Genomic DNA, 54848 nt, shown 5'->3' on the forward strand with positions numbered 1-54848 from the left:
ACTGCCGGAAGGCGTTGAAATGGTAATGCCAGGTGACAACATTCAGATGACTGTCACTCTGATCAAGACCATCGCAATGGAAGACGGTCTGCGCTTCGCCATCCGTGAAGGCGGTCGTACCGTCGGCGCCGGCGTCGTAGCAAAAATCATCGAGTAATCACTCGACCGATTGAAAAAGCCCCCGCTCAGCGGGGGCTTTTTTTATTGGGTTGACACTAAATGGGGGCGTCTATAGAATCACGCCTCCTTTTAGCGGGCGTAGTGCGTCCGTTGGGAACAGCCTGGAGTCTGAAATCCAATGCAAAATCAGCAAATCCGTATCAGGTTGAAGGCTTTCGACCATCGCCTGATCGACCAATCCACCCAGGAAATCGTGGAAACCGCGAAACGTACTGGTGCACAAGTGCGTGGTCCAATTCCACTGCCTACTCGCAAAGAGCGTTTCACCGTTCTGGTCTCCCCGCACGTCAACAAAGACGCGCGTGACCAGTACGAGATTCGCACTCATAAGCGCGTTCTGGACATCGTCCAGCCGACGGATAAAACCGTTGATGCGCTGATGAAGCTTGATCTTGCGGCAGGTGTGGAAGTGCAGATCAGCCTCGGCTAAGACTTCGGTCCTAGTCGTGTAACGCTCTGAAATGGGCGGCCATAGCGGGTGAAAGCCCCGTACACTCATGAGGTTTACAACATGACTATTGGTGTAGTCGGTCGCAAATGCGGTATGACCCGCGTTTTCACCGAAGAAGGTGTCTCCATTCCGGTCACGGTCATTGAGATCGAGCCGAATCGCGTCACCCAGTTCAAAACTGAAGAATCCGATGGCTACCGTGCAGTGCAAGTCACTGTCGGCGAGCGTCGTGCTTCGCGCGTGACTGCCGCTCAGGCAGGTCACTTCGCCAAGGCTAACGTTGCCGCTGGTCGCGGTGTCTGGGAGTTCCGTCTTGAAGAAGGCGATTTCCAGGCTGGCGATCTGATCAAAGCTGAACTCTTCACTGCAGGCCAGCTGGTAGACGTAACCGGTCAGTCCAAAGGTAAAGGCTTCGCCGGTACCATCAAGCGTTGGAACTTCCGTGGTCAGGACAACACCCACGGTAACTCCGTATCGCACCGTGTCCCTGGCTCCATCGGCCAGTGCCAGACTCCTGGTCGTGTATTCAAGGGCAAGAAGATGTCCGGTCACATGGGCGCCGAGCGCGTGACTGTTCAGTCCCTGGAAGTAGTACGCGTAGACGCTGAACGCAACCTCCTGCTGATCAAGGGTGCCGTTCCAGGCGCTACTGGCGGCGACGTGGTTGTGCGTCCAGCTGTCAAGGCTCGCGGTTAAGGGGAAACTGACATGCAACTTAATGTAAATGACGCTCAGGCGATCGAAGTTTCCGAACTGACTTTCGGTGGCGAATTCAACGAGACGCTGGTACACCAAGCAGTCGTGGCCTACATGGCCGGCGGCCGTCAGGGCACCAAGCAGCAAAAGACCCGTTCCGACGTGGCCGGTGGCGGTAAGCGCCCATGGCGTCAGAAGGGTACTGGCCGTGCTCGTGCCGGTACCACTCGTGGTCCGATCTGGCGTGGCGGTGGTGTCACCTTCGCAGCTCGCCCTCAAGATCACTCGCAGAAGCTCAACAAGAAGATGTACCGCGCAGCTCTGCGCTCCATCCTCTCCGAGCTGGTGCGTAGCGATCGTCTGGTCGTGGTTCAGGACTTCGCTGTCGAAGCGCCGAAAACCAAAGACTTGCTGAACAAGCTGAACGGCATGGGCCTGAACGATGTTCTGATCGTTTCGGACGCAGTTGATCAGAATCTGTACCTGGCTGCTCGTAACCTGCCGCACGTCGACGTACGTGACGTACAAGGTTCCGACCCGGTAAGCCTGATCGCCTACGAGAAAGTGTTGATCACTGTCTCCGCCGTGAAGAAATTCGAGGAGCTGCTGGGATGAACCAGGAACGCGTATTCAAAGTCCTCCTTGGCCCGCACGTTTCCGAGAAGGCTACCGTTCTGGCTGAGAAAAAAGGCCAGTTCGTATTCAAGGTTGCTACCGATGCAACCAAGCTGGAAATCAAGAAAGCTGTCGAAGGCCTGTTCAACGTAAAAGTTGAAAACGTGTCGACTGTCAACGTGATGGGTAAAACCAAGCGTACCGCACGTGGTCTGGGCAAGCGCAATGACTGGAAGAAGGCGATCGTATCCCTTCAGCCAGGCCAAGATCTCGATTTCAGCAGCAGTGCTGAGTAAGGAAGGGGTGCATCATGGCAATCGTTAAATGCAAACCGACTTCCCCTGGCCGCCGTTTCGTGGTCAAGGTGGTCAACAAGGAGCTGCACAAAGGCGCTCCTCACGCACCGCTGCTCGAGAAGAAATCGAAGTCTGGTGGTCGTAACAACAATGGCCGCATTACTACCCGTCATGTGGGTGGTGGTCACAAGCAGCACTACCGTCTGGTCGACTTCCGTCGCAACGACAAAGATGGCATCCCTGCCACTGTCGAGCGCGTCGAATATGACCCGAACCGTACTGCTCACATCGCACTGCTGTGCTACGCAGACGGCGAGCGTCGCTACATCATCGCCCCTAAAGGCGTGAGCGCTGGCGACCAGCTGATCGCAGGTGCACTGGCCCCAATCAAGGCTGGTAACTCCCTGCAGCTGCGCAACATCCCAGTAGGTAGCACCATTCACGGCATCGAGCTGAAGCCGGGTAAAGGTGCACAGATCGCTCGTTCCGCTGGCGCTTCGGCTCAGCTGATCGCTCGTGAAGGTGCCTATGTGACTCTGCGTCTGCGCTCCGGTGAGATGCGCAAAGTACTGGCTGAATGCCGTGCGACCCTGGGTGAAGTCTCGAACTCCGAGCACAGCCTGCGTTCGCTGGGTAAAGCAGGTGCTAAACGCTGGCGCGGCGTTCGCCCAACCGTTCGTGGTGTTGCCATGAACCCGGTTGACCACCCACATGGTGGTGGTGAAGGTCGTACCTCCGGTGGTCGTCATCCGGTATCGCCATGGGGCTTCCCAACCAAGGGTGCGAAGACCCGCGGTAATAAGCGTACCGACAACATGATCGTCCGTCGTCGCAAGTAACTAGAGGGATACGACAGTGCCACGTTCTCTGAAAAAAGGTCCTTTTATCGATCTTCACCTGCTGAAGAAGATCGAAGTGGCGGTGGAAAAGAACGATCGCAAGCCGGTGAAAACCTGGTCGCGCCGTTCGATGATCCTGCCACAAATGGTCGGTCTGACCATCGCGGTACACAACGGTCGCCAACACGTCCCCGTTCTCGTGAACGAAGACATGGTCGGCCACAAACTGGGCGAGTTCGCCGGTACCCGCACCTATCGCGGGCACGTGGCTGACAAGAAAGCCAAGCGTTAAGGGGTAAGGAAATGGAAGTAGCCGCTAAGTTGTCGGGCGCTCGAATCTCCGCCCAGAAAGCCCGCTTGGTCGCCGACCAGATCCGCGGGAAGAAGGTGGGCGAAGCGCTCAACCTGTTGGCCTTCAGCAGCAAAAAAGCCGCTGAAATCATGAAGAAAGTCCTCGAGTCGGCCGTTGCCAACGCCGAACACAACGAAGGCGCAGACGTTGATGACCTGAAGGTCTCCACCGTTTTCGTCAACGAAGGGCGTTCGCTTAAGCGTATCATGCCGCGTGCCAAAGGCCGCGCTGATCGCATCGTCAAGCGGTCTTGCCATATCACTGTCAAGGTTGCGGACAAGTAACGGAGTCGATCAGATGGGTCAGAAAGTACATCCCACTGGCATTCGCCTGGGAATCGTCAAGGAGCACACCTCCGTCTGGTACGCAGACGGTGCTACTTACGCAGATTACCTGTTGAAGGATCTGAAAACGCGTGAGTACCTCCAAGACAAACTAAAAAGCGCGTCCGTAAGCCGTATCGATATTCATCGTCCGGCTCAAACTGCACGCATCACCATTCACACTGCTCGTCCCGGTATCGTTATCGGCAAGAAAGGTGAGGATGTCGAGAAGCTGCGTCAGGACCTGACCAAGCAGATGGGTGTGCCTGTGCACATCAACATCGAAGAGATCCGCAAGCCGGAGCTCGACGCCATGCTGGTTGCTCAAAGCGTTGCCCAGCAGCTGGAGCGCCGCGTTATGTTCCGTCGCGCCATGAAGCGCGCAGTACAGAACGCCATGCGTATTGGTGCCAAGGGCATCAAGATCCAGGTGAGCGGTCGTCTCGGCGGTGCCGAGATCGCCCGTACTGAGTGGTATCGGGAAGGTCGTGTGCCACTGCACACCCTGCGTGCCGATATCGACTACAACACCTACGAAGCTCACACCACCTACGGTGTGATCGGTGTGAAGGTTTGGATCTTCAAAGGCGAAGTGATTGGTGGTCGCCAGGAAGAGCTGAAGCCGCAAGCACCAGCGCCTCGTAAAAAAGCTGCTAAGTAAGGGGTACGCCAAATGTTGCAACCAAAGCGTACAAAATTCCGCAAGCAGATGACTGGCCACAACCGTGGTCTGGCACTGCGCGGTAGCAAGGTCAGCTTCGGCGAGTTCGCCCTGAAAGCTGTTGCTCGCGGTCGCCTCACCGCCCGTCAGATCGAGTCGGCACGTCGTGCACTGACCCGTCACGTTAAGCGTGGCGGCAAGATCTGGATCCGCGTCTTCCCGGACAAGCCAGTTACCAAGAAGCCTCTTGAAGTGCGGATGGGTAAAGGTAAGGGTTCCGTGGAGTACTGGGTTGCCCAGATCCAGCCAGGCAAAGTCCTGTACGAGATCGAGGGTGTTTCTGAAGAGCTGGCGCGCGAAGCTTTCGCTCTGGCCGCTGCAAAGCTGCCTCTCGCCACCTCCTTTGTTAAGCGGACGGTGATGTGATGAAAGCGAATGAACTTCGTGAAAAATCGGCACAGCAACTGAACGAGCAACTGCTCGGCTTGCTGCGCGACCAGTTCAATCTGCGTATGCAGAAAGCAACTGGCCAGTTGGGGCAGTCGCACCTGCTCTCGCAAGTTAAGCGTGACATCGCTCGCGTGAAAACTGTGCTCAACCAGCAGGCAGGTAAGTGATCATGGCTGAAGCTGAAAAAACCGTCCGTACGCTGACTGGCCGTGTCGTCAGCGACAAAATGGACAAGACCATCACCGTTCTGATCGAGCGTCGCGTCAAGCACCCGATCTACGGTAAATACGTTAAGCGTTCGACTAAGCTGCACGCGCACGACGAAACCAACCAGTGCAAAATCGGCGACAAGGTTTCCATCACCGAAACCCGTCCGCTGGCCAAGACCAAGTCCTGGGCACTGGTTGAAGTCCTCGAACGCGCTGTTGAAGTCTAAGGGCTAGGGGTCGGAGAAATTTTATGATTCAGACTCAATCCATGCTCGATGTGGCCGATAACAGCGGCGCTCGTCGCGTCATGTGCATCAAGGTGCTCGGCGGTTCGCACCGCCGTTACGCTGGCATCGGTGACATCATCAAAGTAACCGTCAAGGAAGCGATTCCTCGCGGTAAGGTCAAAAAAGGCCAGGTGATGACCGCTGTTGTCGTCCGTACCCGTCACGGTGTACGTCGCGCTGACGGTTCCATCATTCGTTTCGACGGCAACGCTGCTGTTCTGCTGAACAACAAGCAAGAGCCGATCGGTACTCGCATCTTCGGGCCAGTGACCCGTGAGCTTCGTAACGAGAAGTTCATGAAGATCGTCTCGCTCGCCCCTGAAGTGCTGTAAGGAGATCCGACATGCAAAAGATTCGTCGTGACGACGAGATCATCGTGATCGCCGGCAAAGACAAGGGCAAGCGCGGTAAGGTGCTGAAGGTGCTCGCTGACGACCGTCTGGTCGTTGGTGGTGTCAACCTGGTCAAGCGTCATACCAAGCCGAACCCGATGGCAGGCGTTCAGGGCGGTATCGTCGAGAAAGAAGCGCCTCTGCACGCTTCCAACGTGGCCATCTTCAATGGCGAAACCAACAAGGCTGACCGTGTTGGTTTCAAAGTAGAAGACGGTAAGAAAATTCGTGTCTTCAAGTCGACCCAAAAAGCGGTTGATGCTTGAACACTGCTAGGTAGAAGACCATGGCACGACTGAAAGAGATTTACCGGAACGAAATCGCTCCCAAGCTTAAGGAAGAACTTAAGCTGTCGAACGTAATGGAAGTTCCGCGCGTTACCAAGATCACCCTGAACATGGGTCTGGGCGAAGCGATCGGTGACAAGAAAGTCATCGAGCACGCTGTTGCCGATCTCGAAAAGATCACCGGCCAAAAGCCGGTCGTGACCTTCGCTCGTAAATCCATCGCGGGCTTCAAAGTCCGTGAGGGCTGGCCGATCGGTGTCAAGGTGACCCTGCGTCGCGAAAAAATGTACGAGTTCCTGGACCGCCTGCTGGCGATCTCCCTGCCTCGGGTTCGCGACTTCCGCGGCCTGAATGCCAAGTCCTTCGACGGTCGTGGCAACTACAGCATGGGCGTGAAAGAGCAGATCATCTTCCCGGAAATCGACTACGACAAGATCGATGCTCTGCGCGGTTTGGACATCACCCTGACCACCACTGCTCGTTCGGACGACGAAGGCCGCGCTCTGCTGCGTGCTTTCAAGTTCCCGTTCCGCAACTGATTGGAGTAGGAAAATGGCCAAGAAGAGCATGAAAAACCGCGAGCTGAAGCGTCAGCTCACGGTAGCCAAGTACGCAAAAAAGCGTGCCGAGCTGAAAGCGACCATCGTCAACCTGAACGCCTCTCCTGAAGAGCGTTTCGCTGCCGTTGTCGCGCTGCAGAAGCAACCGCGTGATGCCAGCGCCGCACGTCTGCGCAACCGTTGCCGCCTGACCGGTCGTCCTCACGGTGTTTACCGTAAGTTCGGCCTGGGCCGTAACATGCTGCGCCAGGCTGCAATGCGCGGCGACGTACCAGGTCTGGTCAAGGCCAGCTGGTAAGTGCTGCTGGTGTGATCTCCGGTGGAAGGAGAGAAATCTCCGACCACCGGTGGCCTCGCCAACGAACAAGCCCCTTCATGGGGCTTGTTTCGTTTCTGTCTTGTGTCTAGAATGACCGGCTCACCTGGGCCTGGGTATTTTGCCCTGCCTGCTTAGGTGGTTGTGATAGCCGCAAGGCTAATAATTCTTGTATCAGGAGCATCTAGCCCATGAGTATGCAGGACCCGTTAGCGGACATGCTAACTCGCATCCGTAATGCCCAGATGGCTGAAAAGTCCGTCGTAAGCATGCCTTCCTCCACCCTGAAGGTCGCGGTTGCCAAAGTTCTGAAAGATGAAGGTTACATCGCCGGCTACCAGGTAACTGGTGAGGCCAAGCCTTCCCTGTCGATCGAACTGAAGTACTTCGAAGGCCGTCCGGTCATCGAGGAACTGAAGCGCTCCAGCCGTCCAGGCCTGCGCCAGTACAAGTCCGTCACCGATCTGCCGAAAGTACGTGGCGGTCTGGGCGTGTCTATCGTCTCCACCAACAAAGGTGTGATGACTGATCGCGCTGCGCGCGCTGCCGGTGTCGGTGGCGAAGTTCTGTGCACAGTGTTCTAAGGGGAGATAGGCATGTCTCGCGTTGCTAAGAACCCCGTTAAGCTGCCCGCCGGTGTCGAAGTCAAATTCGCCGGCCAGCAGCTTTCGGTGAAGGGTGCCAAGGGCACTCTCGAACTGAACGTTCACTCGTCTGTTGAAGTTACCGAAGAGTCCGGCGAACTGCGCTTCGTCGCTCGCAACGGTGACCAGCAAGCTCGCGCCATGGCCGGTACCACCCGTGCTCTGGTGAACAACATGGTCCAGGGCGTAAGCCAAGGCTTCGAGCGCAAGCTCCAGCTGGTCGGTGTTGGTTACAAGGCACAGGCCAAGGGCACTGTCCTGAACCTGGCTCTGGGCTTCTCGCATCCAGTGGACTACGAACTGCCAGCCGGTATCACCGCAGAAACCCCAAGCCAGACCGACATCCTGATCAAGGGTATCGACAAGCAGCTGGTGGGTCAGGTGGCCGCTGAAATCCGCGACTTCCGTCCGCCAGAGCCTTACAAAGGCAAGGGTGTGCGTTACGCGGACGAAGTAGTCCGTCGTAAAGAAGCCAAGAAGAAGTAGGGCCTAGCAAATGACCGACAAAAAAGTTACTCGACTGCGTCGCGCTCGCAAAGCACGCCTGAAAATGCACGAGCTCGAAGCCGTGCGTCTGTGCGTGTTCCGCTCCTCGCAGCACATCTATGCCCAGGTCATTTCGGCCGACGGCAGCAAGGTTCTGGCAAGCGCCTCGACCTTGGACAAAGACCTGCGTGATGGCGCCACCGGCAACATCGACGCGGCCACTAAGGTTGGCAAGCTGGTTGCTGAGCGTGCGAAAGCCGCCGGTGTATCTCAAGTTGCCTTTGACCGTTCCGGCTTCAAGTACCATGGCCGCGTCAAAGCGCTGGCCGATGCTGCTCGTGAAGGCGGGCTGGAGTTCTAAGTTATGGCAAATAACGATCAAAAGCGCGACGAAGGCTACATCGAGAAGCTGGTTCAAGTTAACCGCGTTGCTAAAACCGTCAAAGGCGGCCGTATCTTCACCTTCACCGCGTTGACCGTGGTAGGTGATGGTAAAGGTCGCGTCGGCTTCGGCCGTGGCAAGTCGCGCGAAGTACCTGCTGCGATTCAGAAAGCCATGGAAGCTGCACGTCGCAACATGATCCAGGTCGACCTGAAGGGCACTACCCTGCAGTACGCCACCAAGGCTGCCCACGGCGCCTCGAAGGTTTACATGCAGCCTGCTTCGGAAGGTACCGGTATCATCGCCGGCGGCGCAATGCGTGCTGTCCTGGAAGTTGCTGGTGTCCAGAACGTTCTGGCCAAGTGCTACGGTTCGACCAACCCAGTGAACGTGGTCTACGCCACCTTCAAGGGTCTGAAAGCCATGCAATCTCCTGAATCCATTGCTGCCAAGCGCGGCAAGAGCGTCGAGGAGATCTTCTGATCATGGCAACCGTAAAAGTAACGCTGATCAAGAGCACCGCTGGCCGTCTGCCTAACCACATTCTGTGCGTTAAAGGCCTGGGTCTGCGTCGCATCGGTCACACTGTAGAAGTCCAGGATACTCCCGAGAATCGCGGGATGATCAACAAGGCTTACTACATGCTGCGCGTCGAGGGTTAATCGATGAAACTCAATGATCTGAGTCCAGCGCCGGGTTCCCGTCGCGAGAAGCATCGTCCGGGTCGTGGTATCGGTAGCGGTTTGGGCAAGACTGGTGGCCGCGGCCACAAAGGTCAGACCTCCCGTTCCGGTGGCACCATCGCTCCGGGCTTCGAAGGCGGTCAACAACCGCTGCACCGTCGTCTGCCGAAGTTCGGCTTCGTCTCCCTGAAGGCTATGGATCGCGCCGAAGTGCGTCTGTCCGAGCTGGCCAAGGTGGAAGGTGACGTGGTTACCGTACAGTCCCTGAAGGACGCCAACGTGATTGGCCAGAACGTTCAGCGTGTGAAAATCATGCTGTCGGGCGAAGTCACTCGCGCTGTCACCATCAAGGGCATCGCAGCCACCAAAGGTGCGCGTGCGGCTATCGAAGCAGCTGGCGGCAAGTTCGAGGAATAAATGGCTAAGCAAGGTGCTCTCTCTTCGCTCGGTAAGGGCGGGATGTCGGAACTCTGGGCTCGTCTGCGCTTTCTGTTCATGGCGATCATCGTCTACCGGATCGGCGCGCACATCCCGGTGCCCGGCATCAATCCAGACCGTCTGGCGGATCTGTTTCGGCAGAATGAGGGGACCATTCTTAGCTTGTTCAACATGTTTTCCGGTGGTGCGCTGGAGCGCATGAGTATTTTCGCATTGGGGATCATGCCGTACATTTCGGCATCGATCATCATGCAGCTCATGACCGCGGTCAGCCCACAACTGGAGCAGTTGAAGAAGGAAGGTGAAGCTGGCCGTCGCAAGATCAGCCAGTACACCCGCTACGGCACCGTTATCCTGGCGCTGGTTCAAGCCATTGGCATGTCCATTGGCCTGGCCAACCAGGGCGTGGCGTTTTCTGTAGGCTTGGGCTTCCATGTCGTTGCCGTCTCCACTTTCGTGGCCGGCGCAATGTTCATGATGTGGCTCGGCGAGCAGATCACCGAGCGCGGTGTAGGCAACGGTATCTCGATGTTGATTTTCGCAGGTATCGTTGCCGGTCTTCCGAGAGCAATCGGGCAGTCTTTCGAGTCTGCGCGCACAGGCGATATCAATATTTTCGCCCTGGTCGCTATCGGTTTGCTTGCAGTAGCGATCATCGGTTTCGTGGTGTTCATCGAGCGTGGTCAGCGTCGTATCGCCGTTCACTACGCCAAGCGTCAGCAGGGCCGCAAGGTCTTCGCCGCGCAGACCAGCCACTTGCCGTTGAAGGTAAACATGGCGGGCGTCATTCCCGCCATTTTTGCCAGCAGCATCCTGCTGTTCCCGGCTTCGTTGGGTGCCTGGTTCGGTCAGTCTGAAGGTATGGGCTGGCTGCAGGACATCTCGCAGTCGATCGCTCCTGGTCAGCCGTTGAACATTCTGCTGTTTAGTGCAGGGATCATCTTCTTCTGCTTCTTCTATACAGCGTTGATGTTCAACCCGAAAGACGTAGCGGAAAACCTGAAGAAGTCCGGTGCCTTTATTCCGGGTATCCGTCCTGGTGAGCAATCGGCGCGCTACATTGATGGCGTTCTGACTCGTCTGACCATGTTCGGTGCTCTTTACATGATGGCCGTCTGCCTTCTGCCCCAGTTCCTGGTGGTGGCTGCAAACGTGCCGTTCTACCTTGGCGGGACCTCGTTGCTGATTGTGGTGGTGGTTGTGATGGACTTCATGTCCCAAGTACAATCGCACCTCGTTTCGCACCAGTACGAATCCCTGATGAAGAAAGCCAACCTGAAAGGCTACGGTGGCAGCGGTCTGCTGCGCTGATAGACCCCCTAAGGTTCGAGGAGTCGGTAATGAAAGTTCGTGCATCGGTGAAAAAGCTGTGCCGCAACTGCAAGATCATTCGTCGCGAAGGTATCGTGCGCGTGATCTGCAGCGCGGAACCGCGTCACAAGCAGCGCCAAGGCTGAGTGTGATCTGCGCTTCAAACCCAGCAGCTAGTGCGCTGCTGGGTTGATTATTCGTTTCTACAGCGATATTATCTCGCGCCCTATTTCTTGGCTTCCGGGGCGTAGGTAGCTGTCAATTGGAGTCCCACTGAATGGCCCGTATTGCAGGCGTCAACATTCCAGATAACAAGCATACTGTTATCTCGCTGACCTACATCTATGGTGTCGGTCGCACTACTGCACAGAAAATCTGTGCAGACGCTGGTGTAAATCCAGCCGCTAAGATCAAGGATCTGAGCGACGAGCAAATCGAAACCCTGCGTGGCGAAGTTGCGAAGTTCACCACCGAAGGTGACCTGCGTCGTGACATCAACATGAAGATCAAGCGCTTGATGGACCTGGGTTGCTATCGCGGCCTGCGCCATCGTAAAGGTCTGCCGGTTCGCGGTCAGCGCACCAAGACCAACGCACGCACCCGTAAGGGCCCGCGTAAGCCGATCCGCAAGTAATCGCCCAGGAATATAGACATGGCAAAACCTGCTGCTCGTCCTCGTAAGAAAGTCAAAAAGACAGTGGTTGATGGCATCGCCCACATCCACGCTTCTTTCAACAACACCATCGTGACCATCACCGATCGTCAGGGCAACGCATTGTCCTGGGCGACTTCCGGTGGTTCGGGTTTCCGTGGTTCGCGCAAATCCACCCCGTTCGCAGCTCAGATCGCTGCTGAGCGTGCTGGTCAAGCTGCGCTGGAATACGGTCTGAAGAACCTCGACGTGAACGTCAAGGGTCCAGGTCCAGGTCGTGAGTCCGCCGTTCGTGCATTGAACAGCTGCGGCTACAAGATCGCCAGCATCACCGACGTGACGCCTATCCCGCATAACGGGTGCCGTCCGCCGAAGAAGCGTCGCGTGTAATCAGGAGACAGAAGAATGGCACGTTACATTGGTCCAAAATGCAAACTGTCTCGTCGTGAAGGCACCGATCTGTTCCTGAAGAGCGGCGTTCGCGCTCTGGAATCGAAGTGCAACATCGAAGCAGCCCCAGGTATCCACGGCCAGCGCCGTGGCCGTCAGTCCGACTACGGTACCCAGCTGCGCGAGAAACAAAAAGTCCGTCGTATCTACGGTGTTCTGGAGCGTCAGTTCCGCGGTTACTACCAAGCTGCTGCCTCGAAAAAAGGCGCAACCGGTGAGAACCTGCTGCAACTGCTCGAGTGCCGTCTGGATAACGTCGTCTACCGTATGGGCTTCGGCTCGACTCGTTCCGAGTCCCGTCAGCTGGTTTCGCACAAAGCGATCAGCGTCAACGGTAAGACCGTAAACATTCCATCCTACCAAGTTCGTCCGGGTGACGTGGTCGCAGTTCGCGAGAAGTCGCTGAACCAGCTGCGCATTGTTCAGGCCCTTGAACTGTGCTCTCAGCGTGGCCGCGTTGAGTGGGTAGACGTTGATTCCGCTAAAAAGTCGGGCGTTTTCAAGAACGTTCCTGCTCGCAGCGACCTGTCCGCCGACATCAACGAAAACCTGATTGTCGAGCTCTACTCCAAGTAAGGGCTAGAAAATAGGTGCATCCATGCAGATTTCGGTAAATGAGTTCCTGACGCCCCGTCACATCGACGTTCAGGTGGTCAGTCCAACCCGCGCCAAGATCACGCTCGAGCCTCTCGAGCGTGGTTTCGGCCATACCCTGGGCAACGCGCTGCGCCGCATCCTGTTGTCCTCCATGCCTGGCTGTGCAGTAGTCGAGGCCGAGATCGATGGCGTACTCCATGAGTACTCCGCGATCGAAGGTGTACAGGAAGACGTCATTGAAATCCTGTTGAACCTCAAAGGTCTGGCTATCAAGCTGCACGGTCGTGACGAAGTTACGCTGACCTTGTCGAAAAAGGGTTCGGGGGTGGTTACCGCTGCCGATATTCAGCTGGATCACGATGTCGAGATCGTCAACCCCGATCACGTAATCGCGAACCTGGCGTCCAACGGCGCCCTGAACATGAAGCTCACCGTAGCTCGTGGTCGTGGTTACGAGCCGGCCGACTCCCGTCAAACCGACGAAGATGAAAGCCGCAGCATTGGCCGTCTTCAGCTGGACGCTTCGTTCAGCCCGGTGCGTCGTATCGCCTACGTGGTCGAGAACGCCCGTGTTGAACAGCGTACCAACCTGGACAAGCTGGTCATCGATCTGGAAACCAACGGCACCCTGGATCCTGAAGAGGCCATCCGTCGGGCCGCGACCATCCTGCAACAGCAGCTGGCCGCGTTCGTCGACCTCAAAGGTGACAGCGAGCCGGTCGTGGTCGAGCAGGAAGACGAGATCGATCCGATCCTGCTGCGCCCGGTTGACGACCTGGAACTGACTGTACGTTCGGCCAACTGCCTCAAGGCGGAGAACATCTACTACATCGGCGACCTGATTCAGCGTACCGAAGTAGAGCTGTTGAAGACTCCTAACCTGGGCAAGAAGTCCCTGACCGAAATCAAGGACGTCCTGGCCTCTCGTGGTCTGTCTCTCGGCATGCGCCTCGACAACTGGCCGCCTGCAAGTCTTAAGAAAGACGACAAGGCGACTGCCTGATCGTCGTAATCACCGAACGTAGTGTTTGGTAAGGAATGAATCATGCGTCATCGTAAAAGTGGACGTCACCTGAGCCGTACCAGCTCTCACCGCAAGGCTATGTTCCAGAACATGGCAGTGTCGTTGATCGAGCACGAGCTGATCAAAACCACCCTGCCGAAAGCCAAGGAACTGCGCCGCGTTGCCGAGCCGCTGATCACCCTGGCCAAGGAAGACAGCGTTGCCAATCGTCGTCTGGCCTTCGACCGTACCCGTTCGAAGTCTGCCGTTGGCAAACTGTTCAACGATCTGGGCAAGCGCTACGCCACCCGTCAGGGCGGCTACCTGCGTATCCTGAAGTGCGGTTTCCGCGCTGGCGACAACGCGCCTATGGCGTACGTCGAGCTGGTTGATCGTCCAGTCGGTGGTGCTGTAGAAGCTGCCGAGTAAGACGTTCCGTCTGCTACAGAGAACCGGGCCTAGTGCCCGGTTTTTTGTATTCGAATAAATTGTAAAAATCTATCGAACATAAAATATCAATGCATTAGATCTTTGTATCTGTGCTCGCCATACTGCTCCCAAAGCCGATCAAGCCGACATTTGCGTCTGATAAGGAGAGCCCATGAGCAAGATCCTCACCACCGCCAGCGGTGCACCCGTTGCCGACAACCAGAATTCCCGCTCCGCCGGTCCGCGCGGTCCATTGCTGCTTGACGATTTCCACCTGATCGAAAAGCTTGCCCATTTCAACCGCGAAAACATCCCTGAGCGCCGTGTGCATGCAAAAGGCTCGGGTGCCTATGGCACCTTCACCGTGACTCGCGATGTCACTGAGTACACCAATGCTCGGCTTTTCGATGGCATCGGCAAGCAGACCGAAACCTTCGTGCGGTTCTCTACCGTAGGTGGCGAGCGCGGCTCTGCCGACACCGAACGCGATCCACGTGGCTTCGCCGTCAAGTTCTATACCGAAGAGGGCAACTGGGACATCGTGGGTAACAACACGCCCGTGTTCTTCATTCGCGATCCACTCAAGTTCCCCGACTTCATCCACACGCAGAAGCGCAACCCTCAGACCAACCTGAAAAGTGCGCAGATGATGTGGGACTTCTGGTCGCATTCGCCTGAGGCGCTGCACCAGGTCACCATCCTGTTCTCTGATCGTGGCATTCCGGATGGCTACCGCCACATGCACGGCTTCGGCAGCCACACCTACAGCCTGATAAACGCCGAGGGACAGCGCACCTGGGTCAAATGGCACTTCAAGACGCAGCAGGGCATCAAGAACCTGACGCCGGCCGATGCTGCGCGTATCGCAGGTACTGACCCTGACTACGCCCAGCGTGACTTGTTCGAGGCCATCGAGCAGGGCAACTATCCGCGTTGGACAGTATGCATTCAGGTCATGAGCGAGGAGGAGGCTGCCAACCGAGCCGAAAACCCGTTCGACGTCACCAAGACCTGGTCGCAGAAAGAATATCCACTGATCGAAGTTGGCGTGCTTGAGCTCAACCGCAATCCGCTCAACTACTTCGCCGAAGTCGAGCAGGCTGCATTCGGGCCGAGCAACATGGTGCCGGGCGTGGGCTTGTCGCCCGATCGTATGCTGCAGGGTCGCGTGTTCGCTTACGCTGACGCCCATCGTTACCGCGTCGGTACCAATCACCAACACTTGCCGGTGAATGCGCCGCGCTGCGCGGTAAACAGCTATCAGCGCGACGGTGCCATGAGCATGGGTAGCTATGGCAGTGCTCCTAACTACGAGCCAAACAGCTTCGCCGACGCGCCCAAGCAGTCCCCGCGCCACGCGGAACCCGCCTTGGCGCTCAATGGCGCAGCCGATCGTCACGATCATCGTGAGGACGACGACTACTACAGCCATGCCGGTGCACTGTTCCGGTTGATGAGTCCTGATCAACAAGCGCTGTTGATCGACAACATCGCAGGCACTATGGCGGGTGTGACGGAAGAAGTGGTTCGACGCCAGTTGCAGCACTTCCATAAAGCCGATCCGGCTTATGGTGGCGGGGTTGCCAAAGCGCTGGGCATCAATCTGTTCTGAGTCGAAGTGATAAGGAGAACCGCCCGCATTTGGGCGGTTTTTCAATGAAAATCACTACTGTTTGTCGAGTTTTTTCGCATAAATTGCGCGGTATCGAGTGACCTTGGGAGAATCATGGTTCACACTATGAGCCTATCAAGCGTTATTCAGGAGTATCAGGGCGATGCAAGGTCACCCGGACGTCATCGATTACCTCAACACGTTGCTCACGGGCGAACTGGCGGCACGCGATCAGTATTTCATCCACTCGCGCATGTACGAAGACTGGGGCCTTTCGAAGCTCTACGAGCGTATCAATCACGAGATGGAAGAAGAGGCGCAGCACGCCGATGCTCTGATGCGTCGTATCCTCATGCTTGAAGGCACGCCGCGCATGCGGCCGGACGACCTCGATATCGGCACCACAGTGCCTGAGATGATCGCCGCCGACTTGCGCCTGGAGTACAAAGTGCGTGCTGCCCTGTGCAAGGGCATCGAGTTGTGCGAGTCGCACAAGGATTACATCAGCCGTGACATCCTGCGCGCGCAGTTGGCTGATACCGAGGAAGATCACACGTACTGGCTGGAAAAGCAGCAGGGGTTGATCAAATCCATCGGGCTGCAGAACTACCTGCAATCGCAGATGTGACACCAGCAGGGCTGTTTAGCCCTCTCGGCACATGAGGCCGCACTTACAAGACTGTGCAGATCATCGGATCTGCACAATTTTATAGGCGCGGCCTTTTGCGTTATGCCCGGTCCCGTTCCAATAGCGGTTTCAGATAGTGGCCGGTGTAGGATTGCTTCATCTTGCTGAGCTCTTCCGGTGTGCCGCAGGCGATGATCTGCCCGCCGCGTGAGCCCCCTTCTGGACCCAGGTCCACCAGCCAGTCCGCGGTTTTGATCACATCCAGGTTGTGCTCGATCACCACCACGGTGTTGCCGTGGTCGCGCAAACGGTGAAGGACGTCCAGGAGTTGCTGGATATCGGCAAAGTGCAAGCCTGTAGTGGGCTCGTCAAGGATGTACAGGGTCTTGCCCGTATCGCGCTTGGACAGCTCGCGCGACAGTTTCACTCGCTGCGCTTCACCGCCCGACAACGTCGTCGCCGATTGTCCCAGCTTGATATAAGACAAACCCACATCCATCAGCGTCTGCAGTTTGCGCGCCAGTGCCGGAACCGCATCGAAGAACTCGCGGGCGTCCTCGATGGTCATTTCCAGCACTTCGTGGATGTTCTTGCCCTTGTACTTGACCTCCAGCGTTTCGCGGTTGTAGCGCTTGCTCTTGCACACATCGCACGGCACGTAGATATCTGGCAGGAAGTGCATCTCCACTTTGATCAGGCCATCGCCCTGGCACGCCTCGCAGCGTCCGCCCTTGACGTTGAAAGAAAACCGTCCTGGACCGTAGCCGCGTGAGCGTGACTCTGGCACGCCCGCGAAGAGCTCGCGAATCGGCGTGAAAATGCCGGTGTAAGTCGCCGGGTTGGAGCGTGGGGTACGACCGATTGGGCTCTGGTCGATGTCGACCACTTTGTCCAGGTGCTGCAGGCCGTCAATGCTGCCGTGGGCGGCCGGCTCCAGGCTGCTGGCACCGTTCAGGGCGGTGGCGGCCAGGGGGAACAGGGTGTTGTTGATCAGTGTCGATTTCCCTGACCCCGAAACCCCGGTGACGCACGTCAGCAAGCCAATGGGGACTTCCAGATCGACATTCTGCAGGTTGTTGCCGCGCGCGCCTTTCAGCTTGAGTTGCAGCTTCTTGTTGCGGGGTGTGCGCTTGGCCGGGACGACGATCTTCTTGCGACCGGACAGGTACATGCCGGTCACCGAGTCTGGATGGGCCATGACCTCGTCCGGCGTACCTTCGGCGACGATCTGCCCGCCATGCACACCAGCGCCTGGGCCAATGTCCACGACATAGTCGGCCAGGCGAATGGCGTCCTCATCGTGCTCCACCACGATCACCGTGTTGCCCAGGTCGCGCAGGTGGTTGAGGGTGGCCAGCAGGCGATCGTTGTCACGCTGGTGCAGGCCGATCGATGGCTCGTCGAGGATGTACATGACCCCCACCAGGCCCGCACCGATCTGGCTGGCCAGGCGGATGCGCTGCGCTTCGCCCCCGGAGAGCGTTTCGGCGCTGCGGTCGAGGGTGAGGTAGTCCAGGCCCACGTTGACCAGAAACTGCAGCCGCTCGCAGATTTCCTTCAAGATCTTCGCCGCGATCTCGCCACGTCGGCCGGTCAGGGTTAGCGCAGCGAAGTATTCGCTGGCGTCGCCGATCGGCAGGTTGGTGACCGCCGGCAGCGTCTTCTCACCGACCCAGACATGCCGTGCCTCGCGGCGCAAGCGAGTGCCGCGGCAGTCTGGACAGGGCTGGGTGCCGAGGAACTTGGCCAGTTCCTCGCGGACGGTGGCCGACTCGGTTTCGCGGTAGCGCCGCTCCAGATTCGGCACGATGCCTTCGAAGGGGTGCGAGCGTTTGACGATGTCGCCGCGGTCGTTGAGGTACTTGAAGTCGACGCTGTGCTTGCCACTGCCCTGCAGGATGACCTTCTGGTGCTCGGCCGCCAGTTCGCCGAAAGGCTGGTCGAGACTGAAGCCATAGTGCGCGGCCAATGAGCCGAGCATCTGGAAGTAATACACATTGCGCCGGTCCCAGCCGCGGATCGCGCCTTCGGCCAGGGTCAGCTCGGCGTTGACCAGGCGCTTGGTGTCGAAGAACTGCTTGACCCCCAGGCCGTCGCAGGTCGGACAGGCACCGGCCGGGTTGTTGAAGGAAAACAACTTGGGTTCCAGCTCGCTGATCGCATGGCCGCACACGGGGCAGGCGAAGCGCGCCGAGAAGATCATGTCTTCACCGCTGTCGTCGTCCATCGGCGCCACCAGGGCGATGCCGTCGGCCAGTTTCAAGGCCGTCTCGAACGACTCGGCCAGACGCTGCTGCAGGTCTTCGCGGACTTTGAAGCGGTCGACCACCACGTCGATGCTGTGCTTTTTCTGCTTGTCGAGCTTAGGCAGTTCATCCAGCTCGTAGAGCTTGCCGTTGACCCGGGCGCGGACGAAGCCTTGGGCGCGCATCTCGTCGAACACCGCCAAGTGCTCGCCCTTGCGCTCGCGCACCACCGGTGCCAGCAGCATCAGCTTGCTGCCCTCGGGTTGTTCCAGCACCAGGTCGACCATCTGGCTGACGGTCTGCGCCTCCAGCGGGATGTCGTGATCCGGGCAGCGCGGTGTGCCCACGCGCGCGTACAGCAGGCGCAGGTAGTCGTAGATTTCGGTGATGGTGCCCACGGTCGAGCGCGGGTTGTGCGATGTGGACTTCTGCTCGATGGAAATCGCCGGCGACAAGCCTTCGATGGTGTCGACGTCGGGCTTTTCCATCATCGACAGGAACTGTCGGGCATAGGCCGACAGCGACTCCACGTAGCGACGTTGGCCCTCGGCGTAGAGGGTGTCGAAGGCCAGGGAAGACTTGCCGGAACCGGACAGACCGGTGATGACGATCAGTTTGTCCCGTGGCAGGGTCAGGTCGATGTTCTTCAGGTTGTGGGTGCGTGCCCCACGGATCAGGATCGTGTCCAAAGCAGCCTCGCTCGGCGGGCGTAAACGAAGAAGTATACGGCGCGCTGCCACTACGCGGCAAAGCGTCGCGCAGATGCCGTCTGGTCGTGGGACTGATAGAATCGCCGCCGGTTCAGACGAGGTTCATCCATGCACGACATCCATCAAGAACGCATGAGCGGCAGCGAAACCCGCGCCGCAGGCGGCCTTGCCCTGGTCTTTGCCTTTCGTATGCTGGGTATGTTCATGGTCTTGCCCGTGCTGGCCACCTACGGCATGGACCTGGCCGGCGCCACACCCGCGCTGATCGGTCTGGCCATCGGTGCCTATGGCCTGACCCAGGCGGTCCTGCAGATTCCGTTCGGGATGATTTCCGACCGGATTGGCCGACGCCCGGTGATCTACCTGGGGCTGGTGGTGTTCGCCCTGGGCAGCGTACTGGCGGCGCAGGCCGATTCGATCTGGGGCGTGATCGCCGGCCGTATTCTGCAGGGGGCGGGTGCCATTTCCGCAGCCGTCATGGCCCTGCTTTCCGACCTGACCCGCGAGCAACACCGCACCAAGGCCATGGCCATGATCGGCATGAGCATCGGCGTGTCGTTCGCCGTTGCCATGGTGGTTGGCCCGTTGCTGACAAGTGCCTTCGGTTTGTCAGGATTGTTCCTCGCCACCGCAGGACTGGCGGTAGTGGGTATCGCCTTGATCGCCTTCGTCGTGCCCAGCACGCACAGCGTGTTGCAGCATCGAGAATCGGGCGTGGCACGTCAGGCCCTCGGTCCGACCCTACGCAATCCGGACCTTCTACGCCTGGACCTGAGCATTTTCGTGCTGCACGCGATCCTCATGGCCAGCTTCGTGGCCCTGCCACTGGCCTTCGTAGAGCGGGCCGGGTTACCCAAGGAACAGCACTGGTGGGTATACCTAACCGCATTGCTGATCTCATTTTTTGCAATGGTGCCCTTCATCATCTACGGCGAAAAGAAGCGCAAGATGAAGCGCGTGTTGGTGGGTGCAGTCACCGTGCTGCTGCTCACCGAGGTGTTCTTCTGGCGCTGGGCTGACGACCTGCGGGCATTGGTGACCGGCACCGTGATATTCTTCACGGCCTTCAACCTGTTGGAGGCATCCTTGCCTTCGCTGGTCAGCAAGGTGTCGCCCGCTGGCGGCAAGGGGACGGCCATGGGAGTCTATTCCACGAGCCAGTTCCTCGGCGCGGCGCTGGGAGGCATCATCGGTGGCTGGTTGTTCCAGCACGGTGGTCTGGGCACGGTGTTCCTCGGATGTGCTGTACTGTGTGGTATCTGGCTGGTATCTGCCTTGGGCATGAACGAACCGCCTTATGTCACCAGCCTGCGTATGCCGCTGACGCCGGAGGCGGTTCGGGAAGCCGGACTGGCCGAACGTCTGATGGCCGTGACGGGTGTGACCGACGCCGTGGTGGTGGCAGAAGAAGCCGCCATCTATATCAAACTGGATACGAAAATTTTGGACCGTGCGACCCTAGAGCGTCTGGTGAACCCAGCCCCGACGGCGTGCGAAGCCTAGGAGAACGTTATGGCCCGTGGGGTTAACAAAGTCATTCTGGTCGGTACCTGCGGCCAGGATCCCGAAGTCCGCTACCTGCCCAACGGTAACGCCGTGACCAACCTGAGCCTGGCCACCAGCGAACAGTGGACCGACAAGCAGTCGGGACAGAAGGTCGAACGCACCGAGTGGCACCGCGTCTCGCTGTTCGGCAAAGTGGCCGAGATCGCTGGCGAGTACCTGCGCAAGGGTTCGCAGTGCTACATCGAAGGCAAGCTGCAGACCCGTGAGTGGGAGAAGGACGGCATCAAGCGTTACACCACCGAAATCATCGTCGACATGCAGGGCACCATGCAGCTGCTCGGCGGCCGTCCGCAGAACCAGCAAGGCGGCGATCAGTACAACCAGGGTGGTGGCAACAACTACAACCAGGGCGGTGGTCAGCAGCAATACAACCAAGCCCCACCACGTCAGCAGGCGCCGCGTCCGCAGCAGGCACAGCAGCGTCCCGCGCCACAGCAGCAGGCACCCCAGCCCGCCGCTGACTTCGACAGCTTCGATGACGATATTCCGTTCTGAGAAACCGTCCTCGACGCGGTAAACACCCAAAGCGAAGCCAGAAACCTGGCTTCGCTTTTTTTCTGCCCGCCAATATCCATTCCACCGAATGTGACGACTGATCGTTGGGCCGCTTAGCTTTTTCTTAATGATTGCGTTGGAACACGCGCGTTTTGCCTGGACTCAGACCTTGAACTCACCGTCATTCAAGGACCCTCCCATGGCCACCGCTGCTGATTTCATGGTCAACACCCTCAAACAAGCCGGCGTCAAACGTGTTTACGGGGTTGTCGGCGATTCATTGAACGGGTTCACCGACTCCATGCGCCGCCTGGGTGGACTGGACTGGATTCACATGCGCAACGAAGAAGCCGGTGCCTTCGCCGCCGGCGGCGAGGCCCATCTCACTGGCGAGCTGGCGGTGTGCGCCGGGAGCTGTGGACCGGGCAACCTGCACCTGATCAATGGCCTGTTCGATTGCCATCGCAGCGGTGTGCCGGTGCTGGCGATCGCCGCGCACATCCCCAGCAGCGAGATCGGCATCGACTACTTCCAGGCCACTCACCCCGAATCGCTGTTCAAAGAGTGCAGTCACTACGTCGAACTGGTGTCGCGGCCCGAGCAGTTGCCGCAGATTCTCGAGCGCGCCATGCGTGTGGCGGTCAGCCGGCGCGGGGTGGCGGTGGTGGTGATTCCCGGCGACGTGGCGCTGGCCCCGCTCGATGCCAAGGTCGGCCGGTGGTTGACGCCTACACCGCCGGTGGTGGTGCCTGAACCTGGCAAACTCGATGAGCTGGCGCAGTTCCTGAGCGCCGGCAAACGCATCACGCTGCTGTGCGGGGCAGGCTGCGCCGGCGCCCACGCTGAAGTGGTCGCCCTGGCCAGGCAGTTGAAGGCACCCATCGTGCATGCGCTGCGGGGCAAGGAGCACCTGGAGTATGACAATCCCTACGACGTCGGCATGACGGGGCTCATCGGCTTCGCGTCGGGTTTCAATGCCATGAAGGATTGCGACACACTGCTGATGCTGGGTAGCAACTTCCCTTACCGGCAATTCTTCCCCGAGAAAGCACGTATTGCCCAAATCGATTTGAAGCCCGAGGCGCTGGGCAATCGCTGCGCGCTGGAGATTGGCCTGATCGGCGACATCAAGCACACGCTCGAGCAACTGCTGCCCCGTCTGCCGGAGCGCACCGACACTGCTCACCTGGACAAGGCCTTGGCCGACTATCGCGACGCCCGCAAGAGCCTTGATGGGCTTGCCGAAAGCAGCCCCAACAGCGCGATCATCCATCCGCAATACCTCAATCGACTGGTGAGCGAGATGGCCGACGAGGACGCCATCTTCACCTGTGATGTCGGTACGCCCACCGCCTGGGCGGCGCGTTACCTGAAGATGAACGGTCAGCGCAGGCTGATTGGCTCGTTCAACCATGGCTCGATGGCCAATGCCATGCTGCAGGCCATCGGCGCCCAGGCGAGCTGTCCGGGGCGGCAAGTGGTGTCGATGTCGGGTGATGGAGGTTTCAGCATGATGATGGGCGATTTCCTCACCCTGAGTCAGGCCAATCTGCCGGTCAAGGTGATCGTGCTGAACAACGGCACTTTGGGCTTCGTGGAAATGGAGATGAAAGCCAGCGGCCTGTTGGATACCGGCTGCGAGCTCAAGAACCCCAACTTCGCCACGTTCGCTCAAAGCATGGGCATCAAGGGCATTCGAGTGGAGCAACCGCAGGAACTCGAAGCGGCGCTGCGCGAGGCCTTCGCCCACGATGGGCCGGTGTTGGTCGATGTGGTGAGTGAGCGACAGGAATTGATCATGCCGCCGGAAATCACCGCCGAGAACGTCAAAGGCTTCGGCCTGTTCATGCTGCGTGCGGTCATGGATGGTCGGGCCAAGGAGTTGGTGAATCTGGCGAAGAACAATTTGCTGCGTTGAGGGTGGGCTTTTGGCGGACTGGCCGGCCACTGCACAGCCTGCTGCCCTTGAGCGGGGAGGTGGTGCCAGTCCGTTGGTCAGGTCCTACTACAGATTCCTACGGCTTTTACTGATCCATGTCACCGCACTTTCAGTGTTATCGGCTAGTCTTAGCGTTGGCGACCTCTGTATGTCGCCGCCGTGATTTCCGAGAGGCGCCGGCCATGACCGTGCGTCCAAACCTGATCAGGAGTGCACGATGGATCTCAACCGTCGGCAATTCTTCAAGGTCGCCGCTGTCGGCCTTGGAGGCTCTAGCCTCGCGGCGTTGGGCATGGCCCCGACGCCCGCGTTCGCCGAGCAGGTGCGCCACTTCAAGCTGACGCACACCAAAGAAACCCGCAACACCTGTCCCTACTGCTCGGTCGGCTGCGGCCTGATCCTGTACAGCCAGGGCGATGCGGGCAAGAACGTCAAACAGAACATCATCCACATCGAAGGCGATGCCGATCACCCGGTCAACCGCGGCACCCTGTGCCCCAAAGGTGCCGGCCTGCTCGACTTCATCCACAGCCCGAGCCGCCTGCAGTACCCCGAAGTGCGCAAACCCGGCAGCAATGAGTGGGTGCGGGTCAGCTGGGACGAGGCGCTGGATCGCGTCGCCGCGCTGATGAAGCAGGACCGCGATGCCAACTTCATCGAGAAGAACGCCCAAGGGCAGACGGTCAATCGCTGGTTGACCACCGGCTTCCTCGCGGCGTCGGCAGCGTCCAGCGAAGCAGGCTACCTGACCCATAAGGTCATCCGTTCTCTCGGCATGCTGGGGTTCGATAACCAGGCGCGTGTCTGACACGGCCCGACGGTGGCAAGTCTTGCCCCGACGTACGGCCGTGGCGCGATGACCAATCACTGGTCCGATATCGCCAACGCAAACCTGGTGCTGGTCATGGGCGGCAACGCAGCCGAGGCCCATCCCTGCGGATTCAAATGGGTCACCGAGGCCAAGGCGCACAACAAGGCGCGCTTGATCGTGGTCGATCCGCGCTTCACCCGTACCGCTTCGGTGGCGGACTACTACGCGCCGATTCGTACCGGCAGCGACATCGCCTTCATGGGCGGCCTGATCAACTACCTGCTGAGCACTGATCAGATCCAGCACGAGTACGTGCGCAACTACACCGACGTGTCGTTCATCGTCAAAGAAGGCTATGGCTTCGAAGATGGCCTGTTCAGTGGCTACGACGCGGCCAAGCGGATCTATGCCGACAAGTCTGGTTGGGGTTACGAGCTCGGCGAGGACGGCTACGCCAAGGTCGACCCGACGCTGCAGCATCCACGCTGCGTGTTCCAGTTGATGAAGCAGCACTACAGCCGCTACACGCCGGAAATCGCCAGCATGACCTGCGGCATGCCCCTCGATCAGATGATGAAGGTGTGGAAAGAGATCGCCACGTGCTCGGCGCCGGGCAAGACCATGACGATCCTCTATGCCCTGGGCTGGACCCAGCATTCGATCGGCGCGCAGATCATTCGCAGCGCGGCCATGGTCCAGTTGCTGCTGGGCAACGTCGGCATGCCTGGCGGTGGCGTCAACGCCCTGCGCGGGCACTCCAACATCCAGGGACTGACCGACCTCGGGCTGCTGTCGAACTCGCTGCCGGGCTACCTGACCTTGGCAGGCGACGCCGAGCAGGACTACGCCGCCTACATCGACAAGCGCGCCTCCAAGCCGCTGCGTCCGGGGCAGTTGTCGTACTGGCAGAACTACGGCAAGTTCCACGTCAGCCTGATGAAGGCCTGGTATGGCGACAACGCCACCGCCGAGAACAACTGGGGCTACGATTGGCTGCCCAAGCTCGACGTGGCCGCCTACGACGTGCTGCGCATGTTCGAGATGATGAGCCAGGGCAAGGTCAACGGCTATATGTGCCAGGGCTTCAACCCCATTGCCGCGCTGCCGGATAAAAACCGCGTCACCGCCGCGCTGGGCAAGCTCAAGTGGCTGGTCGTCATGGACCCGCTGGCCACCGAAACGTCCGAGTTCTGGCGCAATGTCGGCCCGTACAACGATGTCGACACATCCAGCATCCAGACCGAAGTGATTCGCCTGCCCACCACGTGCTTCGCCGAGGAAGATGGCTCGCTGGTCAACAGCAGCCGCTGGCTGCAGTGGCACTGGAAGGGCGCCGATGGTCCGGGCGAGACCCGCACCGACGTGCAGATCATGAGTGAGCTGTTCCTGCGCCTGCGCCAGCGCTACAAGACCGAAGGCGGCAGCTACGCAGACCCGCTGCTCAACATCAGTTGGCCGTACAAGATCCCCGACGAACCCTCGCCGGAAGAGTTGGCCAAGGAGATGAACGGTTACGCCGTCACCGACATGACCGACGCCACCGGCCTGACGGTCAAGGGCGGCCAGCAGTTGTCCGGGTTCGGTCAGCTCAAGGACGACGGCAGCACGGCGTCCGGCTGCTGGATCTTCGCCGGCTGCTGGACCGAGCAGGGCAACCAGATGGCCCGGCGCGACAACAGCGACCCGTACGGCATGCACCAGGCGCAGAACTGGGCCTGGGCCTGGCCGGCCAACCGCCGCATTCTCTACAACCGTGCGTCGAGCGACCCGCAAGGCAAGCCGTGGGATGCGCAGAAGAAGCGTCTGGTGTGGTGGAACGGCAAGTCCTGGGGCGGCACCGATGTGCCGGACTTCAAGGTCGATTCGCCGCCTGAAGCGGGGATGAACCCGTTCATCATGAACCCCGAGGGCGTGGCGCGCTTCTTCGCCATCGACAAGATGGCCGAAGGGCCGTTCCCCGAGCACTACGAGCCGTTCGAAACGCCGATCGGGATCAACCCGCTGCACCCGAACAACAAGAAGGTCATCAGCAATCCGGCCGGACGGATCTTCGATTCGGTGTGGGAAACCCTCGGCACACGTGATGAGTTCCCTTACGCGGCGACCACCTACCGGCTGACCGAGCACTTCCACTTCTGGAGCAAGCACGCTCGGCTCAACGCCATCATCCAGCCCGAGCAGTTCGTGGAAATTGGCGAGGTGCTGGCGGGCGAGAAGGGCATCAAGGCCGGTGATCGGGTGCGGGTGTCGTGCAAGCGCGGGCACATCGAGGCGGTGGCGGTGGTGACCAAGCGGATCCGTCCGCTGCAGGTCAACAACCAGACCGTGCACCAGATCGGCATCCCGCTGCACTGGGGCTTCACCGGTTCGACCCGGCATGGCTACCTGACCAACACCCTGGTGCCGTTCCTCGGTGATGGCAATACCCAGACGCCGGAGTCCAAGTCGTTCCTCGTCAACGTGGAGAAAATCTGATGGCCCAGCAAGATATCATCGCCCGCTCGGCCACCACGACCGTTCCGTCCTCGGTCCGTCAGCAAGAGCAAGTCGCCAAGCTGATCGACACCACCAAGTGCATCGGCTGCAAGGCCTGCCAGGTGGCGTGCTCGGAATGGAACGAACTGCGTGACGAGGTTGGCCACAACCACGGCACCTACGACAACCCGCAGGACCTGACCGCCGACACCTGGACCCTGATGCGCTTCACCGAGCACGAGCGTGACGATGGCAACCTGGAGTGGCTGATCCGCAAGGACGGCTGCATGCACTGCGCCGAGCCCGGCTGCCTGAAGGCCTGCCCAAGCCCGGGTGCGATCATCAAGCACGCCAACGGCATCGTCGACTTCAACCAGGACCACTGCATCGGTTGCGGCTACTGCATCACCGGCTGCCCGTTCAACATTCCGCGGATCTCGCAGAAAGACCACAAGGCCTACAAGTGCAGCCTGTGTTCCGACCGCGTGGCCGTGGGGCTGGAGCCGGCGTGCGTGAAGACCTGCCCGACCGGGGCGATCGTCTTCGGCAGCAAGGACGAGATGAAGGTACATGCCGACGAACGCATCGTCGATCTCAAGTCGCGCGGCTACGAGAACGCTGGCCTGTACGACCCGGATGGGGTGGGCGGCACCCATGTGATGTATGTGCTGCACCATGCCGACACGCCGAGGCTGTACGCCGGGTTGCCGGATCAGCCGGTGATCAGCCCGCTGGTGGGGCTGTGGAAGGGCATCAGCAAGCCGCTGTCGCTGCTGGCGATGGGCGCGGCGGTGCTGGCCGGCTTCTTCCACTACGTGCGCGTCGGTCCACAGCGGGTGGAAGAGGACGAGCGCCCTGAGCCTGCCGATACGGGCGTGCATCAGGTGGACCCGGCAGTGCATGTCTATGATCCGGGCAAGCCCGGCGGGGAAGGGGAGCAGCGGCCATGAACGACAACAAGCCTATCCTGCGCTACAACGCCAACGAGCGGACCAACCACTGGATCGTCGCGATCCTGTTCTTCATGGCCGGGCTGTCCGGGCTGGCGCTGTTCCATCCGGCGTTGTTCTGGCTGAGCAACTTGTTCGGCGGTGGGCCGTGGACGCGGATCCTGCATCCGTTTCTCGGCGTGGCGATGTTCGTGTTCTTCCTCGGCCTGGTGGTGCGCTTCTGGCGCGCCAACTTCATCACCGCCAACGACCGTTTATGGCTGCGCCGCGTCGACCGGGTGATGCGCAACCAGGAAGAGGGCGTGCCGCCAATTGGCAAGTACAACGCCGGGCAGAAGCTGCTGTTCTGGACCTTGCTGGCGTGCATGCTGATCCTGCTGGTCAGCGGTGTGGTGATCTGGCGCGCCTACTTCAGCGCGTTCTTCGGTATCGGCGCGATCCGCCTGGCCACCTTGATGCATGCCCTGGCGGCGTTCGTGCTGGTGCTGAGCATCATCGTGCACATCTATGCCGGCATCTGGATCAAGGGCTCGATCGGCGCCATGCTGCATGGTTGGGTCAGCCGCGCCTGGGCACGCAAGCATCATGAACTGTGGTACCGCGATGTGACCGGCGACAAGACGCCACATAATCACGGTGGAAAGAAAGGATGAGCGCGTGAGCACGATTCTCGAACCTGGGCAGATCGAAGCGTCGGCGGTGATGCCGCCGTTTCTGCACCTGCCCGCCGACAACCTGTTCGAACTGCGGGCGCTGCGCCTCGAGCATTTGGCGCAGGGCCATGCGCTGGGCGAGTACCTGCGGCTGATCGCCCGGCTGTGCCGGGTGCAGCAACAGTTGCTGGATGATCCGCCTTCCGACGTGCCGGTGGCCGAGGCACGTCAGCGGTTGTGCATCAGCCATGGTCTGCCGCCGCTGGCGGCCGACAGTCTGGTGCGCGAGGGCCCCTGGCTGATCTGGCTGCAGGCGCTGCTTGATCGCTTCGATGCGCCTGCGCCGGGTGCGCTGGCCGATGCGTTGCAGACCTTGCGCGACAGCGATGACGTGCAGCGCAAGGGCTGGGGCATCGCCTTGCTCGGAGGCCAATACGATGCGCTGCCGGCGGCCTTGGTGCCGTTCATCGGGGCGGCATTGCAGGCGGCCTGGGCCAGTTGGCGACGGGCCTTGCCCAGTGATGAGCTCAAGCCGGGCGGCAGCCTGGCGCAGTGCCCCTGCTGCGGCTCGCCGGCCATGGCCGGGTTGGTGCGCAACCGCGGCAAGCACAATGGGCTGCGCTACCTGGCCTGTTCGCTGTGCGCCTGCGAGTGGCATGTGGTGCGGGTCAAGTGCGTGTACTGCGAGTCGAGCAAGGACTTGCGCTACACCAGTCTGGAGGATGACCGCCACGGGCCGGGCAAGGCGCCGTTGCGGGCCGAATGCTGTCCGGGCTGCAACACCTACCTCAAGCACTGCTATCTGGAAAACGACGCGGCCGCCGAGGCCTTGGCCGACGATCTGGCCAGTCTGGCGCTGGACATGCGTCTGAACGAGGAGGGCTTCCAGCGGATGGCGCCCAACCTGATGCTGGCGCCAGGGGGCGGGTAACGGGCTACACTGCTGGATCTCGTCGTGCTCGTTGCGCGTGAGCCCGCTCCTGCCAGGAGCGGGTTCATTGGCGATGAGCGCGAATCAGACACCGGATCAGTCAAGGTCGTACCCGCATGTCGTCAAGCAATGCCACCCCCGCTCCACGTCTGCCATCCATCGACACCCTGCTGCGTCACCCCACCTGCGCCCCTCTGCTCGAGCGCCATGGCCGCGATGCTACCCTGGCCACGCTGCGCCAGTTGCTCGACGACCTGCGCGAGCCGGCTCGCCTGGGTCAACTGAGTGCCGTGGAACTGGCCGCCGAGGTGCTGCTCGGGCGCGCCGGTGAGCGCCTGACGCTTCAGCAGCGCAGCCAGGTGCGGCGCGTGTTCAACCTGACCGGCACGGTGCTGCACACCAACCTGGGGCGTGCGTTGTTGCCCGAAGCGGCCGTCGAAGCCATGCAGACCGCTGCGCGCTACCCCCTGAACCTGGAGTTCGACCTGGCCACCGGCAAGCGCGGTGACCGCGACGACTTGATCGAGGGCCTGATCCGCGAGTTGACCGGCGCCGAGGCGGTCACGGTGGTCAACAACAACGCCGCCGCCGTGCTGCTGGCGCTCAACAGCCTGGGCGCACGCCGCGAAGGCATCATCTCCCGGGGCGAACTGATCGAGATCGGCGGCGCGTTCCGCATTCCCGATATCATGGCCCGGGCCGGCGTGCGACTGCATGAGATCGGCACCACCAACCGTACCCACGCCCGCGACTACGAGGCGGCGATCAATCCGCGCACCGGGCTGCTGATGCGTGTGCATTGCAGCAACTACAGCATCCAGGGCTTCACCACCCAGGTGCCGACCGCCGAACTGGCACGCATCGCCCATGCCCATCAACTGCCGTTGCTCGAAGACCTGGGCAGCGGCAGCCTGCTCGACCTCACCCGCTGGGGCCTGCCGGCCGAGCCGACGGTGCGCCAGGCCCTGCTCGACGGTGCCGATATCGTCACCTTCAGCGGCGACAAGCTGCTCGGCGGCCCGCAGGCGGGCATCATCGTCGGCCGCAAGGAACTGATCGCGCGGATCAAGAAGAACCCGCTCAAGCGCGCCCTGCGCGTCGACAAGATCACCCTGGCGGCGCTGGAGGCGGTGCTGGCGTTGTACCGCGACCCGGACCGGCTGGCCGAGCGTCTGCCGAGCCTGCGTCTACTGACGCGCCCACACGCTGACATCGCCGCCCAGGCCGAGCGCCTGGCGCCGGAACTGGCCGCGCGCCTGGGCGAGCCTTGGACAGTCAGCGTCGAGCCGACCCTGGGCATGATCGGCAGCGGCAGCCAGCCGGTGGCGCGGCTGCCCAGTGCAGCCCTGTGCCTGCGCGCGCACGTGTCGAAGAAACTGCGTGGACGTAGCTTGCGAGTGCTGGAGCAGGCGCTGCGTGGCCTGCCGGTGCCGGTGCTCGGTCGCATCGACGACGACGCCCTGTGGCTCGACCTGCGGCAGTTGGACGATGAGGCGCAGTGGCTGGCGCAACTGCCGGCGCTGCACCTGGGGCCTGTGCAGTGATCGTCGGCACCGCCGGGCACATCGACCACGGCAAGACCGCGTTGCTCGAAGCGCTCACCGGGCAGGTCGGCGACCGCCGTCAGGAAGAGCGTGCCCGGGGCATGACCATCGACCTGGGTTACCGCTACGCGGCCCTGGCCGACGGCGAGCCCTTGACCGGCTTCATCGATGTGCCGGGGCACGAGCGGTTCATTCACAACATGCTGGCCGGGGCCCAGGGTATCGACCTGGTCCTGCTGGTGATCGCAGCGGACGACGGGGTGATGCCGCAGACCCGCGAGCACCTGGCGATCATCGAGCTGTTGGGCATTCCCCAGGCGCTGGTGGCGATCAGCAAGTGCGACCGGGTGGAACCGGCGCGCGTGGCCGAGGTGCAGCAGCAGGTCGAGGCGTTGCTGGCGCCAGGCCCCTATGCCGGGGCGTTGCAGTTTCCGCTGTCCAGCGTGACCGGGGCCGGTGTCGAGGCCCTGCGCCAGGCGCTGCTGGCGGCCGCGTCCCAGGTTCGCAGACGCTCCACTCAGGGCGGTTTTCGCCTGGCCATCGACCGCGCCTTCGCCGTGTCCGGTGCGGGTGTGGTGGTCACCGGCACGGCGCTGGCCGGCCGGGTGAGCACGGGCGACACGCTGCTGTTGGGCAAGCTCGGCAAGCCAGTGCGCGTGCGCGGTTTGCATGCGCAGAACCAGGCGGCGCTGGTGGCCGAAGCCGGGCAGCGGGTGGCGCTGAACATCAGTGCCGAGCGCTTGGCTGTGGAGCAGGTACACCGCGGCGACTGGCTGGTGCCAGCGTGGTTGCACGCGCCCAGTTCGCGCATCGACATCGAGCTGACGCTGCTGGCGAGCGAGCCCCGCGCCTTCGAACACTTCAGCGCGGTGCACGTGCATCTCGGGACGCAAGATGTCACGGCGCGGGTGGCGCTGCTGGAGGGCCAGACCCTGGCCGCCGGGCAGCGCATGTTCGCCCAGTTACTGCTCAATGCGCCGCTGCAGGCCGTGCATGGCGACCGCCTGGTGCTGCGTGACCAGCGCGCTCAGCGCACCCTGGGCGGCGGCCGGGTGCTCGACCCGTTCGCGCCCAGTCGCCACCGTCGCAGCGACGCACGGCTGCGGCAATTGCAGGTGCTGCGCGAGGCTACCGACCTGGAGCAGGCACTGCCGGCCTTGCTCGCCAGCGCGCCGGCCGGGCTCGATCCGCAGCGTCTGGAGCGCCAGTTCAATCGGCTGCGCGACAGCTGGCAATTGCCCGAGAGCGTCGAGGTGATCGCCACGCGCCAAGGCAGTGTGCTGTTCGACCGCCAACAGTGGCAGGCGCTGCGCGGCGACGTCCTGGCGCAGTTGGCCCGTTTTCATGCTCAGGAACCGGACCAGCTCGGCCCTGACCGCGACCGTCTGCGCCGCTTCTGCGCGCTGGCGCTGGAGCGGCCGACCTTCGTCAGTCTGGTGGACGAATTGCTCAGCGACGGTTTCATCGCCAGCAGTGGTCCGTGGCTTCATCTGCCGGATCACAAGGTGCAGTTGAGCGAGGCCGACACCGCCTTGTGGGCGCGCTTGCAGCCGCACCTGCTCGAAGCCGCGTTCGATCCGCCGTGGGTCAGGACCTTGGCCGCTGCCGAGCAGGTGGAGGAAGCGCAGGTGCGATTGCTGATGCGCAAGCTGGCGCGCCTGGGTGTGCTGCACCAGGTGGTGCGCGATCTGTTCTATCCGCAGCAGACGCTTCAGCGCATGGTCGAGTTGCTGTTGAGCCAGGCCGAGGACTCACCGGTAGTGCAGGTGGCGGCGTTTCGCGATATGTTGTGCATCGGTCGCAAGCGCAGTGTGCAAATACTGGAGTACTTCGACCGTGTTGGCCTGACCCGCAGGGTAGGCGATCAACGCTACATCCGCGCGGACAGCGCCCTGGCCCGGCAACAGCCCAGGCCCTGAATTCAAGGAAGGCAATCGCGCCCGGTGGCGCGGCCGGGCTTCAAACCCGGTTGGGGACGGCATCCGTTCCCGGGCAGGTTCGACTCCCGCTGCCTTCCGCCATTTTCCCGATACACGCACCGGCAGCTCGCCCCGTTCTCAGCAGCCCACAGTCTTTTCACCTATCACCGACCAGTGGTCTTGCTCAACTTTTGGGGGCTGCACGCTCTCGCGGCCTTGCGTCGCGATTGGAGCGCGCAGCGGTCCCCGGTTTTCAGCTTCGCCGCTGCCATTGCCGGGACCGCTGTGCGGTCCAATCGCGACACAAGGCCGCTCCCACAAAAAGACGCGCTGGATTCTGGAAATCATGCGCTGTAGATGAACAACAAACGCATGATTACCCGGTTCCGAATGCCGCGCCGAGGATATAAAGCGAGCGCAATCCCGGTAGGGGCCAACTGTCTTTCACCTACCACCGACCCTTGGTCTTGCTCAACTTCTTGGAGTCTGCACGCCCGCGTGGGCCTTGCGTCGCGATTGGGCCGCACAGCGGCCCCACGATCCCGAGCGCGACACACCTACAGGACGCCAAACGGCGACCCCAACACGCCAGCCCCCGCCGCCCTCACCACTGCCAAAGCTCAGGCACAAGACAGTCGCGGCCCCCTGCCGTAAACTTCAGCCTCCCTCACCGCAAGGCCCTGCCCATATGGAAATGCAATGGTGGATCTGGCTCGTCTTCGGCATCGCGCTGATCCTGCTGGAACTGGTGCTGCCGACCTTCTTCATTCTCTGGTTCGGCATCGGCGCCGTGCTGGTGGCGTTGATCGCCCTGGTCGCGCCGGCCCTGCAACTGGACATGCAAGTGCTGCTGTGGGTGGCGTTGTCCTCCGTCACCACGCTGCTGTGGTTCAAGGTGTTTCGCAACAAGAAGCCTGACCTGCGCTGGACCGCCGACAGCGTGATCGGCGAAGTCGGCCTGCTCACCGCCAGCGTGTCGCAGTTCCAGAAAGGCCGTGTGCGTTTTCAGAAGCCCGTGCTGGGCAACGAAGAATGGACCTGCATCGCCGACAGCGACATCGCCGCTGGCGAGCGTGTGCGCCTGAGCGCCATCGAAGGCAACATCGTGCGGGTGACCCGCCCCTGAATTTCTACTGAAAGGAAGCTAGCAATGACCAGCCTCATCGTCGTCGGCGCCATCGCGCTGTTCGTGTTGATCACCGTGTTCAAGGGCGTGCGCATCGTCCCCCAGGGCGAGGAGTGGATCGTCGAGCGTCTGGGTCGCTACCACAGCACCCTCAAGCCCGGCTTGAACATCCTCGTGCCATACATGGACGTGGTCGCCTATCGCCTGCCGACCAAGGACATCATCCTCGACGTGCAGCAGCAGGAAATCATCACCCGCGACAACGCGGTGATCGTCGCCAATGCCCTGTGCTTCGCCAAAGTGGTGGACCCGCAGAAAGCCTCCTATGGCGTGCAGAATTTCTCCTTCGCCGTCACCAGCCTGACCATGACCTCGCTGCGCGCCATCGTCGGCGCCATGGACCTGGACGAAGCGCTGTCCAGCCGCGAGCAGATCAAGGCACGCCTGCGCGAGGCGATGTCCGAGCAGACCGAAGACTGGGGCGTGACCGTGCGCTCGGTGGAGATCCAGGACATCAAGCCCTCGGAGAACATGCAGAAGGCCATGGAACGCCAGGCCGCCGCCGAGCGTGAGCGCAAGGCCGACGTGACCCGCGCCGAAGGTGCCAAACAGGCGGCGATCCTCGAAGCCGAGGCACGCCTGCAGGCCGCCCGCCTCGATGCCGAAGCCCAGATCAGCCTGGCCGAAGCCTCGGCGCGGGCGATCTCGCTGGTGCGCGACGCGGTGGGTAACGAAACCACCCCCGCCATGTACCTGCTGGGCGAGCGCTACATCGACGCCATGGATAACCTGGCCGGCAGCGACAATTCGAAGATCGTGGTGCTACCGGCGGACCTGCAGGAAACCGTGCGCGGGCTGCTGGGGCGCGGCAAGGTTTGACGGGGCGACTCGCCTCTGCGGCAGATCACCGCACCGGGGCGTTTTTCCCTATACTGCGCCGTACAATAGCCACCTGATTCCTGACCGGATCTTTCCATGACCCCACGTCGGCACATTGCCTGGATAGCCTGCCTTGCAGTGCTGTTCAACCTGCTGGCCATGCCGCTGTCTTCGGCCGCGCCCAAGGGTGCGGCCGAGCAGTTGCTGTGGGGTGCCTTCTGCTCCAGCGGGGCGAGCAAGGCCACGTTCGACGTACAGTCCCTGGCCAAGATCGATCTCGGCCAGCAGGACCAACACGCCGGCATGCAACACTGCTGGTGCTGTTCCGGCAGCGCTCCGGCGCTCGCCCTCACCGGCCACGCGCCGCACCCGCACAGCCCGCCCGGGCGCAGCTTCGCCCAGTCACCGCCACTGCCCGCGCACCAGCCGACGCCGCGCCAACTGTGGCCGGCGCTCAATCCGCGCGCCTCTCCCCTGGTCTGAGTTCACGACGCCGTCCCTGAACCTCGACAGACCGGAGAACATTCAATGCTCAAGCATGCCCTCGTCCTGGCCGCCCTGCTGCTGCCCGGCGCCTTCGCCAACGCCCACGAATACAGCGTGGGCGACCTGCATATCGCCCATCCCTGGTCACTGCAACTACCGCCCAATGCCCCTAACGTCGCCGCCTACTTCGTCGTGCACAACAACGGCGCCAGCGACGATCGCCTGCTCGGCGCCGACAGCCCGATCAGCGACGACACCCAGTTGCACGAGCATGTGCAAACCACCACCGGCGCCATGAAGATGCAGCAGGTCAAGGGCGTCGAGGTGCCTGCGGGCAAGGACTTGGTGTTCGCCCCCAGCGCCTACCACGTCATGCTGATGCAGCCCAAGGACCGTAGCCTGCTCGACGACGGCAAGCGCTTCCCGCTGACCCTGCACTTCGAGAAGGCCGGCGACGTCACCGTCCAGGTGGTGGTGCAGAAGCAGCCACCCGCCGAACAGGCCGGACACGCCCACGCGCACTGACCGCTGATCGGCGCTGGCCATGAGCCTGTCGCGCACACGCACAGCCCGCAACACCCGCCCTGATCGCAGGCGCGTCGGTGGCGGCTGGCTGAGCCTGTTCGCCATGTGGATGATCTTCATCGGGCCGCTGGTTTCCCAGTCGCTGCCGATGGATCACCACGCCGGCATGGCGATGGACATGAGCATGCCCATGGACATGCCCATGGCGCACGCCGAGCCGGCCGCGCAGGACCACTGCAACGACGGCCAGTTGCACGCCGACTGGGAACGCTGCGGCTATTGCAGCCTGCTGTTCAACTGCCCTGCCCTGCCCCAGACCCTCAGCCCGCTCAGTGCTGGCCGCCTGGCGCCGCCCACCCTGGGCGCCATTCCCACCCACCAGGGCCATGCCCTGCATGCCGTGTTTCCCGGCGCGCGCAGCCGTGCGCCGCCCCTGTCGATCGTCGTCTGAACCCCCTTCATGCCCAAGGCCAGGTGGCCTTGCGCGTCCTCACGACTGATCGACTGGAATCATTATGTCCGGCTGCACCCGTACCCCTGCGCTACCGCGCACCCTCGCCCTGTTCTGCGGCTCGCTGCTCAGCCCTCTCGCGCTGGCCGTCGCCGCCGACCACTCGCACCCTGACGCCCCCGAGCTGAGCCCGACGGTGATCACTGCCGTGGCCCCCAGCTCGCCGCTGACCGTGGTCACCAACCCCAAGGATCCCCGCCAGCCAGTGCCGGCCAGCGACGGCGCCGACTACCTCAAGACCATCCCCGGCTTCTCCGCCATCCGCTCCGGCGGCACCAACGGCGACCCGGTGCTGCGCGGCATGTTCGGCTCGCGCCTGAACATTCTCACCAACGGCGGCGTGGTGCTCGGCGCCTGCCCCAACCGCATGGACGCGCCGACCTCCTACATCTCCCCGGAAACCTACGACCGCCTGACCGTGATCAAAGGCCCGCAGAGCGTGATCTGGGGGCCTGGCGGCTCGGCCGGGACCATCCTCTTCGAGCGCGAGCCCGAAAAGTTCGGCACCCTCGGCAGCCGCGTCAATGCCAGCCTGCTGACCGGCTCCAACGGGCGCTTCGACAAAGTGCTCGACGCCGCCGCCGGCAACGATCAGGGCTACGCCCGATTCGTCGGCAACCAGTCGCGCGCCGACGACTACCACGATGGCCACGGCGACACGGTGCCGTCGCGCTGGGACAAGTGGAATGGCGACGTCACCCTGGGCTGGACCCCGGACGCCGATACCCTGCTCGAACTCACGGCTGGCAAGGGCGATGGCGAGGCGCGCTATGCCGGCCGCGGTATGGACGGCTCGCAATTCAAGCGCGAAAGCCTGGGCCTGCGTTTCGAGAAGTCCAACCTGGGCGAGGTGCTGGACAAGGTCGAGGCGCAGGTCTACTACAACTACGCCGACCACGTGATGGACAACTACAGCCTGCGTACCCCGTCCGGGCGCGGCATGATGGGCATGCCCATGGTCAGCAACGTCGACCGCCGCACCCTCGGCGCGCGCCTCAAGGCCACCTGGCGCTGGGCCGACGTGCAATTGATCAGCGGCCTCGACGCGCAGACCAACGAGCACCGCAAGCGCGGCGGCATGGGCGTCGACGCCCACAAGGGCCAGCCCTGGACCAAGGACGCCGACTTCCACAACTATGGGGCGTTCAGCGAGCTGACCTGGTACGCCAGCGGCGAAGACCGGCTGATCGCCGGCGCCCGCCTGGACCGTGCTTCGGCCCGTGATTTCCGCCAGACCAGCGCCACCGTCGGCGACACCCGCGCCGACACCCTGCCCAGCGGCTTCGTGCGCTACGAGCATGACCTCGCGGCAATCCCGGCCACCGCCTACATCGGCCTGGGCCACGCCCAGCGCTTCCCCGACTACTGGGAGCTGTTCTCGCCCAAGCAGGGGCCCAACGGCGCGGTGAACGCCTTCGACGCCATCAAGCCGGAGAAGACCACCCAGCTCGACGTCGGCATCCAGTACAAGGATGAGCGCCTGGAGGCCTGGGCATCGGGTTATGTCGGGCAGATCCGCGACTACATCCTGTTCGACTACCGCACCGGCATGATGGGCATGAGCAGCACCCAGGCGCAGAACATCGATGCGCGCATCATGGGCGGCGAGTTGGGCGCGGCCTATGCGCTGACCGACAACTGGAAGGCCGACGCCACCCTGGCCTACGCCTGGGGCAAAAACAGCAGCGACGGCAAGGCGCTGCCGCAGATGCCACCGCTGGAAAGTCGCCTGGGCCTGACCTACAGTCGCGACGCCTGGAGCGTCGGCGGGCTGTGGCGGCTGGTGGCGGCGCAGAACCGCATCGCCCAGAACCAGGGCAACGTGGTCGGCAAGGACTACGAGAAGAGCGGCGGATTCGGCGTGTTCTCGCTTAACGGAGCCTACAAGGTCAACCGTAACCTCAAGCTCAGCGCCGGTGTCGACAACCTGTTCGACAAGACCTACGCCGAGCACCTGAACCTGGCCGGCAACGCCGGGTTCGGCTATCCGGCCGCCGATCCGCAGCCGGTCAACGAGCCGGGCAGAACCTTCTGGACCAAGGTCGATTTCAGCTTCTGACATAACAACAACGACATCGACCCAGCGGACGCGGCCAACACCGCGCCCGCTGGGGCGAACGGGAGATACCGTGAAACAACCGCAGCCTTCCTTCTACAACCTGGCCTGGCGTTGGCACTTCTACGCCGGGCTGTTCGTCGCACCGTTCATGATCCTGCTGGCGCTCACCGGGATCGTCTACCTGTTCAAGCCGCAGCTCGACCCCTGGATGTACCGCGACCTGATGGTGGTCGAGGCCAGCGCGCAGCGCCAGAGCGCCGACACGCTGCTGGCCAAGGTGCGGCAGGCCTATCCCCAGGGCCACATCGGCCAGTACCTGCCGCCGCTGAACGTCGAGCGCAGTGCGCAGTTCGTGGTGCACGACGGCGGCCGTGAGCTGAACGTGTTCGTCGACCCCTACCGCGCCGAAGTGCTGGGCGTCCAGGACGGCAAGCGCAACCTGCAAGCCATCGCCCGCGCCCTGCACGGCGAACTGATGATCGGCACCCTGGGCGACCGTCTGGTGGAACTGGCGGCGGGTTGGGGCATCGTGCTGGTGGTGTCCGGGCTGTACTTGTGGTGGCCGCGTGGACGCAGCGGCGCCGGCGTGCTGTGGCCACGCCTGACGGCGCGTGGGCGCCTGCTGTGGCGCGACCTGCATGCGGTCGTCGGCTTCTGGGGCTCGGCACTGCTGCTGTTCATGCTGCTCAGCGGCATGACCTGGACCGGCTTCTGGGGCAAGCAATACGCCGAGCTGTGGAACCGCTTTCCGGCGGCCATGTGGACTACGGTGCCCACCTCGGACCAACAGGCCGGTGCGCTCAACGACGCTCACCGCCAAACCGTGCCCTGGGCCCTGGAAAATACGCCGATGCCGGTGTCCGGTGCGCACGCCGAGCATAGGGGCCATCACACCGGCCACAGTGCTCCCGCGGCGCCGCAAATCGGTTTGCAGCAAGTCCAGGACCTGGCCGACGCGCGTGGCGTGACGCCCGGCTACAGCATCACTGCGCCGACCACCGCCGACGGCGTCTTCACCATCGCCGTGTTCGCCGACGACCCGCGCCACGACGCCACCCTGCATGTGGACCAGTACACCGGCCAGGTGCTGGCCGACGTGCGCTGGCAGGACTACGGCACGGCGGCGCGCGCCACTGAGCTGGGGGTGATGCTGCATGAGGGGCGGATGTTCGGCCCGGTGCACCAGGCGATCATCCTGCTGGTGTGTTTGATGATTCTGTTGGGCGCGGTCAGCGGGCTGGTCATGTGGTGGAAACGCAAACCCAGCGGCAGCCTGGGCGTACCACCGCTGCGCCATGACCTGCCTCGCTGGAAGACCGCCGTGGCGGTGATGGCGCTGCTGGGCGTGCTGTTTCCGCTGGTGGGGTTGTCGATGCTGGTGGTCGGTTTGGCCGACCGCCTGTGGTTACGCCGCCGCAGACCGCTGCCACGTTGAGTGCCGGCCACGCCTGACAAATCTGCTAGTTGTCGGGGTGCTGGGGCCGCTGCGAAGCTCCTACCGAGCACGACGCCGTACCTGGGTGTCGCCATAACCGAGGCAGGAGGGGACGATGAGCGATCACAATGACTGGGTCCAGGCCGGCGACGCCAGCCTCAGCTCGGCAGGGCATGCAAAAATCGGCGAAACCCTGACGGCGTTTCTGCTGGACCCGAACTCCGGGCAGATGCTGGCGCGCGTTCCCTACAAAGTCCCCAACGAGAAAGAATCCTATCAGCATAGTTGGACTCACTATTTCGCCGAAGCCATCAACAAAGCCAATACCCCCCTGCGAGCGGGCGAAAAAAACGCCTCTGGTGGGTTCGATACCCCGTGGAGCAGCTACCGCAATCGACTGTGGAAACCGCGCAATTCAAATGGCGTGGCGTTCTCGACCCATCCGGGCCTGAGCAACTGGGTGGACCTCGGCGCGGTGGACACTCAATTGCCGGTCGCCCCTGGCCTGTCCGTACGCGTGGTGGTGAGCAGCCCCAAAGGCCCTGTGCACGAAACCATCGACCTGCCCCTGGACAAGAGCAGCAGCGATCCCGCGATCTGGCCGGCGAAACTCGCCACTTTGTTGGACGAGCGCGGCAGCCTGGTACGCATCGGCCTGGGCAACGCGACCACTCAGCGCATCGAGCCTCAGCCGCCTGGCAGCCTGAACCGCTTGTGGCTGCCACGCGGCGCGGACCTGCGCGTCCAGTTGAGTGTGCAGGTCTCCTCGAGCTGGCAGCAGGACGCCGAGCAGGTTTACCAACGCCTGTGCGAGGTCATGCGCCTGCAACCCGATGAGGCAGAAACCGCCCAATGGCTGGCTGACTTCAAGAACGGACGCTTCGCCGACATCCGTTATCCGACCTCGGCCCGCCAAGCCGATGTCGATCCACTGTACCTGCATCTGGAGCGGACTCGGCTGTTGGCCAGTTGCTCTGATGCGGCCTGCACGAAGGCCGCCGCCGATGCCCTGGTGTTCTATGCCAGCAGCAACTACCAGACAACCAACTGGTGGCATCGTCAGATCGGCTTGGCCAGGGCGGCGTCTGCCGGGTTGGTGCTGCTCGCCGATGGCCCCCAGCGCAGCCGCCTGGGCGGGGTGGTCGACTATCTGCAGGCCGCCGCCAACACGGGCCTGGGCTACACAGGCGCCAACCAGGCCGACTTCGCCTACATCCAATTGCACTGGGCCATTGCTGGCTGGAAGATCAAGCAGGACGACAGTTACCTGAGCCAAGTGGCCGAGGCGGTGCAGACCGTTTCGCGGTTGTGCCTGCCGGTCAGCCTTGCGGGCGCCGAGCAGGGCGAGGGCATACGCGTCGACCGCTCGTTCAGCCAGCACAACCCGGCGCCCAAGGGCGCGCTCTATTCGCAACTGTACGCAGCCACCTACGGCTTCGTCCTGCTCAACACGCTGTTCGCCTTCAAGGTGCTGCTGACCGGCGTCTTCTCGCTGGAGCGCGAGTCCGTGCGCAACATCGAGCGCTTCATGGTGCAGGGCCTGGGCTGGTTCGCCCAGTCCGGTTTCTACGACTTCCATGTGTGCGGTCGGGCGATCAGTCGTGGCATGGAAGGTCATCGCTCATGGGCCCGGTGGTGTGACGTGCTGCTGGCTGATGCACCGCAGCATCCGGAGTTGCTGCGCACGATGAAAGCCCGCGCGCTGGGCCAGCCCTTCGATGGCAGCGCCTTCAAAGGCAACCGCGCCTATTGGACCAACGACTACATGAGCCACCTCGCTGCTGGCTTCGCGCTGTTCGCCAAGCTGGTGTCGACCCGTACCGTGGGTACCGAGAGCGGCAACGGCGAGAATCTCAAAGGGTATTACCTGGGCTGCGGCAGCTACTTCGCGGTGGCGAGCGGCGAGGAATACAAGAACATTCAGCCGCTGTGGGACTGGCAGAAATTGCCGGGCACCACCGTGGAGCAGGTGCCGAACTTCGCCTTCCCGCTGATCGACTGGGGCTATGGCGCCTGGGGCAGCCATGATGCCACTGGCGTGGTCAGCAACGGCGCTGCAGGCGTGGCCTCGATGCAACTGACCCGCGGTAACATCAGCGACGCGCGCAAGTCGGTGATGGCGGTGGGGGAACAGGTCTATTGCCTGGGCAACGCGGGAAACCTGAACAGGACCCGGCACCCGGTGTGCACCACCGTCAACCAGAGCTGGCTGCGCGCAAAGGTGCAGGTGCGCTTGCGCGATGGCCGTCAACAGACACTCGACCAGGGGCGTCTGAGCAGCGAGGACATCGCCGAAGTGATCCACGACGGCTTCGTCTACCGTTTCCTGCACGTCACCCAACGCGTCACCGTGGACATCAGTGCGCGCACCGGTGCCTGGAGCGACATCAACCGGAACGGGTCTGCCAAGCGCGTGCGTGGGACGGTGTTCTCGCTGTGGGTCGAACACGAGAAATCCGGTCTGGGCGACTACTGCTACAGCATCAGCCGGTCCGATCAGCCAGCCCCACCCAGCGGCCAATGCACCCTCGGCAACGCGGCCCATGTCCTCACCGGGCACGGCCTGCAAGGCGCGATGGGCACCCTGTTCACCGGTGCCGAGGTGCCGGTGCAACTTGAACAGGTGCAACTGACGCTCAGCGGGCCGCTGGCGTTCATCGCCGAGCACAGCGACGCGAGCACCCTGCGGCTGACGTTGGCCGACCTCACGCAAAAGCGCCAGTCCATCGTCGTGCACCTGAACTGGGCCGGAAAACACACCACCCACACGGTCGACCTGCCTACCAATGAAGCGCAGCGTGGCAAGAGTCTGACGCTGACACTGACCGCCAGCGGCCTGCAGTCGCGCACCTGAGCACCTGGGAAGCTGTACCCCAAAGACTCGGTCAATCTGACGCGCCCCCACGTGGGGGCGCCCGTGATAGCCTACTCGGCTTGCACAAGAAGACTGACCCTCTCAATGGAATGCAGCCTATGACCCAAACCTCTCCCTCCCCGACAGATGACCAGCATCTGCAACGCAACCTGACCAACCGCCACATTCAGCTCATCGCCATCGGCGGCGCCATCGGCACCGGCCTGTTCATGGGCTCGGGCAAGACCATCAGCCTGGCCGGCCCGTCGATCATCTTCGTCTACATGATCATCGGCTTCATGCTGTTCTTCGTCATGCGCGCCATGGGTGAGCTGCTGCTGTCGAACCTGAACTACAAATCGTTCATCGACTTTTCCGCCGACCTGCTCGGCCCCTGGGCCGGTTACTTCACTGGCTGGACCTACTGGTTCTGCTGGGTGGTCACCGGCATCGCCGACGTGGTCGCCATCGCCGCCTACACGCAATTCTGGTTCCCGGAGCTTCCCCAGTGGATACCGGCACTGACCTGCGTGGCGGTGCTGCTGTCGCTGAACCTGGTCACGGTCAAGCTGTTCGGCGAGATGGAGTTCTGGTTCGCCCTGATCAAGATCATCGCCATCCTCGGCCTGGTCGCCACCGGCCTGTACATGGTGGTCACCGGTTTCACCTCGCCGAGCGGGCGCACTGCGCAACTGGCCAACCTGTGGAACGACGCCGGCATGTTCCCGCATGGGGTCATGGGCTTCTTCGCCGGCTTCCAGATCGCCGTGTTCGCCTTCGTCGGCATCGAGCTGGTGGGCACCACCGCCGCCGAAGCGAAGAACCCCGAGCGCACCTTGCCCCGGGCGATCAACTCCATCCCAATCCGCATCATCGTGTTCTACGTGCTGGCACTGATCGCGATCATGGCCGTGACCCCGTGGCGCGACGTGGTGCCGGGCAAGAGCCCGTTCGTCGAGCTGTTCGTGCTGGCCGGCCTGCCGGCAGCGGCGAGCATCATCAACTTCGTGGTGCTGACCTCGGCGGCGTCCTCGGCCAACAGCGGCGTGTTCTCCACCAGCCGCATGCTCTTTGGTCTGGCCCAGGAAGGTGACGCGCCGAAGGCGTTCGAGAAACTGTCGCGCCGCGCCGTCCCGGCCAACGGCCTGTACTTCTCCTGCACCTGCCTGCTGCTGGGCGCGGTGCTGATCTACCTGGTGCCGAACGTGATCGAAGCCTTCACCCTGGTGACCACGGTGTCGGCGGTGCTCTTCATGTTCGTCTGGACGCTGATCCTGCTGTCGTACCTGAGCTACCGCAAGCACCGTGAGCCCCTGCACCAGGCCTCGAAGTACAAGATGCCGGGCGGACGCTTCATGTGCTGCGTGTGCCTGGCGTTCTTCGCCTTCATCCTGGTGCTGCTGAGCCTGGAGGCCGATACCCGCTCGGCGCTGGTGGTCACGCCGCTGTGGTTCCTGATTCTGGCGGTGACTTACCAGTTCGTGCGCAGCAAGCGCCAGGCGCGCGGCACCGTGCGTCGCGATTGACTGACGCGGGGCCGCCGTGCGGCCCCGATCACCCCGCCCCGGCCCCAACTCGGTGCAGCCCTCACCAGCGAGCACCAACCTCGCCCCCGCCTACGCCCCGCCCCGAAGCACAGCCCGTCTGCCGCGTGCCTTTGCGCACCACGGCACAGCCTTTGCAGTCTCCCCTGCGCCAACACCACAACAACGCAGCGGAGAGAGCACATGAAGCGTCGCAGTCTGATCAAGGCCTTTACCCTCAGCGCATCGCTCGCGGCCATGGGCCTGAGCTGGAGCCTCCAGGCCGCCGAGACCATCAAGGTCGGCATCCTGCATTCGCTGTCCGGCACCATGGCCATCTCCGAGACGTCGCTCAAGGACATGGCGCTGATGACCATCGACGAGATCAACGCCAAGGGCGGGGTCAACGGCAAGATGCTCGAACCTGTGGTGGTAGACCCTGCGTCCAACTGGCCGCTGTTCGCCGAGAAGAGCCGCCAGTTGCTGACCCAGGACAAGGTCGCGGTGGTGTTCGGCTGCTGGACGTCGGTGTCGCGCAAGTCCGTGCTGCCGGTGTTCGAGGAACTCAACGGGCTGCTGTTCTACCCGGTGCAGTACGAGGGTGAAGAGATGTCGCCAAACGTCTTCTACACCGGTGCGGCGCCTAACCAGCAAGCGATCCCAGCGGTTGAATACGTGATGAGCGAAGACGGCGGCAGCGCCAAGCGCTTCTTCCTGCTGGGCACCGACTACGTGTATCCGCGCACCACCAACAAGATCCTGCGCGCCTTCCTGCACAGCAAAGGCGTGGCCGACAAGGACATCGAAGAGGTGTACACCCCGTTCGGCCACGCCGACTACCAGACCATCGTCGCCAACATCAAGAAGTTCTCCGCTGGCGGCAAGACGGCCGTGATCTCCACGGTCAATGGCGACTCCAACGTGCCCTTCTACAAGGAACTGGCCAACCAGGGCCTGAAGGCCACCGATGTACCGGTGGTGGCGTTCTCGGTGGGTGAAGAAGAGCTACGCGGCATCGACACCAAGCCGCTGGTCGGTCACCTGGCGGCCTGGAACTACTTCGAGTCGGTGGATAACCCGGTCAACCAGAAGTTCGTGGCTGACTGGAAGGCCTATGCCAAGGCCAAAGGCCTGCCCGGCGCCGACAAGGCGGTGACCAACGACCCGATGGAAGCCACCTACGTGGGCATCCACATGTGGGCGCAGGCAGCGGAAAAAGCCAAGTCCACCGATGTGGACAAGGTGCGCGAAGCGCTGGCCGGGCAGACCTTCCAGGCGCCATCGGGCTTCACCCTGACCATGGACAAGACCAACCACCACCTGCACAAGCCGGTGATGATCGGCGAGATCCAGGACGACGGGCAGTTCAGCGTGGTCTGGGAGACCGAACAGCCACTGCGCGCGCAGCCTTGGAGCCCGTTCATTCCGGGCAACGACAAGCGGCCTGACTATGCGGTGAAAGGCAACTGAGTGCAGGGGCCGCGCGGCGGCCCAATCGCGCGACGAGCCCGCCCCCACAACAGCCGCGTGCCCCCATCAACATGGGGTTACACAGCCCCTGTGGGAGCGGGCTTGCCCCGCGATGAATCCACCTCCGATTTCCAGGACTGCCCACATGCTCAGACTGCTGCTGACGCTGTTACTGCTCCTGCCGCTGGCAGCCGAGGCCAGCGAGGGCGAATTCTTCCTCGCGGCCAAGCCTGCCGAGCAGGCCAATTTGCTCGAACGCTGGGCCGCGCAACCGGACCCTGCGCGCCTGGCGCTGCTGGAGAACCTGCGCGAAGGCCGCATCGCCGCCGATGACACGCGCAAGGTGCGCCTGAACAACCGCTTGCGCGGCCTGATCGACAACGCCCTGGCCAGCCACCAATTGTCCGCAGGCGACAGCCGTGTGCGCCTGGGCGCGGCCCAGCAGTTGCAGAAAAGCGCGCAACCGGCGCAGATGGCAACGCTCGACCGCGCTTTCGCCCAGGAGTCCGACCCGGCGGTGCACGCCGCGCTGGGCCTGGCCTTGGCCAACCTGCAACTGGGCGCCAGCGAACCGCAGGTACGTCTGGCCGCCGTGCGCCTGCTTGGCGAGACGGGCGACCCGCTGGCCCGCACCCGCCTCGAAGCACTGCTGCAACCCGGTGCGGAAAGCGATTCGGGCGTGCGTACCGCCGCCGAGACCAGCCTGGCCCAGGTGCAACGCAAGCTGTTGATCGGCGAACTGCTCGGTCAGGCCTTCAGCGGCCTGTCGCTGGGCTCGATCCTGCTGCTGGCGGCGCTGGGCCTGGCCATCACCTTCGGCCTGCTCGGGGTGATCAACATGGCCCACGGCGAAATGCTCATGCTCGGCGCCTACAGCACCTACATGGTTCAGGTGCTGGTGCAGCGCTACGCCCCCGGCGCCCTGGAGTTCTATCCGCTGATCGCCCTGCCGGTGGCCTTTGCCATCAGCGCCGGGGTCGGCATGGCGCTGGAGCGCACGGTCATCCGCCACCTCTATGGCCGCCCCCTGGAAACCCTGCTGGCCACCTGGGGCATCAGCCTGATCCTGATCCAGGCGGTACGCCTGCTGTTCGGCGCGCAGAACGTCGAAGTGAGCAATCCGGCCTGGCTGTCCGGCGGCGTGCAGGTGCTGCCGAACCTGGTGCTGCCGTACAACCGCCTGGTGATCATCGGCTTCGCCCTGGCCGTGGTGCTGCTCACCTGGCTGCTGCTCAACCGCACGCGGCTGGGGCTGAACGTGCGTGCCGTCACTCAGAACCGCAACATGGCGGCGTGCTGCGGGGTGTCCACCGGCCGCGTGGACATGCTCGCCTTCGGCCTCGGTTCGGGCATCGCCGGCCTCGGTGGCGTGGCCCTGAGCCAGGTCGGCAACGTCGGCCCGGACCTGGGCCAGAGCTACATCATCGACTCCTTCCTGGTGGTGGTGCTCGGTGGCGTCGGGCAACTGGCCGGCAGCCTCTGGGCGGCCTTCGGTCTGGGCATCGCCAACAAGCTGCTGGAACCGCAGATCGGTGCGGTGCTCGGCAAGATCCTCATCCTTGCGCTGATCATTCTGTTCATCCAGAAGCGCCCGCAAGGTCTGTTCGCCCTCAAGGGACGGGTAATCGACTGATGAACCAGCCACTGCTTGTCACCGCCGCGCACAAGACCGGGCCCCGGCTGTCGTTGGCCCTCGGCGCCCTGCTGACCCTGGTGCTGATCGCCCTGCCGCTGTTGTCGCTGTTGCCCGAGGGGCACCCCCTGCAGGTCTCGGCCTACACCCTGACGCTGGTCGGCAAGATCCTCTGTTACGCCATCGTCGCCCTGGCCCTGGACCTGGTCTGGGGCTACGCCGGGTTGCTGTCGTTGGGCCACGGCCTGTTCTTCGCCCTGGGCGGCTACGCCATGGGCATGTACCTGATGCGCCAGGCCGCCGGCGACGGCCTGCCTGGCTTCATGACCTTCCTGTCGTGGAGCGAGCTGCCGTGGTACTGGGCCGGCACCCAGCATTTCGCCTGGGCGCTGTGCCTGGTGGTGCTGGCGCCGGGGCTGCTGGCCCTGGTGTTCGGCTGGTTCGCGTTCCGCTCGCGGATCAAGGGCGTGTACTTCTCGATCATGACCCAGGCCCTGACCTTCGCCGGCATGCTGTTGTTCTTCCGCAACGAGACCGGCTTTGGCGGCAACAACGGCTTTACCAACTTCCGCACCATCGTCGGCTTCGACGTGGCCGCGCCCGGCACGCGGGCGGTGTTGTTCCTGCTGACCGTGGCCTTGCTGCTAAGCAGCCTGTACCTGTGCTGGCGGCTGACCCGCAGCAAGTTCGGCCGCCTGCTCACCGCCCTGCGCGACGCCGAGAACCGCCTGATGTTCTGCGGCTACGACCCGCGCGGCTTCAAGCTGCTGGTGTGGGTGCTCAGCGCCGTGCTGTGTGGCCTGGCCGGTGCCCTGTACGTGCCGCAGGTGGGCATCATCAATCCCAGCGAGATGTCGCCGACCAACTCCATCGAGGCCGCGGTGTGGGTGGCCTTGGGCGGACGCGGCACGCTGATCGGCCCACTGCTCGGCGCGGGTCTGGTCAACGGGATGAAAAGCTGGTTCACCGTGGCCTTTCCGGAGTTCTGGCTGTTCTTCCTCGGCGCACTGTTCATTCTGGTCACCCTGTACCTGCCCAAGGGCGTGGTCGGGCTGCTGAAGAAAAGGAGCCAGCCATGAGAGGCCTGCCTGCGGTACACCCGGAGTTCATGCTCGAACCGGTGTTCGATCAGCTCGGCAACGGTCGCGATGCCATCGGCCTGGGCCAGCCCCGCAAGGCCGGACTCGACACCCGCCACGGCACCGTGTTGAGCCTGGAGGACATCAGCGTCAGCTTCGACGGTTTCAAGGCGCTCAACGCCTTGACCCTGTACATCGGCGTCGGTGAACTGCGCTGCATCATCGGCCCGAACGGCGCCGGCAAGACCACGCTGATGGACGTGATCACCGGCAAGACCCGGCCGGACAGCGGCAGCGCCTTCTTCGGCGACACCCTCGACCTGACCCGCCTGAGCGAATACCAGATCGCCCAGGCCGGCATTGGTCGCAAATTCCAGAAGCCGACGGTGTTCGAGGCGCTGACGGTGTTCGAGAACCTCGAGCTGGCGCTCAAGACCGACAAATCGGTGTGGGCCAGCCTGACCGCGCGGCTGACCGACGCGCAGCGCGCGCGTATCGACCAGGTGCTGAGCACCGTGCGCCTGCACAGCCAGGCCTCGCGCCAGGCCGGGCTGTTGTCGCACGGCCAGAAGCAGTTCCTGGAGATCGCCATGCTGCTGGTGCAGGAGCCACAGTTGCTGCTGCTCGACGAGCCGGTGGCGGGCATGACCGACGCCGAGACCGAGTTCACCGCCGAGCTGTTCAAGGGGCTGGCGGGCAAGCACTCGCTGATGGTGGTGGAGCACGACATGGGCTTCGTCGGCAGCATCGCCGATCATGTCACCGTGCTGCACCACGGCAGCGTACTGGCGCAAGGATCGCTGGAGCAGGTGCAGGCGGATGAGCGGGTGGTCGAGGTGTACCTCGGTCGCTAGGGAGAGGCTGAATCGGCGTGGGAGCGGGCATGCCCCGCGTCTAGACCTGCCCGGCCAACATCATTTGCAGGTCTGGCGCTAGCGCGGGGCGAGCCCGCGCCCACGACCTGAATTATCGGATGGCAGAACATGCTGAAAATCGACGCACTGCACCAATACTACGGCGGCAGCCACATCCTGCGAGGCCTGTCGTTCGAGGCCAAAGTCGGCGAAGTGACCTGCCTGCTGGGCCGCAACGGCGTGGGCAAGACCACCCTGCTGCGCTGCCTGATGGGCCTGGTGCCCGCCCGCGAGGGCCGCATCGAATGGGAAGGCAAGCCGATCACCGCGCTCAAGCCCCAGCAGCGGGTGCACGCGGGCATCGCCTACGTGCCCCAAGGCCGGGAAATCTTCCCGCGCCTGACGGTGGAGGAGAATCTGCTGATGGGCCTGTCGCGTTTCAGCGCCCGCGAGGCGCGGCAGGTGCCGGCGTTCATCTATGAACTGTTCCCGGTGCTCGAACAGATGAAGCAGCGCCGAGGTGGCGATCTGTCCGGCGGCCAGCAGCAGCAACTGGCGATCGGCCGTGCCCTGGCCAGCCGCCCGCGCCTGCTGATTCTCGACGAGCCCACCGAAGGCATCCAGCCCTCGGTGATCAAGGAAATCGGCGCGGTGATCCGCCGCCTGGCGCAGCGCGGCGACATGGCGATCCTGCTGGTGGAACAGTTCTACGACTTCGCCGAGGCGTTGGCCGACCAGTACCTGGTGATGGCCCGTGGCGAGATCGTGCAGCGCGGCCGTGGCGAAAACATGCAGGCCGAGGGTGTGCGCGGGCTGGTAACCATTTAATCTGCGGCCTCGACTTCGCGAGACACTGCCATGAGCCACTGCATCCGCGATGCCCGCCCCGACGACCTGGCCGGCATCCTCGACATCTACAACGACGCCGTGTGCAACACCACGGCGATCTGGAATGAAACCCCGGTGGGCCTGGCCAACCGTCAGGCCTGGTTCGCCGCCCGGGCCGAGCAGGGCTACCCGATTCTGGTGGCGACCGACGACAGCGGCGTGCTCGGCTACGCCTCGTTCGGCGACTGGCGCCCCTTCGAAGGTTTCCGCCACACGGTGGAGCACTCGGTGTACGTGCGCGGCGACCAGCGTGGCAAAGGCCTGGGACCGCTGCTGATGCAGGCGCTGATCGAACGTGCCCGCCGCGGCGGCAAGCACGTCATGGTGGCGGCCATCGAAAGCGGCAATGCCGCCTCGATCCGCCTGCATGAGCGCCTGGGCTTCGCCGTGACCGGGCAGATGCCGCAGGTGGGGGTGAAGTTCGGCCGGTGGTTGGATCTGACCTTCATGCAACTGCTGCTCAACCCAGGTGCCGAGCCCCGCTGAAGCTGACGTTGAGCACCGGCAGGATCACATCTGGGTGAACCGCCCCAGACGCTGGCGCAACATGCTGTTCTCGCTGCGCAACTGCTGCACTTCCTCCAGCAGTTCCAGCGCCAGCGCCACCCCTTCCCATTCCAGCTCCAGCTCCTGGTGCAGCTTCACCGCGCGCTTGACGGTGACCGGCGCGTGGTCGTCGAACACCCAGTCGTCAGGCGTTCGCCCTGAGGGTTCAACGATGCCGTGCTCGACGATCTCGATCACGCAGTCGGCCGTGAGGTTGGCTTCCTGGCAGAGGGTTCGCATGTCCAGTTGAACGATCAGGGTGCTGCTCATGATCACTTACTCCATTGTGTCCTCGGGTTGAACGCGGCCTGCTCGGAGAGCTTGGTCCACAGTTCGCGGGTGGTCGCATCGGAGGTGCTGGGCATGACCACCTTGAGCTGGGCGTAGAGGTCGCCGCGCTCGCCCTGCTTGGTGGCCAGGCCCATGCCCTTGACCCGCAGGCGCTGGCCGCTCTGGCTATCGGGGCGGATGGTCAGGTTGATCTTGCCGGTGAGCGTCGGCACCGCCACCTTGGTGCCCAGGGCGGCTTCCCACGGTGCCAGCGGCACGGTGATGATCAGGTCGTGGCCCTCGACGTCGAACAGCGGATGCGGCGCCATGCGGATGGTCAGGAACAAGTCGCCGTTGGCGCCGCCGCCCGCGCCCGGTGCGCCCTGGCCCTTGAGGCGGATGCGCTCGCCGTCGGTGACCCCGGCCGGGATCTTCACGTTCAGGGTCTTGGTGGTGAAGCCGGTGCGTTGCCCGGCGGCATTGGTCTGCGGCACCTGGAAGCTGATCTGCTTGGATTCCTTGCTCAAGGTCTCTTCGAGAAACACCGCCAGTTCCAGTTCCACGTCCTGCCCTCGCCTGCCGGCACTGCGCTGCTGTTGCTGGCCGCGCGCGCCGCCAAAGGGATTGCCGCCACGGGCACCGAAGATCGAGCTGAAGAAGTCGGAGAAATCGCCGCCCTCGAAACCACCGCCACCACCGCCACGGCTTTCCCAGCCCGGCGGTGCCTGGAACGGCCGGCCGTGCTGGCCACCGTACTTGCGGATCTCGTCGTATTCGGCGCGCTTGGTGGCGTCGCCCAATACTTCGTAGGCCTCGTTGGCCTCCTTGAATTTGTCCTCGGCGTCGCGCTCTTTGCTGACGTCAGGGTGATACTTGCGCGCCAGCTTGCGGTAGGCCGCCTTGATCGCCTTCTCGTCCGCGCTGGGGTCAACGCCGAGTACCTTGTAATAGTCTTTGAAGTCCATCTAAGGATCACCAGTAGGAAATATCGTGCTGCTTGTGAAGATAGGGGTGAAGCATAGCCTTTCAAGGGCCGTTTGGCGTTGCGCCATGACAGACGATCGGTCTTGATTCTGTCGGCCACTGGCATAAACTGCGCGGCCGTTTTGCCTCCGGAAGCTTTCCCCCATGTCTGACGTATCCCCGGCCCGCGCCCTCGGCATCGACTTCGGCACCTCCAACTCCACCGTGGGTTGGCACCGCCCGGGCGTCGAATCGCTGATCGCCCTGGAAGAGGGCAAGATCACCTTGCCGTCGGTGGTGTTCTTCAACATCGAGGAGCGTCGCCCGGTGTACGGCCGCCTGGCCCTGCACGAGTACCTCGAAGGCTACGAAGGCCGCTTGATGCGCTCGCTCAAGAGCCTGCTGGGCTCCAAGCTGATCAAGCACGACACCAGCGTGCTGGGCAGCGCGTTGCCGTTCAAGGACCTGCTGGGACTGTTCATCGGCGAACTGAAAAAACGCGCCGAAGCCAGTGCCGGGCGCAGTTTCGAGCAGGTGGTGCTGGGCCGCCCGGTGTTCTTCGTCGACGACGATCCGGCCGCCGACCAGGAGGCCGAGGATACCCTGGCCGAGGTGGCGCGCAAGATCGGCTTCAAGGACGTGTCGTTCCAGTACGAACCCATCGCCGCCGCCTTCGACTACGAGTCGGGCATCGCCGCTGAAGAGCTGGTGCTGATCGTCGATATCGGCGGCGGTACCTCGGACTTCACCCTGATCCGCCTGTCACCCGAGCGTCATCGGCTGGACGCGCGCCAGGACGACATCCTCGCCACCGGCGGCGTACACATCGGCGGTACCGACTTCGACAAGCAGCTCAGCCTGCAAGGCGTGATGCCGCTGTTCGGCTATGGCAGCCGAATGAAAAGCGGCGCGCTGATGCCCACCAGTTATCACCTGAACCTGGCCACCTGGCACACCATCAACGCCTTGTATGGCCAGAAATCGCAACTGGCCCTGGGCAACATGCGCTATGACATCGAGGACACCCTGGGCATCGACCGGCTGTTCAACTTGATCGAACAGCGCGCCGGGCACTGGCTGGCGATGGAAGTGGAGGCCAGCAAGATCGAGCTGACCGACCGCGACAGCCGCAGCATCGACCTGGGCCGGGTCGAGTCGGGGTTGGTGGCGCAGTTGAGCCGGGCCTTGTTCGAAGACGCCATCGACGGTTTGCTGCAACGGGTACGCGGCAGTGTCGACGAGCTGCTGGTCAAGGCCGGGGTAACGGCGGCGCAGGTCGACACGGTGTTCTTTACCGGCGGCTCCAGCGGCATCCCGGCGCTGCGCAATAGCGTCGCGGCGATGCTGCCCAACGCCCGGCACGTGGAAGGGAACATCTTCGGCAGCATCGGCAGCGGGCTGGCGATCGAAGCGCGCAAGCGCTACGGGGCGGTCTGAGATCGCGCGGGGCTCTAGCGCGGGCAACCTGCGCTAGAGCCCCGATGGCCTTCAGACCAGTTCCATACGCCGCAACTCACTCTTCAGGTAGGCGTAGTAGATCGGCCCCGCCACCACCCCCGGCAACCCGAACGCCGCCTCGAACACCAGCATCGCCAGCAGCAGTTCCCAGGACTTGGCGCGGATCTGCCCGCCGACGATACGCGCGTTGAGGAAATACTCGACCTTGTGGATCACGATCAGGTATCCCAGCGCGGCAGCCGCCACCCAGATCGACAGCGACAGCCCGACGATGGTGATCAGCGTGTTGGAGATCAGGTTGCCGATCACCGGCAGCAGACCCAGCAGGAAGGTCAGCACGATCAGGGTCTTGGTCAACGGCAGGTGCACGCCGAACAGCGGCAGCACCACGGCCAGGAAGATGCCGGTGAAGGTGGTGTTGAGCAGGGAAATCTTGATCTGCGCGAAGACGATGTTGCGAAACGCCTGCGCCAGCAGGCTCAGCCGCTCGAACAGCGCGGCCGCCAGCGGCTTGCGCCGGGACAGGTCGGGGATACGCTGCAAGGCGATGATGGCGCCGAGAATCATGCCGATCAGCAGGGTCACGAACATGTGTGCCATGCCCTTGCCCACCAGTTGCAGATCGCTCAGGTGACTGCGTATCCAGTCGCCGATGGCCACCTTGAACTCGGCGGCGCTGGCGGGCAGATAACCCTCGATGAACGGCGGCAGCTGACCTCGCGCGCGCTCCACCAGGCCCATGAACTTGTCCAGCGAAGCGCCGGGGTTCTCGGCCTCGTGCAGCAGGAAGCTGAAGGCGCCGGCGATCAGCAACGCCAGGCTGGTGACCACCAAGGTGCCCAACAGCGCCACCGCCAGCCAACGGGCGCGCTGGCCGGCGATCAGCGGTTGCAGGCGCGGGGTGAGCATGTTCACCAGTTCGAACACCAGCAGGCCGGCCAGCAGGCTGGGCAACAACTTCAGGGGCAACGCCAGGAGCAGGCCGGCAACCACGATGATGCAACTGGCCAGGGTGATCTGGCGGGGAGTGAAGGTCATACAGCCTCGGCGGCAGACAGCGGGAAGATCCGCAGTCTGCCAGCCTTCAGGCGACAGGCATAGGCACCGGTCACTTCTTCTTCAGACAGTCGCTCATGAACGCTTTTCGTGCGTCGCCCTTGAGCGACTGGCCGCTGGCGTCAGCGTTGCAGGTCTTCATTTTCTCCTGCTGGGTGGGGCGCGACTTCTTCAGGCAGGTGCTCATGAACGCCTTGCGCGCATCGCCCTTGAGCGACTGGCCCGTGGCTTCGGCGTTGCAGGTCTTCATCTTTTCCTGTTGCGCCGTGGCGGCGAATCCCTGCCCAGCGATCGACATGCCCAACACCAGCAATGATACGTGCAGCAGCTTCATGGAGTGGTCTCCTTGTCTGCGCGCTGGATGCGCGCTCGTCCCGCTGAGTGTAGACAAGAATTTTTACATCCTCGGCCAGCCTCCGTATCCCGGGCTTTTGCCGGTTCGCTTGATGAATCGAACTCCTGACGCGCCGTGCGGTTCCAAGCTTAACAGCCACCCGTAACGGACCTTTTGCAAGGAGCGTAATCATGAGCAAAGCGACCCTGGCCGTCCTGATCGCCAGCGCAGCCCTCGCCGCCTGCAGCAGCAACAGCCGCCCGGAAAATCCGGTCGACTACGTCACCTTCCGCAACGAGCCGCTGGTCAAGCAGGTCGAGAACGGCATGACCACGCAGAAGGTCATCGCCATCGGCGGCAGCCCGTCGAACATGAGCGACCTGCCCAACGGGGGCATCTGCAACGACTACATCCTCAACAAGGATGGCAAG

General features: G+C 62.6%; 61 protein-coding genes, 1 tRNA gene and 1 pseudogene (1 of these 63 running past the window's edge). 58 read left to right on the forward strand and 5 right to left on the reverse strand.

Annotation, left to right across the window (positions count from 1 at the left end):
* The 31 genes and pseudogenes from Q7C30_RS07550 to bfr form a co-directional block, all read left to right on the forward strand.
* A pseudogene (locus Q7C30_RS07550) lies at positions 1–157 on the forward strand (elongation factor Tu); the annotation flags it as partial.
* Positions 158–298: 141 nt separating this feature from the next.
* Complete coding sequence (gene rpsJ / locus Q7C30_RS07555; RefSeq protein WP_003186070.1) at positions 299–610, forward strand: 30S ribosomal protein S10; 312 nt, start codon at positions 299–301, stop codon at positions 608–610.
* A gap of 81 nt (positions 611–691) precedes the next feature.
* Positions 692–1327, forward strand: coding sequence for a 50S ribosomal protein L3 (rplC, locus tag Q7C30_RS07560; RefSeq protein ID WP_039581041.1), 636 nt, complete (start codon positions 692–694; stop codon positions 1325–1327).
* A 12-nt stretch (positions 1328–1339) separates the two neighbouring features.
* Entirely contained in the window at positions 1340–1942 is a 603-nt protein-coding gene (gene rplD / locus Q7C30_RS07565) for a 50S ribosomal protein L4 (protein ID WP_009397517.1), read from the forward strand.
* Positions 1939–2238, forward strand: a complete 300-nt coding sequence (rplW, locus tag Q7C30_RS07570) for a 50S ribosomal protein L23 (RefSeq protein WP_029614574.1) — start codon at positions 1939–1941, stop codon at positions 2236–2238. Before rplD ends, rplW begins: the two co-directional genes overlap by 4 nt.
* Positions 2239–2252: 14 nt before the next feature.
* A complete protein-coding gene (gene rplB, locus Q7C30_RS07575) occupies positions 2253–3077 on the forward strand; it encodes a 50S ribosomal protein L2 (RefSeq protein ID WP_029614573.1) in 825 nt (274 codons plus the stop codon).
* A gap of 16 nt (positions 3078–3093) precedes the next feature.
* A complete protein-coding gene (rpsS, locus tag Q7C30_RS07580) occupies positions 3094–3369 on the forward strand; it encodes a 30S ribosomal protein S19 (RefSeq protein ID WP_010486981.1) in 276 nt (91 codons plus the stop codon).
* A gap of 11 nt (positions 3370–3380) precedes the next feature.
* Positions 3381–3713: a 50S ribosomal protein L22 gene (gene rplV / locus Q7C30_RS07585; RefSeq protein ID WP_003103908.1), complete on the forward strand. Its 333-nt coding sequence runs from the start codon at positions 3381–3383 to the stop codon at positions 3711–3713.
* 13 nt (positions 3714–3726) lie between these two features.
* Complete coding sequence (gene rpsC / locus Q7C30_RS07590; protein ID WP_003255481.1) at positions 3727–4413, forward strand: 30S ribosomal protein S3; 687 nt, start codon at positions 3727–3729, stop codon at positions 4411–4413.
* Between the two features lie 12 nt (positions 4414–4425).
* Positions 4426–4839: a 50S ribosomal protein L16 gene (rplP, locus tag Q7C30_RS07595; RefSeq protein ID WP_009397508.1), complete on the forward strand. Its 414-nt coding sequence runs from the start codon at positions 4426–4428 to the stop codon at positions 4837–4839.
* On the forward strand, positions 4839–5030 hold the full coding sequence (rpmC, locus tag Q7C30_RS07600) for a 50S ribosomal protein L29 (protein WP_002555481.1): 192 nt from the start codon (positions 4839–4841) through the stop codon (positions 5028–5030). The genes rplP and rpmC overlap by 1 nt, the downstream gene beginning before the upstream one ends.
* A 2-nt stretch (positions 5031–5032) precedes the next feature.
* Complete coding sequence (gene rpsQ, locus Q7C30_RS07605; RefSeq protein ID WP_023534981.1) at positions 5033–5299, forward strand: 30S ribosomal protein S17; 267 nt, start codon at positions 5033–5035, stop codon at positions 5297–5299.
* Positions 5300–5322: 23 nt separating this feature from the next.
* Positions 5323–5691: a 50S ribosomal protein L14 gene (gene rplN / locus Q7C30_RS07610; RefSeq protein ID WP_011063774.1), complete on the forward strand. Its 369-nt coding sequence runs from the start codon at positions 5323–5325 to the stop codon at positions 5689–5691.
* A gap of 11 nt (positions 5692–5702) precedes the next feature.
* Positions 5703–6017, forward strand: a complete 315-nt coding sequence (gene rplX / locus Q7C30_RS07615) for a 50S ribosomal protein L24 (protein ID WP_016715319.1) — start codon at positions 5703–5705, stop codon at positions 6015–6017.
* A 20-nt stretch (positions 6018–6037) separates the two neighbouring features.
* On the forward strand, positions 6038–6577 hold the full coding sequence (gene rplE / locus Q7C30_RS07620; protein WP_012316517.1) for a 50S ribosomal protein L5: 540 nt from the start codon (positions 6038–6040) through the stop codon (positions 6575–6577).
* 13 nt (positions 6578–6590) lie between these two features.
* On the forward strand, positions 6591–6896 hold the full coding sequence (rpsN, locus tag Q7C30_RS07625) for a 30S ribosomal protein S14 (RefSeq protein WP_009397499.1): 306 nt from the start codon (positions 6591–6593) through the stop codon (positions 6894–6896).
* Between the two features lie 209 nt (positions 6897–7105).
* Positions 7106–7498: a 30S ribosomal protein S8 gene (gene rpsH, locus Q7C30_RS07630; protein WP_008089805.1), complete on the forward strand. Its 393-nt coding sequence runs from the start codon at positions 7106–7108 to the stop codon at positions 7496–7498.
* 12 nt (positions 7499–7510) lie between these two features.
* A complete protein-coding gene (rplF, locus tag Q7C30_RS07635) occupies positions 7511–8044 on the forward strand; it encodes a 50S ribosomal protein L6 (protein WP_009681972.1) in 534 nt (177 codons plus the stop codon).
* A gap of 10 nt (positions 8045–8054) precedes the next feature.
* Positions 8055–8405, forward strand: coding sequence for a 50S ribosomal protein L18 (rplR, locus tag Q7C30_RS07640; protein WP_029614571.1), 351 nt, complete (start codon positions 8055–8057; stop codon positions 8403–8405).
* Positions 8406–8408: 3 nt separating this feature from the next.
* Positions 8409–8909: a 30S ribosomal protein S5 gene (gene rpsE / locus Q7C30_RS07645; RefSeq protein ID WP_003255465.1), complete on the forward strand. Its 501-nt coding sequence runs from the start codon at positions 8409–8411 to the stop codon at positions 8907–8909.
* Positions 8910–8911: 2 nt separating this feature from the next.
* Positions 8912–9088 (forward strand): 50S ribosomal protein L30, encoded by a 177-nt coding sequence (gene rpmD, locus Q7C30_RS07650; RefSeq protein ID WP_029614570.1) that lies wholly within the window; start codon positions 8912–8914, stop codon positions 9086–9088.
* Positions 9089–9091: 3 nt separating this feature from the next.
* Entirely contained in the window at positions 9092–9526 is a 435-nt protein-coding gene (gene rplO, locus Q7C30_RS07655) for a 50S ribosomal protein L15 (RefSeq protein ID WP_039580851.1), read from the forward strand.
* Entirely contained in the window at positions 9527–10858 is a 1332-nt protein-coding gene (gene secY, locus Q7C30_RS07660) for a preprotein translocase subunit SecY (RefSeq protein WP_003257108.1), read from the forward strand.
* A gap of 29 nt (positions 10859–10887) precedes the next feature.
* Positions 10888–11004: a 50S ribosomal protein L36 gene (rpmJ, locus tag Q7C30_RS07665; RefSeq protein WP_011531897.1), complete on the forward strand. Its 117-nt coding sequence runs from the start codon at positions 10888–10890 to the stop codon at positions 11002–11004.
* A gap of 131 nt (positions 11005–11135) precedes the next feature.
* Positions 11136–11492 (forward strand): 30S ribosomal protein S13, encoded by a 357-nt coding sequence (rpsM, locus tag Q7C30_RS07670; RefSeq protein WP_003255457.1) that lies wholly within the window; start codon positions 11136–11138, stop codon positions 11490–11492.
* A gap of 18 nt (positions 11493–11510) precedes the next feature.
* A complete protein-coding gene (rpsK, locus tag Q7C30_RS07675; RefSeq protein WP_003255454.1) occupies positions 11511–11900 on the forward strand; it encodes a 30S ribosomal protein S11 in 390 nt (129 codons plus the stop codon).
* 15 nt (positions 11901–11915) lie between these two features.
* Positions 11916–12536 (forward strand): 30S ribosomal protein S4, encoded by a 621-nt coding sequence (gene rpsD / locus Q7C30_RS07680; RefSeq protein ID WP_029614568.1) that lies wholly within the window; start codon positions 11916–11918, stop codon positions 12534–12536.
* Between the two features lie 22 nt (positions 12537–12558).
* Positions 12559–13560 (forward strand): DNA-directed RNA polymerase subunit alpha, encoded by a 1002-nt coding sequence (gene rpoA / locus Q7C30_RS07685; RefSeq protein WP_003255452.1) that lies wholly within the window; start codon positions 12559–12561, stop codon positions 13558–13560.
* Positions 13561–13602: 42 nt separating this feature from the next.
* Positions 13603–13989 carry a 50S ribosomal protein L17 gene (rplQ, locus tag Q7C30_RS07690; RefSeq protein WP_003255451.1) on the forward strand — a complete coding sequence of 129 codons (387 nt, stop codon included), beginning with the start codon at positions 13603–13605 and terminating at the stop codon, positions 13987–13989.
* 172 nt (positions 13990–14161) lie between these two features.
* Positions 14162–15601, forward strand: a complete 1440-nt coding sequence (locus Q7C30_RS07695; protein ID WP_317871167.1) for a catalase — start codon at positions 14162–14164, stop codon at positions 15599–15601.
* Positions 15602–15764: 163 nt separating this feature from the next.
* A complete protein-coding gene (bfr, locus tag Q7C30_RS07700; RefSeq protein ID WP_039580802.1) occupies positions 15765–16229 on the forward strand; it encodes a bacterioferritin in 465 nt (154 codons plus the stop codon).
* 100 nt (positions 16230–16329) lie between these two features.
* Here bfr and uvrA read toward each other — a convergent pair whose 3' ends face one another.
* Positions 16330–19164 (reverse strand): excinuclease ABC subunit UvrA, encoded by a 2835-nt coding sequence (gene uvrA, locus Q7C30_RS07705; RefSeq protein ID WP_317871168.1) that lies wholly within the window; start codon positions 19162–19164, stop codon positions 16330–16332.
* Between the two features lie 129 nt (positions 19165–19293).
* On the opposite strand from uvrA, the gene Q7C30_RS07710 reads away from it, so the two are divergent.
* From Q7C30_RS07710 to Q7C30_RS07830, 25 genes are all read left to right on the forward strand, one after another.
* The gene (locus Q7C30_RS07710; RefSeq protein WP_039580798.1) at positions 19294–20688 is read left to right on the forward strand and encodes an MFS transporter; all 1395 of its coding nucleotides are present in this window, start codon (positions 19294–19296) and stop codon (positions 20686–20688) included.
* A 9-nt stretch (positions 20689–20697) separates the two neighbouring features.
* Complete coding sequence (locus Q7C30_RS07715) at positions 20698–21246, forward strand: single-stranded DNA-binding protein (protein ID WP_029614564.1); 549 nt, start codon at positions 20698–20700, stop codon at positions 21244–21246.
* 199 nt (positions 21247–21445) lie between these two features.
* Positions 21446–23164: a ubiquinone-dependent pyruvate dehydrogenase gene (gene poxB / locus Q7C30_RS07720; protein WP_317871169.1), complete on the forward strand. Its 1719-nt coding sequence runs from the start codon at positions 21446–21448 to the stop codon at positions 23162–23164.
* A gap of 238 nt (positions 23165–23402) precedes the next feature.
* Entirely contained in the window at positions 23403–26471 is a 3069-nt protein-coding gene (fdnG, locus tag Q7C30_RS07725) for a formate dehydrogenase-N subunit alpha (RefSeq protein WP_317871170.1), read from the forward strand.
* The gene (gene fdxH, locus Q7C30_RS07730) at positions 26471–27421 is read left to right on the forward strand and encodes a formate dehydrogenase subunit beta (protein ID WP_039580784.1); all 951 of its coding nucleotides are present in this window, start codon (positions 26471–26473) and stop codon (positions 27419–27421) included. The genes fdnG and fdxH overlap by 1 nt, the downstream gene beginning before the upstream one ends.
* A complete protein-coding gene (locus Q7C30_RS07735) occupies positions 27418–28074 on the forward strand; it encodes a formate dehydrogenase subunit gamma (RefSeq protein WP_029614560.1) in 657 nt (218 codons plus the stop codon). The genes fdxH and Q7C30_RS07735 overlap by 4 nt, the downstream gene beginning before the upstream one ends.
* A gap of 4 nt (positions 28075–28078) precedes the next feature.
* Complete coding sequence (gene fdhE, locus Q7C30_RS07740; protein WP_317871171.1) at positions 28079–29005, forward strand: formate dehydrogenase accessory protein FdhE; 927 nt, start codon at positions 28079–28081, stop codon at positions 29003–29005.
* A gap of 116 nt (positions 29006–29121) precedes the next feature.
* A complete protein-coding gene (selA, locus tag Q7C30_RS07745; RefSeq protein WP_295488747.1) occupies positions 29122–30549 on the forward strand; it encodes an L-seryl-tRNA(Sec) selenium transferase in 1428 nt (475 codons plus the stop codon).
* Positions 30546–32468 (forward strand): selenocysteine-specific translation elongation factor, encoded by a 1923-nt coding sequence (gene selB, locus Q7C30_RS07750; protein ID WP_317871185.1) that lies wholly within the window; start codon positions 30546–30548, stop codon positions 32466–32468. The genes selA and selB overlap by 4 nt, the downstream gene beginning before the upstream one ends.
* 6 nt (positions 32469–32474) lie before the next feature.
* A tRNA-Sec gene (locus tag Q7C30_RS07755) sits at positions 32475–32570 on the forward strand.
* Between the two features lie 586 nt (positions 32571–33156).
* Entirely contained in the window at positions 33157–33594 is a 438-nt protein-coding gene (locus tag Q7C30_RS07760) for an NfeD family protein (protein ID WP_029613677.1), read from the forward strand.
* Positions 33595–33618: 24 nt separating this feature from the next.
* Positions 33619–34473, forward strand: coding sequence for an SPFH domain-containing protein (locus Q7C30_RS07765; RefSeq protein ID WP_039582922.1), 855 nt, complete (start codon positions 33619–33621; stop codon positions 34471–34473).
* Between the two features lie 96 nt (positions 34474–34569).
* Positions 34570–34956, forward strand: coding sequence for a DUF2946 domain-containing protein (locus tag Q7C30_RS07770; protein WP_317871172.1), 387 nt, complete (start codon positions 34570–34572; stop codon positions 34954–34956).
* A 45-nt stretch (positions 34957–35001) separates the two neighbouring features.
* Positions 35002–35484, forward strand: a complete 483-nt coding sequence (locus tag Q7C30_RS07775) for a copper chaperone PCu(A)C (RefSeq protein WP_317871173.1) — start codon at positions 35002–35004, stop codon at positions 35482–35484.
* Between the two features lie 19 nt (positions 35485–35503).
* On the forward strand, positions 35504–35935 hold the full coding sequence (locus Q7C30_RS07780; protein ID WP_317871174.1) for a DUF2946 domain-containing protein: 432 nt from the start codon (positions 35504–35506) through the stop codon (positions 35933–35935).
* Positions 35936–35999: 64 nt separating this feature from the next.
* Positions 36000–38054: a TonB-dependent copper receptor gene (locus Q7C30_RS07785; protein WP_317871175.1), complete on the forward strand. Its 2055-nt coding sequence runs from the start codon at positions 36000–36002 to the stop codon at positions 38052–38054.
* A gap of 70 nt (positions 38055–38124) precedes the next feature.
* Positions 38125–39489, forward strand: a complete 1365-nt coding sequence (locus Q7C30_RS07790; protein WP_317871176.1) for a PepSY domain-containing protein — start codon at positions 38125–38127, stop codon at positions 39487–39489.
* A gap of 115 nt (positions 39490–39604) precedes the next feature.
* On the forward strand, positions 39605–42343 hold the full coding sequence (locus Q7C30_RS07795; RefSeq protein ID WP_317871177.1) for a polysaccharide lyase family 8 super-sandwich domain-containing protein: 2739 nt from the start codon (positions 39605–39607) through the stop codon (positions 42341–42343).
* Positions 42344–42462: 119 nt separating this feature from the next.
* Entirely contained in the window at positions 42463–43869 is a 1407-nt protein-coding gene (gene cycA, locus Q7C30_RS07800; protein WP_029613672.1) for a D-serine/D-alanine/glycine transporter, read from the forward strand.
* Positions 43870–44070: 201 nt separating this feature from the next.
* On the forward strand, positions 44071–45336 hold the full coding sequence (gene urtA, locus Q7C30_RS07805) for an urea ABC transporter substrate-binding protein (protein WP_295481553.1): 1266 nt from the start codon (positions 44071–44073) through the stop codon (positions 45334–45336).
* 145 nt (positions 45337–45481) lie between these two features.
* On the forward strand, positions 45482–46969 hold the full coding sequence (urtB, locus tag Q7C30_RS07810) for an urea ABC transporter permease subunit UrtB (RefSeq protein WP_317871178.1): 1488 nt from the start codon (positions 45482–45484) through the stop codon (positions 46967–46969).
* Positions 46969–48048: an urea ABC transporter permease subunit UrtC gene (urtC, locus tag Q7C30_RS07815; RefSeq protein ID WP_317871179.1), complete on the forward strand. Its 1080-nt coding sequence runs from the start codon at positions 46969–46971 to the stop codon at positions 48046–48048. Before urtB ends, urtC begins: the two co-directional genes overlap by 1 nt.
* The gene (gene urtD / locus Q7C30_RS07820; protein WP_317871180.1) at positions 48045–48902 is read left to right on the forward strand and encodes an urea ABC transporter ATP-binding protein UrtD; all 858 of its coding nucleotides are present in this window, start codon (positions 48045–48047) and stop codon (positions 48900–48902) included. Before urtC ends, urtD begins: the two co-directional genes overlap by 4 nt.
* 129 nt (positions 48903–49031) lie before the next feature.
* Entirely contained in the window at positions 49032–49730 is a 699-nt protein-coding gene (gene urtE, locus Q7C30_RS07825; protein ID WP_039582907.1) for an urea ABC transporter ATP-binding subunit UrtE, read from the forward strand.
* Positions 49731–49760: 30 nt separating this feature from the next.
* Entirely contained in the window at positions 49761–50276 is a 516-nt protein-coding gene (locus Q7C30_RS07830; protein WP_317871181.1) for a GNAT family N-acetyltransferase, read from the forward strand.
* Between the two features lie 24 nt (positions 50277–50300).
* Here Q7C30_RS07830 and Q7C30_RS07835 read toward each other — a convergent pair whose 3' ends face one another.
* Together Q7C30_RS07835 and cbpA are read right to left on the reverse strand one after the other, a co-directional pair.
* Positions 50301–50606 (reverse strand): chaperone modulator CbpM, encoded by a 306-nt coding sequence (locus tag Q7C30_RS07835; protein WP_039582903.1) that lies wholly within the window; start codon positions 50604–50606, stop codon positions 50301–50303.
* 2 nt (positions 50607–50608) lie between these two features.
* On the reverse strand, positions 50609–51571 hold the full coding sequence (gene cbpA / locus Q7C30_RS07840; RefSeq protein WP_029613669.1) for a curved DNA-binding protein: 963 nt from the start codon (positions 51569–51571) through the stop codon (positions 50609–50611).
* Positions 51572–51734: 163 nt separating this feature from the next.
* Here cbpA and Q7C30_RS07845 point away from each other — a divergent pair, with 163 nt between their 5' ends.
* Positions 51735–53006 (forward strand): Hsp70 family protein, encoded by a 1272-nt coding sequence (locus Q7C30_RS07845; RefSeq protein WP_317871182.1) that lies wholly within the window; start codon positions 51735–51737, stop codon positions 53004–53006.
* A 51-nt stretch (positions 53007–53057) separates the two neighbouring features.
* Here the strand turns inward: Q7C30_RS07845 and Q7C30_RS07850 are convergent, their stop codons facing one another.
* Both Q7C30_RS07850 and Q7C30_RS07855 read right to left on the reverse strand, forming a co-directional pair.
* Positions 53058–54065 (reverse strand): hypothetical protein, encoded by a 1008-nt coding sequence (locus tag Q7C30_RS07850; RefSeq protein ID WP_317871183.1) that lies wholly within the window; start codon positions 54063–54065, stop codon positions 53058–53060.
* A 70-nt stretch (positions 54066–54135) separates the two neighbouring features.
* Complete coding sequence (locus Q7C30_RS07855; protein ID WP_317871184.1) at positions 54136–54417, reverse strand: PsiF family protein; 282 nt, start codon at positions 54415–54417, stop codon at positions 54136–54138.
* A gap of 191 nt (positions 54418–54608) precedes the next feature.
* On the opposite strand from Q7C30_RS07855, the gene osmE reads away from it, so the two are divergent.
* Positions 54609–54848: the 5' portion of an osmotically-inducible lipoprotein OsmE gene (gene osmE / locus Q7C30_RS07860; protein WP_116887474.1), read on the forward strand. 108 nt of this gene lie beyond the right edge of the window; the window shows 240 of its 348 coding nt (coding positions 1–240); the start codon lies at positions 54609–54611; its stop codon lies beyond the right edge, outside the window.

It is taken from the genome of Pseudomonas sp. RAC1 (assembly GCF_030658255.1).
GTDB classification, from domain to species: domain Bacteria; phylum Pseudomonadota; class Gammaproteobacteria; order Pseudomonadales; family Pseudomonadaceae; genus Aquipseudomonas; species Aquipseudomonas boreofloridensis.

What these genes read in the sequence shown, in the direction of transcription:
- urtC (WP_317871179.1), top strand. Translation starts at nt 46,969, where the DNA reads ATGAACCAGCCACTGCTTGTCACCGCCGCGCACAAGACCGGGCCCCGG.
- Q7C30_RS07795 (WP_317871177.1), top strand. Translation starts at nt 39,605, where the DNA reads ATGAGCGATCACAATGACTGGGTCCAGGCCGGCGACGCCAGCCTCAGC.
- rplQ (WP_003255451.1), top strand. Translation starts at nt 13,603, where the DNA reads ATGCGTCATCGTAAAAGTGGACGTCACCTGAGCCGTACCAGCTCTCAC.
- rpmC (WP_002555481.1), top strand. Translation starts at nt 4,839, where the DNA reads ATGAAAGCGAATGAACTTCGTGAAAAATCGGCACAGCAACTGAACGAG.
- Q7C30_RS07835 (WP_039582903.1), bottom strand. Translation starts at nt 50,606, where the DNA reads ATGAGCAGCACCCTGATCGTTCAACTGGACATGCGAACCCTCTGCCAG.
- bfr (WP_039580802.1), top strand. Translation starts at nt 15,765, where the DNA reads ATGCAAGGTCACCCGGACGTCATCGATTACCTCAACACGTTGCTCACG.
- rpsK (WP_003255454.1), top strand. Translation starts at nt 11,511, where the DNA reads ATGGCAAAACCTGCTGCTCGTCCTCGTAAGAAAGTCAAAAAGACAGTG.
- rplE (WP_012316517.1), top strand. Translation starts at nt 6,038, where the DNA reads ATGGCACGACTGAAAGAGATTTACCGGAACGAAATCGCTCCCAAGCTT.
- rplD (WP_009397517.1), top strand. Translation starts at nt 1,340, where the DNA reads ATGCAACTTAATGTAAATGACGCTCAGGCGATCGAAGTTTCCGAACTG.
- rpmJ (WP_011531897.1), top strand. Translation starts at nt 10,888, where the DNA reads ATGAAAGTTCGTGCATCGGTGAAAAAGCTGTGCCGCAACTGCAAGATC.
- rplB (WP_029614573.1), top strand. Translation starts at nt 2,253, where the DNA reads ATGGCAATCGTTAAATGCAAACCGACTTCCCCTGGCCGCCGTTTCGTG.
- Q7C30_RS07785 (WP_317871175.1), top strand. Translation starts at nt 36,000, where the DNA reads ATGTCCGGCTGCACCCGTACCCCTGCGCTACCGCGCACCCTCGCCCTG.
- Q7C30_RS07715 (WP_029614564.1), top strand. Translation starts at nt 20,698, where the DNA reads ATGGCCCGTGGGGTTAACAAAGTCATTCTGGTCGGTACCTGCGGCCAG.
- rplP (WP_009397508.1), top strand. Translation starts at nt 4,426, where the DNA reads ATGTTGCAACCAAAGCGTACAAAATTCCGCAAGCAGATGACTGGCCAC.
- rpsC (WP_003255481.1), top strand. Translation starts at nt 3,727, where the DNA reads ATGGGTCAGAAAGTACATCCCACTGGCATTCGCCTGGGAATCGTCAAG.
- rplX (WP_016715319.1), top strand. Translation starts at nt 5,703, where the DNA reads ATGCAAAAGATTCGTCGTGACGACGAGATCATCGTGATCGCCGGCAAA.
- rplR (WP_029614571.1), top strand. Translation starts at nt 8,055, where the DNA reads ATGACCGACAAAAAAGTTACTCGACTGCGTCGCGCTCGCAAAGCACGC.
- rpoA (WP_003255452.1), top strand. Translation starts at nt 12,559, where the DNA reads ATGCAGATTTCGGTAAATGAGTTCCTGACGCCCCGTCACATCGACGTT.
- rplO (WP_039580851.1), top strand. Translation starts at nt 9,092, where the DNA reads ATGAAACTCAATGATCTGAGTCCAGCGCCGGGTTCCCGTCGCGAGAAG.
- rpsE (WP_003255465.1), top strand. Translation starts at nt 8,409, where the DNA reads ATGGCAAATAACGATCAAAAGCGCGACGAAGGCTACATCGAGAAGCTG.
- Q7C30_RS07695 (WP_317871167.1), top strand. Translation starts at nt 14,162, where the DNA reads ATGAGCAAGATCCTCACCACCGCCAGCGGTGCACCCGTTGCCGACAAC.
- rpsD (WP_029614568.1), top strand. Translation starts at nt 11,916, where the DNA reads ATGGCACGTTACATTGGTCCAAAATGCAAACTGTCTCGTCGTGAAGGC.
- rpsM (WP_003255457.1), top strand. Translation starts at nt 11,136, where the DNA reads ATGGCCCGTATTGCAGGCGTCAACATTCCAGATAACAAGCATACTGTT.
- secY (WP_003257108.1), top strand. Translation starts at nt 9,527, where the DNA reads ATGGCTAAGCAAGGTGCTCTCTCTTCGCTCGGTAAGGGCGGGATGTCG.
- urtA (WP_295481553.1), top strand. Translation starts at nt 44,071, where the DNA reads ATGAAGCGTCGCAGTCTGATCAAGGCCTTTACCCTCAGCGCATCGCTC.
- Q7C30_RS07845 (WP_317871182.1), top strand. Translation starts at nt 51,735, where the DNA reads ATGTCTGACGTATCCCCGGCCCGCGCCCTCGGCATCGACTTCGGCACC.
- fdxH (WP_039580784.1), top strand. Translation starts at nt 26,471, where the DNA reads ATGGCCCAGCAAGATATCATCGCCCGCTCGGCCACCACGACCGTTCCG.
- Q7C30_RS07850 (WP_317871183.1), bottom strand. Translation starts at nt 54,065, where the DNA reads ATGACCTTCACTCCCCGCCAGATCACCCTGGCCAGTTGCATCATCGTG.
- selA (WP_295488747.1), top strand. Translation starts at nt 29,122, where the DNA reads ATGTCGTCAAGCAATGCCACCCCCGCTCCACGTCTGCCATCCATCGAC.
- Q7C30_RS07780 (WP_317871174.1), top strand. Translation starts at nt 35,504, where the DNA reads ATGAGCCTGTCGCGCACACGCACAGCCCGCAACACCCGCCCTGATCGC.
- cbpA (WP_029613669.1), bottom strand. Translation starts at nt 51,571, where the DNA reads ATGGACTTCAAAGACTATTACAAGGTACTCGGCGTTGACCCCAGCGCG.
- rplW (WP_029614574.1), top strand. Translation starts at nt 1,939, where the DNA reads ATGAACCAGGAACGCGTATTCAAAGTCCTCCTTGGCCCGCACGTTTCC.
- urtE (WP_039582907.1), top strand. Translation starts at nt 49,032, where the DNA reads ATGCTGAAAATCGACGCACTGCACCAATACTACGGCGGCAGCCACATC.
- Q7C30_RS07735 (WP_029614560.1), top strand. Translation starts at nt 27,418, where the DNA reads ATGAACGACAACAAGCCTATCCTGCGCTACAACGCCAACGAGCGGACC.
- rplN (WP_011063774.1), top strand. Translation starts at nt 5,323, where the DNA reads ATGATTCAGACTCAATCCATGCTCGATGTGGCCGATAACAGCGGCGCT.
- cycA (WP_029613672.1), top strand. Translation starts at nt 42,463, where the DNA reads ATGACCCAAACCTCTCCCTCCCCGACAGATGACCAGCATCTGCAACGC.
- rpsJ (WP_003186070.1), top strand. Translation starts at nt 299, where the DNA reads ATGCAAAATCAGCAAATCCGTATCAGGTTGAAGGCTTTCGACCATCGC.
- Q7C30_RS07710 (WP_039580798.1), top strand. Translation starts at nt 19,294, where the DNA reads ATGCACGACATCCATCAAGAACGCATGAGCGGCAGCGAAACCCGCGCC.
- rpsQ (WP_023534981.1), top strand. Translation starts at nt 5,033, where the DNA reads ATGGCTGAAGCTGAAAAAACCGTCCGTACGCTGACTGGCCGTGTCGTC.
- Q7C30_RS07765 (WP_039582922.1), top strand. Translation starts at nt 33,619, where the DNA reads ATGACCAGCCTCATCGTCGTCGGCGCCATCGCGCTGTTCGTGTTGATC.
- rplF (WP_009681972.1), top strand. Translation starts at nt 7,511, where the DNA reads ATGTCTCGCGTTGCTAAGAACCCCGTTAAGCTGCCCGCCGGTGTCGAA.
- rpmD (WP_029614570.1), top strand. Translation starts at nt 8,912, where the DNA reads ATGGCAACCGTAAAAGTAACGCTGATCAAGAGCACCGCTGGCCGTCTG.
- rplC (WP_039581041.1), top strand. Translation starts at nt 692, where the DNA reads ATGACTATTGGTGTAGTCGGTCGCAAATGCGGTATGACCCGCGTTTTC.
- urtD (WP_317871180.1), top strand. Translation starts at nt 48,045, where the DNA reads ATGAGAGGCCTGCCTGCGGTACACCCGGAGTTCATGCTCGAACCGGTG.
- Q7C30_RS07770 (WP_317871172.1), top strand. Translation starts at nt 34,570, where the DNA reads ATGACCCCACGTCGGCACATTGCCTGGATAGCCTGCCTTGCAGTGCTG.
- rplV (WP_003103908.1), top strand. Translation starts at nt 3,381, where the DNA reads ATGGAAGTAGCCGCTAAGTTGTCGGGCGCTCGAATCTCCGCCCAGAAA.
- rpsH (WP_008089805.1), top strand. Translation starts at nt 7,106, where the DNA reads ATGAGTATGCAGGACCCGTTAGCGGACATGCTAACTCGCATCCGTAAT.
- Q7C30_RS07775 (WP_317871173.1), top strand. Translation starts at nt 35,002, where the DNA reads ATGCTCAAGCATGCCCTCGTCCTGGCCGCCCTGCTGCTGCCCGGCGCC.
- urtB (WP_317871178.1), top strand. Translation starts at nt 45,482, where the DNA reads ATGCTCAGACTGCTGCTGACGCTGTTACTGCTCCTGCCGCTGGCAGCC.
- poxB (WP_317871169.1), top strand. Translation starts at nt 21,446, where the DNA reads ATGGCCACCGCTGCTGATTTCATGGTCAACACCCTCAAACAAGCCGGC.
- Q7C30_RS07830 (WP_317871181.1), top strand. Translation starts at nt 49,761, where the DNA reads ATGAGCCACTGCATCCGCGATGCCCGCCCCGACGACCTGGCCGGCATC.
- Q7C30_RS07760 (WP_029613677.1), top strand. Translation starts at nt 33,157, where the DNA reads ATGGAAATGCAATGGTGGATCTGGCTCGTCTTCGGCATCGCGCTGATC.
- rpsN (WP_009397499.1), top strand. Translation starts at nt 6,591, where the DNA reads ATGGCCAAGAAGAGCATGAAAAACCGCGAGCTGAAGCGTCAGCTCACG.
- Q7C30_RS07855 (WP_317871184.1), bottom strand. Translation starts at nt 54,417, where the DNA reads ATGAAGCTGCTGCACGTATCATTGCTGGTGTTGGGCATGTCGATCGCT.